Source organism: Streptomyces liliiviolaceus (assembly GCF_018070025.1).
Lineage (GTDB): Bacteria > Actinomycetota > Actinomycetes > Streptomycetales > Streptomycetaceae > Streptomyces > Streptomyces liliiviolaceus.
In genome coordinates, this window is the sequence record NZ_JAGPYQ010000001.1 from 1,771,581 (window position 1) to 1,828,002 (window position 56,422).

Consider the following 56,422-nt stretch of genomic DNA (forward strand, 5'->3'; position numbering starts at 1 on the left):
GGCCGCACGGATACGGAAGGCCGCCCGTCGGACCCCTCGCCGGACCGCTCGGCGGGTGGTTCCTCGGACGACCCGACCCACTCGACCGAGCCGGTCGAGCCGGTCGAGCCGATCGAGGCCGAGACTGAGACCGAGGCCGCGGGCAGCGCGCCGGAGAAAGCTTCCGGCGACGCACCGACCAAGGTCTCGCCCCTGGCCCCGCTGTCCGCCCTCTCCTCCTTGTCCGCTCAGTCCGCTCAGTCCTCGAAGGGCTCCTCGGGAGACGCCGACGAGTCCGGACCGGACGTGTTCGGCTCCGACGAACTGGCCCTGCGGCGGCTGCTGCACCAGGCCGTCGAGGAGATCGAGCCGACCGACGGCACGCTGGACCATCTGCGGCGCGCGGTACCGGCACGGCGGGCACGCAAGCGCCAGGCCCTCGTCGGCATGGCCGCCGCCGCGCTCTTCATCGGCACGGCGGTCCCGGCCCTCGTGCACGTCTCGAACTCCACGGGCTCCAACGCCGACCCCTCCATGGCGGGCAACACCTCGGCGACCCAGGGCGGCGCGAACGAGGGCAAGGAATCCTCCTCGGGAAGCGGCTCCGGCGATTCCTCGGGCTCGTCCAAGGGCTCCGGCAAGGGTGACAAGAAGGACGACACGAGCAAGGGCAAGGGCGGCGACGGCGGCTCGGCCGGCACCCAGCCCACGGCCTCCACCGCGAGCGCGCCGACCTGTACATCGATGCAGCTCACCGCCGTTGCCGGGGGCGGCACACCCGACGCCACCGGCGCGGTCTACGGCACCTTCACCGTCACCAACGTCTCCACCGCCAGCTGTACGGTCGTCGGCAGCGGCTCGGTGTCGTCGACCGCGCTGGGCGCCGCGGACCAGTCCCAGCTCTCGACGGTGCTGCACATGGCGGGCGACGCCGCCGCCGGGCTGCCCGACCCGTCCACGTACGCCTCCTCCCTGCTGCTGCCGCCGGGCGGGACGTACAACGTGAAGTTCGCCTGGGTGCCCTCGGCGACCTGCCCGACCAGCGGCGGCAACGGCGGCGGGGAACCCTCGCCCGACCCGACCCCCACCGAGGACCCCACCGGGGACAGCGGCGGTACGGCCTCGGAGGGCACGAGCGGCGCGGAGACGCAGCTCATGAGGGCCGACGGGACCGTCGACGGAAGCGTCAGCGTGTCCTACACGGCCGAGGGCGGCGCACCGGCGACCGCGACGACCGTGTCCAACGCGTGTGCCGGGACGGTCTACCGGACCGGTGTGCTGGCCGGTTCCTGACCGCGACGGCTCCTGACCACGACGGTTCCTGATCGCGGCGGTTCCTGACCGCGACGGGCCCGGGCAGCCAGCCGCTCGGGCCCGGGGCGCCGGGCCGTGTCAGGCAGTGGCGGACGAGGTGGACGACACCTTCGTGGCGCCGGTCTCCGCCGGAGTCTCCTCCACGAGACCCAGCTCCGCGTCCTGCGCGAACTCCACCTCGCGCCGCATCAGCCGGAACCACATGAAGACCACGAAGCCCGCGAAGACGAACCACTCCCCGGTGTACCCCAGGTTCTGGAAGGCCTTCAGATCCAGGCCCGTGTCCGAGGGCGCGGCAGCGGGCACGGCCTTCATCCCCGGGTCGGCCTCGGCGAGCGTGATCCACGCGTCGTACATCTTGTACGGCACCAGGTTCACCAGGGACGCCGAGCTGATCGCGCCGGTCTGTCCGGCGGGGAGCCCGCCGGCCGCGGGCACGCCGTTCGACCCGGGTGTCTCCGACGCCTGGAGCGCGCCGGTCACGGTGACCTCGCCGGCCGGAGCCGCCGGGGCCTTCGCGGTGTCGGCGTCACCGGCGAGCCAGCCCCGGACCACCGGCAGGGCCCTGCCGTCGTCGGTGCGCAGCATCGTCAGGACGTAGAAGCCCCGCTCGTCGTCCAGCTCCCGGCCGGGCACGAGCAACTGTTTCCCGTACCGGCCCGTCGCCGTGGCCTGCTTGCCCGACGTCTTCTTGTCCACGGGCAGCAGCCGCGCGAGCGGCCGCGGAGCCTGCGTCCTGGCCGCCGAGGCCTGTTCGCCGGCGTCGCGATGGTCCTGGACGCGGTCCTCGAAACGCCCCAACTGCCATGACCCCATGAACACGCAGAAGGGGATGGCCAACAGCACGAAGACGTTGATCCCCCACCAGCGGGGCGTCAGCAGGAACCGGTACACAACCCCAAAGGTACGGGGCCCCCGCGGAGAGCACGGCCGAGGGGGGTGCCTCGGCCCCGGCCCTCCCCGCGAGGGCTCCGGCGCGGTCAGCCGCCCAGGTGCCGCTCCGCGAAGTCCAGTTCCAGCCGGACCTGCTTGATCCGCTCGTCCACGACCAGCGAACCGTGCCCCGCGTCATAGCGGTACACCTCGTGGTCCGCGTCCCGCGAGGCCAGGCGGGTCACATAGTTCTCCACCTGACGGATCGGGCAGCGCGGGTCGTTGACCCCGGCGGAGATGTAGACCGGTGCCTTCACCGCGTCGACGTACGTCAGCGGGGACGACGCCTCGAAGCGCTCCGGAACCTCCTCCGGGGTGCCGCCGAGCAGCGTGCGGTCCATCGCCTTCAGGGCCTCCATCTCGTCGTGGTAGGCCGTCACATAGTCCGCGACCGGCACCGCGGCGATACCGAGCGCCCACGCCTCGGGCTGCGTACCCAGCCCGAGGAGGGTGAGGTAGCCGCCCCATGAACCGCCGGTCAGGATCAGCCGGTCCGGGTCGGCGGACCCGGACGAGACCGCCCATTCCCGTACGGCCTCGATGTCCTCCAGCTCGATCAGGCCGACCCGGTGCTTGAGGGCGTCCGTCCACTCCCGCCCGTATCCCGTGGAACCCCGGTAGTTGACCCGGATCACCATGTACCCGTGGTCCACCCAGGCCGCCGGGCCCGCCGCGAACGAGTCGCTGTCGTGCCAGGTCGGGCCGCCGTGGATGTCGAAGACGGTCGGGAGGGGACCGCTCGCTCCGGCCGGCCGCTGGACCAGGGCGTGGATGCGGCCGCCGGGACCCGTCACCCACACGTCCTCGACGGGCACCGATCGCGGGGCCTTCATACCGGGCGGATCGAGGACGACCTCGCCGGACGTCGAGCGGACCACCGGCGCCTCCGCGGAGGACGACCACAGATACTCCACGCTGCCGTCGGGGCGGGCGGTCGCGCCCGACACCGAGCCCTTGGGCGTCGGCACCCGCTCCAGCCCGCGGGTCGCCAGGTCGAACCGCCACAGCTCGCTGCGCGCCTCGAAGCTGTTGACGACGAGCAGGGCGGAGCCGTCCGGATACCACTCGGCGCTCAGGTCGCCGTCCAGCTGCGAGGTCAGCTCCAGGTCCGTCTCCTCGCCGGACACCACGTCCCACACCATCGGCTCCCAGCGCCCGCGCCGCTGGTGTCCGACGAGCAGCCGGGTGTCCCCGGCCACCGGGGCGAAGCCCAGCACCTCAAGGCCCAGCTCGGCCGTGCCGTCCTTGGTGTCGTCCAGCTCGGAGACCGTCGAACCGTCCATCCGCAGCACCCGCAGCGCGGAGTGCATCGCGTCACCGTGCTCGGTGTGCTCGACCGCGATCAGTGTGCCGTCGTGCGAGAGGTCGCCCACTCCCGCCGACTCGCGGTGCCGGTAGACCTCGACGGGGTCCTCGCCGATGCGGCTGACGTAGATCGTCGAACCGTCCTCGTCGGTCGACCTGCCGACGATCGCCGTCCGCCCGTCCCGCCCGAGCGCGAGCCCGGCGGGGTAGGAGGGGTCGAGCCCTGGAGCGGCGGGTGCGTCGGGGCCGGCCGGTCCGCCCCGGCCTTCGGACCCGTCCTCACCGTCCGCCCCGGCGGTGAAGGGCTGCCGGCGCCAGATGCCGAACTCGTCGCCGTCCTTGTCGTCGAACCACCAGATCCACTCGCCGTCGGGCGACAGCACGCCGTCCGTCGTCCCGTTGGGCCGGTCCGTGACCTGGCGCTGGGCGCCCGTCGCACGGTCCCACGCGTACAACTCGTACGTCCCCGTCGCGTTGGAGACGAACAGGGACCGGTGCGGGGCGTCCTCCGCCCAGTCCGGCAAGGACACCCGCGGCGCCCGGAAGCGCTTCTCCCATTCGGGCATGGTTCCCTCGTGCGGGATGGACCCGTTGCTCTCAGTCATGGCCCCATATTGCACGCACAGGACGACATCGTGCTGACGGGCCCCTCAGCCTGTGGATAACTCTCCGGCCGGAGGGGGCGGTGGTTCGGCCGAACCTTGAATCTCCGCAGTTCAGAGCAGCTCGGAGCAGCTCGGAGCAGCTCGGAGCGGCTCAGAGCAGTTCAGAGCAGTTCAGAAGTGATTGCCGCGGGCAGCACGGTGGGCACCTGCGGGTGCGTCGTGGTTGCTCGCGCCGTTCCCCGCGCCCCTTGCGGGGCCCAGATGCGGACCGGCTACGGGCCCGGCTACGGGCCCGGCTGCGGGCCCAGTCAGGGGGCGCCGCCGGTCGTCCGGTCGCGGGTGCCGCGGCCCAGCAGTTCGGCGAGGCCCCGGCGGGTGGCGGCGATGACCACGCGGTCGCCGGCGCCGAGCACGTAGTTCGGGGGCAGGTCCCAGACCAGGCCCGAGGGGCGGTCGCGGTCCGGAGCCGACGAAGGCGAGGCCGCGGACGGGGCCGGGACCGGGGCCGGGGACGCGGGGCTGTTCGGCGCGGGCGGGGCAGGGTCGGCCGTCGGACGGGGACGGCGTCCGCCCGGGCCCGCGCTGTCCAGAACCTCCGTGTCCAGGGCCAGCACCCGCCACGCCCCCGCACGGAACGCCTCGGCGACGGTCCGGCCCTCCAGATGCGGATGCCCCGCGACGTCCAGCGCCGCGAAGAGCAGCACCCGGCGTTCCACGGGGATCGCCCCCAGGATCTGGCGGCCCATCATCGCTCCGGCGAAGGCGGGCGCGGCCAGATGGGAGACGCTGCGGCTGCGGGTGAGCGCGTTCGGGTGGGTGGCACGCAGGGTGCGGTAGACGGCCGTGGCGAAGTCGTCGTCGTACAGGCGCAGGACGACCCGCAGATCGGGCCGCACCGACCGTGCGTACAGGGCGGCTTCGAGGTTCGTGGTGTCGGCGCTCGTCAGGGCGAGCAGGGCGTGCGCCCGGTGGATCTTGGCGGCTTCCAGGACGCCCTCCTGGGTGACGTCACCGAGTACGACGGGCACGCGCAGCCGGCGCGCCAGCGCGAGCCCGCGCGCCTCGGGGTCGGCCTCGACGCACACCACGGGGATGTGGAGTTCGCGAAGGCGCGCGAGGACCCGCGTACCGATCTTGCCGACCCCGAGGAGGACGACGTGACCGGAGAGCCCGCGGGGCGGCCTGCGCAGCGCCGTCCCGCTGCGGAACGTACCGAGACCCTCCAGGACGGCGGCGAGGAGTACGGGGAGCAGCAGCAACCCGATGAGTCCGGAGAGGAGTTGGAGGATCTGGCGGCCGAGGGGGTCGTCCAGCGCGGGATCGTTGATCGCGAAGAGGTCGAGGAGGGTCAGATAGGTGGCGTGCAGCGGATGGGCGCCCGTGACGAGCATGGACGCGACCGCGAGCGCGACCACACAGGCCACCAGACCGGCGAATGACCAGCGCAGCCGCCGCGAGAACAGTCTGCCGAGGGGCAGCCCGATGGACATCCCGCCCGGCAGCACACCGCGTCCGGCGGGCAGCGGGGGACCGGAGTACGACACGGCCTCCAGGACGATCGTGCCGCGGCCGGTCGCGGCGGCCACGGACGCCTCGTCGGGCAGCAGCCGCGGCCCGTGTTCGCCGCTGCTCTCCGAACCGTCCGCGCCGGCCGGGTCGTTGGTGGTGGCCGAGAGCAGGGCCAGGGTGCACAGCCCGGGGTCGGCGACCTGCCCCGGCCCCGGCGGCTGCCGTTCCACGGCCCGCAGCATCAGCCCGTCGGTCTGTACGACCTTGCTGGTCCCGGCCACGGCGGTGGCGGCCAGCGCGGGCGCGGCGGTGTCCGCGTCGGAGAGTACGGTCGTGGAGGCGTCGACGAGACCGGGCGCGGGCGCGTCCGTGGACTCCCCGCTCCCCGCCATGGCCAGGGCGGACGCCTGGTCGAGCAGGGCCTCGATGTGCTGGCCGAGGCGGCGGTTGTAGAGCCTTATGACCAGCCGCAGACGCGGGCTGAGCCGACGGGCCATGAGGGCCGCGCGGATGTTGGTCTCGTCGTCGTCATGGACGAGGGCCAGCGCGTGGGCGTGCTCGACGCCGGCCTCGGCGAGCACGGCCTCGGTCAGGACGGCGGCCTCCAGCACCTGTTCGGCGCGGGGCCCTTCGGAACCGCTCCCGGCGCTGCCGCTGCCACTGCCGTTTCCGCCCGCGGCCGTGACGCCGTTGCCCGTCGCCCGGGTCATGGCGGCCGACACGCGGTCGAGCAGCGTCGAGGCGCGGGCCCGTCCCACGACCGGGGGCCGCGCGGTCCGCTCGGCGGACGGTACGACCAGCGTCACCCGCTCCTTGTAGACGCCCCGCAACTCGGCCGCCAGCCGGTGCGCGAGAGCGTCGTCCCCGCACACCACCATGTGCGCGGCGCGGTTGTCCGCACCGCGATCGTCCGGCCCGCGATCGTTCGATCCGCTCTGATTCGGAAGGCTCCCCACAACAGCACAGACTGCCTCACGGGTACGGGCGGTTGCACGGTGGCCTGCCGCGAGGGAACCGGCGCCAGGACGGGGCCAGGAACCGGCTCCGGGAACCCGTGGCGTACCGGGATGAGAAGCTGTGCCGGAACGGGCGTACTGAAGGTGGAGGGCGATCCACCGACGAAGCCCTTCCCTACCGGAGGTACCTCTCCCGTGACCACAACCGACGCCAGGCAGCCCGGGGTTGAGGACCGCGAGACGCACGGCACGACGGCGCAAGCCACAGCCGATACGACGGCCGATTCGACGGCCGATACGACAGCGGACACCGGTGGGCCGAAGGGCTGGCAGTTCAACTCCCCCCTCGTCCTGACCATGCTGCTGCTCGCGGGCGTGGTGCTCCAGGACCCCATCCGCGGGGCGCTGTCCGCGCCGGTGATGCAGAGCTGGATGACCGTGTTCGTCGCGGTGATCGTGCAGGCGCTGCCCTTCCTGGTGCTCGGCGTGATGCTGTCGGCGGTCATCGCGGTGTTCGTCCCGCCGTCGTTCTTCGCCCGCGCGCTGCCGAAGAGGCCCGCCCTCGCGGTACCGGTCGCGGGCATGGCCGGAGCGGTGCTGCCGGGCTGCGAGTGCGCCTCCGTGCCGGTGGCCGGGGCGCTGGTGCGCCGGGGCGTCACGCCCGCGGCGGCGCTCGCGTTCCTGCTGTCGGCGCCCGCGATCAACCCGATCGTGCTGACGGCGACCGCGGTCGCGTTCCCGGGCGAGCCGGAGATGGTCCTGGCCCGTTTCGTGGCGAGCCTGCTGGTGGCCTGCGCGATGGGCTGGCTCTGGCACCGGCTGGGCCGCGCGGACTGGCTGCGCCCGCCGGAGCGCCCCTCCTGGGAGGGACAGGGCAAGGGGGCGGCGTTCTGGGGATCGGTACGGCACGACGTGATGCACGCGGGAGGGTTCCTGGTCGTCGGCGCGATGGCCGCGGCGACGCTCAAGGCGGTGGTCCCGGCGGACTGGCTCGGATACGCCGCCGACAACATGGTGGTGTCGATCCTCGCCCTGGCGGTCCTGGCCGTACTCCTGTCCATCTGCTCCGAGGCGGACGCCTTCGTGGCCGCGTCCCTCACCCAGTTCTCCCTGACGGCCCGGCTGGCCTTCCTGGTCGTCGGCCCGATGATCGACCTGAAGCTCTTCGCGATGCAGACGGCGACGTTCGGCCGCGGTTTCGCCCTGCGCTTCGCGCCCGCCACCTTCGCGCTGGCCGTCCTGGTGTCGTCCCTGGTCGGGGCGGTGCTCCTGTGAACCGCCAGGCACAGGCAGCGGTGCTCTTCCTCACCGGCGGAGCGATCCTGCACGCGGGCCTCACCGACCTCTATCTGCGGTACGTCAAGGCGGGGTTGAGGCCGCTGCTGCTGGCGGCGGGGGTGGTCCTGATGGCGACGGCGATCGCGACGCTCTGGTACGACCGCCGCGAACGCCGGACACAGCCGGACGCCCACCCCGGCTCCGACCCCCGCCCTCATGCGCACGCCCACCGGGAACCCGGCGTCGCCTGGCTCATGACCCTCCCCCTCCTGGCCCTCGTCCTGGTGGCCCCGCCGGCGCTCGGCTCGTACAGCGCGATGCGCACGGGGACGGCCCTGCAGAAACAGCCGTGGGGGTTCGCCGACCTTCCCGAGGGGGACCCCGTCCGCCTGAGCCTCGTCGACTACGCGGGCCGCGCCGCGTACGACCACGGCCGCTCGCTCGACGACCGCCGTATCAGGACGGCGGGCTTCCTGGCGATGGGCGGTGACGGCACGCCCTATCTGGTGCGCATGGCGCTCAGTTGCTGCGCGGCGGACGCCCAGCCGGTGAAGATAGGCCTGACCGGCCACACGCCCACGGTCCTGCGCCCGGACACCTGGCTGGAGGTCACGGGCACGTACACCGGGAAGCGGACGAAGGACCCGGTGAACGGAGGGGTCGTCCCGTTCCTGGACGTCACGGAGGCCAAGCCGATCAAGGCGCCCCGCGACCCGTACGACGAGAGCTGGAACGGCTGAGACGCCACGTACCCGCTGTCCTTGGGCGGGCCAAGCTGTCGATCCCCTGTCGATACGAGGTACGGGAGGGGGAGGAGCGCCGGTGTTGGGTCAGGATGAACGAGCGCGCCACGGCCGCCATCGCAGGAACGGCCGCGTACCCAACCGCAGTTGCAGTTCTCAGCCTTCCAAGGAGGCCCGGAACGATGCCGCACGAGACCCGCAGGACGAGTGGTACCAAGAGGACCCGTGACGGAATGACCCCCTCCAGGAGAACGCTCCTGGGCGGCGCGGCGCTCACGGCGCTGGCGGCGGCGACCGGCACAGGGACGGCGACCGCAGCCGCGAGGGGGTCCTCGCGAAAGTGGCCGACGGAGTTCCCTCTCCCCAACGGCTTCCTCCCCGAAGGGATAGCCATCGGCAGCGAGCCGTACGCGTACATGGGCTCGCGTGCGAACGGCGCGATCCACCGCACCGACCTGCGTACGGGCGTGGGCGAAACCCTTTTCGCGGGCGCCACGGGCCTGGTGGCGGTGGGCCTGAAACTCGACCACGACGGCCTGCTGTACGTGGCGGGCAACACGGGAGTGGCCCGTACACACGACTCCCGTACGGGCAATGTGGTGGCAACACACCAACTGAGCGAAGCGACCGGCCACTTCATCAACGACGTGACACTGCTGGGCGACAGGGCATGGTTCACGGACTCCCGCGCGGCGGCGCTGTACGCGGTCCCGAGGGGCCGCTCCGGAGCCGTACGCACCCTGCCGCTCACCGGCGACTGGGTCCAGCTCCCGGACGTCAACAACGCCAACGGCATCGTGGGCACCGCCGACGGCCGAGCCCTCATCGTGGTCAAGAGCACCCCGGGAGAGCTGTACAAGGTAAGTGTCCGGACGGGCCACGCCACCCGCATCACCCTGGTCGGCGTACCGGACGTCGTGAACGGCGACGGCCTCTACCGCATCGGCCGCACCCTGTACGTGGTCCAGAACCGCCTGAACACGATCAGCGTGTTCCACCTGAACCCGACGTCCACGACGGCCACCCTGACCGGCACGATCACGGACCCCCGCTTCGACGTCCCCACCACAGCGGCCCGCTACGCCAACCGCCTGTACCTGGTAAACGCCCGCTTCACGAGCCCCCAGACCCCGGAGACGACGTTCACGGGGGTGGCGGTACCGATCTGACCGGGCGCGGGGACGACCGGTCGCCAGTGGCGGTCTCACCACCCGCAGTCGAGGTCGACGGATCCCCCGCTGACGACCGGGTCGGTGCTCGTGCCGCTGATCCGCAGAAGACCACCGTCCCGCCCCCAGACCAAGGTGTACGTGCCCGAGGCGACGGGCCGATAGCCGTCGTCGACGGTCCAGGAGCCCGCCGTGCCCAGGGCCAGGCCGGTGCGCCCCACCGCGTACGCCTCGCCACCGCCGCTCATGAGAAAGGACGCCTCACGCACCACCGCCGTGCAGCCTCCCGGCCCCGAGGGACGCAGCACGTGGTACTCCGCGCCCAGGACCTGATCGTTCACCGCTCCCCCCGCGGTGCCGAGCACCGCCGTGACGATCAGCAGACGAGTCCCCAGCGGTACCCATACGGCTCGCCAGGTTCGCTTCCGCGGGAGGCGCACAGCATCCGTCGGCGCCGGGCGACCCGCCCGGGCGAGGACCCACCGAAGAACGAGCGCCATGACGAGGAGAGCCGCGCTCAGTGCCCACCCGGGGACCACCCGCCCCCGCACGACCAGGAGAAGGCCGCTCCAGCTCCCCACCGCGGCGAGGGCCAGACTCTCGACGCCCACTGCCGTGGAGCAGGCGGGCGACAACGTCACGCCGCTGTATGTACGTGTTCCGGTCACGGCGGGTACGACTCGTCGAACGCGCTGACAGTTGCGTCGCGGGACGTTCGGCCTGTTCCGGCGGTGGCGCCGAACGAGTGGACTCCCCGACACGGGGACGAGCGGGGGCGGGCGGTCGGGTCCGCGGCGCGGGCCGAGGTGGTGATGTTCGTGACGTCCACCCCCCGTCCGGAAGAGGCCCCCTCGAATGAGACGTCCCACCGTCCGCCGTACCCTCTGCGCAGCCCTGCTCGCCGCGTCCCTGTGGGCGCCGACGGCGGTCCACCCCGCCGTGGCGGAGCAGCGGCCGGCCGCCGTCCACCCCGGCGAGGGCGACTGCCCGAACGGCCTGGGCCGCACGCTCACGTCCCGCCTCGACAAGGCCATGGACGACGTCGGGAGGAAGGCGGGCATCCCCGGGGCCGTCGTCGGTCTGTGGATGCCGGGCAAGGGCTGTTACGTCCGTTCCATGGGCGTCGCCGACACGAGGACCGGTGAGCCGATGAGCGCCGACTCCTTCGTCCGGATCGGCAGCGAGACCAAGACGTTCACCGTCACCGCGCTGCTGGAGCTGGTGGACGAGGGCCGGGTCGGCCTGGACGACCCGATCTCCGCCTACGTGAAGGGCGTGCCCGACGGCCACCGCATCACGCTCCGCCACCTCGCGGGGATGCGGAGCGGCCTGTTCCCCTACACCGAGGACGCCGACTTCGTACAAGACCTGCTGAGCGACCCGCAGCGCACGTTCACCCCGCGCCAGTCCCTCGCGTACGGCTTCAAGCACCGCAACACCTTCGCCCCGGGCGCGAAGTTCCAGTACTCCAACTCCAACCTCGTCCTGCTGGGCATGGTGATCGAAAAGGTGACAGGCCACCGGCTGGCCGACGTCGTCCACGACCGCGTGCTGCGGCCGGCGCACCTGCGCAACACACTGTTCCCGCAGGGCGACGAGTTCCCGCATCCGCACCCGCGCGGCTACACCGACCAGACGCTGAGCGGCGAGGTCGCCGACGCGACGGACTGGAACCCCAGCTGGGCCTGGGCGGCGGGTGCGATGATCTCGAACCTGCACGACCTGCGTACCTGGGCCAGGTCCGTCGCCACCGGGCAGCTGCTCAGCCCCGGGACCCAGAAGCAACGGCTCAGGACGCTGCCCACCGGCATCCCCGGCACCACGTACGGTCTCGGCATCCTCAACACCCACGGCTGGATCGGCCACAACGGCTCCATCCCCGGCTACGAGACCGTGACGGTCCACCTGCCCCCGCAGAAGGCCACCCTGGTCGTCATGATGAACACCGACATCCTGAGCGAGGGCCAGGAGCCGTCCACCCTGCTCGCCCGCGCGATCACAACGGTCGCAACCCCGAAGAACATCTACGACGGCTCGGCCACGGCGCCCTGACTCGTACACCTCGGCCGACCACCCAAGCAAAAACAGGTGAGGCACCTACGGAAATCCGTAGGTGCCTCACCTGCTGTTTTGGCTGTCGGGGTGGCGGGATTTGAACCCACGACCTCTTCGTCCCGAACGAAGGGTACGTAGGCTGCCTACCTGCAAGCGATGACGTCTTCGCAGCTCAGGGCGTTGGACTCGGTTGGTTTGGGAGGGTCCCGCAAGGGCTCTGGGAGAAGATCTTCTCCCAGACTTCTCCCAACGGGCCGAGTTGTTGCGGCGCCACCGCGATCACATCGCACTTCACAGAAGCACATTCGCTGCCGTGGTAACTCAGGAACTGAGGCTCTTGCGCCGGGCTCGGAACGTGTACGTGGTGCCGTTCGCGTCCGTGTGGTAACCCCAGCCGCCGCTGACCGCCAGGTCCCAACCCTGTTGCTCTCGCATTTGCGCAGCGAAGGTGCGACGATCCTTAACAGAACATCCGCAGGCGAGGCGTAGATCAATGCTCACGTACTGGCTGCGGGGATTCTGCTCCCGGTCCGCCAGGCTCCAGTGGACGTCGTGGACGTGGTCGGCAAGGCCAGTTCGTTCCTTGTCGTGGATTATGCCGTGGGCCCGCGCGAACTCGTCCAGGTCGTCGATGGCGAAGAGGTCGCTTCGCCACTGCCCGGGCCAGACAGCGAAGAGTCGGGATTCTCCGGCGACCGCCCGGTGATAGGCATCAGGCTCCGCGCCCTGAGTGACTCGGCCGTCCTCGTGGACCTCGATGTAGCACGTGGTGTCCAGCGTGTACGGGAAGTCCTTCCCGACAGCGGCAGCACTTCTCGGTTCCATGGCCCCCATCCCGCGGTGATCGTGAGGCCACGCTACGGCAGGGTGCGGGGGGTGCTGCAACCTTCCTGAGTTCTGTTGACGGACGTTAGCCTGCTGGGCCGCGCGGCTCTGTTGCCGTTGCGTCTATGGCTGCCGGCGCGGTGGCCCGGATCGCGGGCAGGTTGTCCGTGATGGCCTGTGCGAGATCGGCGAGGAGATTCGTCAGGAGGCTCAACTGGTCAGAGAGGCGGTCGTACTCCTCCATCTCCGCGGGCGTCCAAGGAGCTTCGTGGCTTTCCATCTCGGCTATGCGCGATCTGGCCATTGTCGCTTGGATCACTGCCTGAACGGCGCTCCGCAAGCGGCCTGCAACCTCGCCGGGTCCACGGCCGAGGAGTAGATCAAGTTCGTCCGGCTCGGGTAGTGCCGGGATGCCGTGCTCAAGCCAGAAGTCTCCCCAAAGGCGGCGACGCCGCGCCTCCGGATCGGCGCCATCCAACAGCCTGATATTGCCCGCCTCGTCTTGCCCGACGAGCAGTCCCGAGCGGGCCGCCAGATCGGCGGTCATGGCTGCGAGGCCATCGTCGTGGCCGGATACCGGACCCGGACCCAAGAACGCGCCTAGCTCCACTAATTGGCGGGTCCGCTCGTCAGCTTTTGGCAGCACTGCCAGATCGTCGTCGGTCATCAGGGTGTTCGGCGCGGCTGCACTCACTCGGGCGTAATGCAATGGTGTCCCCTGGACGGCGGACTTCCAGGCCACTAGGGCCGCGTCCAGCCACCAACAGACAAACTCTCGTGCAGCGTCCCGGTGTCCCTTGGCGCAACTGGTGGCCAGCGCCAAGCGAACCGAGAGCAGCACGGAGTCCGCTTCGTAAACCGATCCCTGGTCTTCGATGCGGCGCTCGATGGCAGCCTCACTGAGTGCGTTCAGCTCTTCCATCCGCCGCCGCTCGGATTCGCATTCCCGGAGCAACAAGGACGAACCCCGAGCCATGGCCGACAGGGCCCCGTCCATCTCCTGGCTGGTCATATCCTGGGAGGCTTCGGGCGAGAGAGACGCCGAGTCGGAAGGTAACGGGTCACCACTCATTTGCAACTCCTGTGCGGAGAAGAAGAGAAGACTTGGGCGCTCTTGGCGTGCTATGGCATCGGACTGTACGCCTCGACAGACGGGATTCGGCGGAAACGGTCAAACCTGGCTCATGGAGGCTACTGCGGGTGCTACGCGGGAGTCTCACGCATGAGGTGGTGGACGAGGGCATCCGGCAGTAGCCCGGACAGGCGCCCGTAGTGGGTGGTGCCCCAGCGGTCGTTACGGCGGTGGCCTGGAGCAGGGTGAGGTTGCCGCGCACCGCGCCAGCTGCGATCGCAATGCCCACGAGGAGCGGGAAGGGGCCGGAGACCATTGCGAACGCGGCGGTCGTGACCCCGCCGAGCGTGATCATGGCGACGGTGCGGGTGGTGACGCCGGTGCGGCTGGCGAGGGCCGCGTACAGGGTGCGGCCGAGGGTCTGGCCTGCGCCGCCGAGGCCGAGGGCCCAGGCGGCAGCGAGGATACGAGATTCGAACCCGTGAGAGGTTGCCCCCAACACGCTTTCCAATTCTGCTCGGTGCTGTTCGGGCGGGTACGCCACTGTCCTGACCTGCGGCGAAGTGAGTTCGGGGCCATCGGCTGAACCCCAGCGGATAGCCGTGAATGAGACCAAAGCTGAGACTACGATCCGTACCCTGGGGCCCCGGTCATCGCAGCTCACGTGGGTGGCGATTCGTGTTTTTGGGCCCCACGGAACGCTGGCCACGTGCCTCGAGGGGACTGTGCGGTTGCGAGAGCGGCACGGCACAGTCTGATCCAGGCAACAGACAGGAGGCGTCGGCAAAGAAAAAAGGAGCAGTGGCCACGATGTGGCGAGTGCTCCTTTAAGTCTGCCTAGACAGTAGCACACCGGCATGGAACGCGCAGGAAGGCGATGCGTGGCCCCGTTAGAGTGCTGCGGTGAACTCTCCAGCGGTGGACACGGTTGCCCAGCACGTCCTGGCACGTATGGTCGACTACTTTCAGGACGCGGGAACGCCGTGGCCGCGGCGCCTGTGGGATGTTGGCTCCGTCCTTGCGCTTGAGGAGCTGTGGGAAGCCTGCCGCTGGCAGGCCCGTAACGTGCTGTCGTCCACGGCCTGTGACTGGCAGCGCAATGAGCTGAGCGCGTTGATCGGCCCGGACCGCGGGCTCGGCGAGAAGGACCTGCGCAAGGAGATCACCGAGCTGCTGAAGCGCTCGCTGGTGGATCCAAGCCCTGAGCACCGCCGCCTGAGGGTGATCATCGAATACGCCCGGGAGGGCTACCTAGAGCGGTGGGCCGACGCAGTCAGGGCCGGATCGGTCAAGCCGGAGCGGCTATCCCGCACCGTGGCTGCGCACCTGCTGGACCTCGGATATAGCAGTAGCTACCTGCTGGCCTGGGCTCGTCAGACCGCCCGATCCGCTCCGACGACGGTGGACGTCGTTCTCGCGGCCGCGGACCTGGCGGCTCAGGGTAAGCGAGACTTCGAGGTGCTGATCGCCTTGGACAAGGTGCCCCGACGCGACCTGGCCGAGCCGCTGCCGAACTGGCGTAACAAGGGCGCGGTCGTTGCGTGGCTTAGGGAGAACGGACACGACACGACTGGGTTCCGGGCTGGCGGCGGGTTCGTCTACACGGTTCGTGCCTGGGACGCCTATGGCGCGGCTGGCCAGGCTCGCCAGCTGCTGGAGCGGATGACCGCACGGGCGGAGTTCCTGCGTAAGGACCGCGGAGGGGTCGCACCCCTGCCGTCCATCTGGGTCGCAGGCCACCACACCCCGGTGCCGCTCAGTCCTCCCGCCCGAGGGGCGGACGTTCTGTCTCTTGTCCACGAAGGCCACCTCTACAAGGTAGAAGGCTACCGGACCCGCATCGACGACGCCCTGGAGCTGGCGGCTGCGGTCAATCGTGGTGCGCTAACCCCGGCCGTCGCCGGCGGCTGGGCCGCCGTCGAGTCGTTGCTGTCACATCCGGATGACCCGAAAGGTGAGGAACGCTCCGGAAAGGCGGTTGCAGCCGACCGGCTGGCCGCCATCCTCGCCTGCTCTTGGCCCCGCGCCGAGCTCACCACCATTGCCCACCGGCACGCCCCTGTCCAACCCGACGCCCTCTCCGCAGCGGTTGCTGCAGCCGACACCAACCTGCGCTGCTGCCAGCTCATCGTGGAGGCGCTCGAAACCGGTGGCGCCGGTGCCCTCGCGCTGACTAAGAACACCAAACTCTCCGACCGTGCTGCCGCCGACCGCATGGCCGCCTTGATCGTCGCCCCCACGCAGCAACTGCAGCAGGTCAACAAAGCCTTCCGGATTGCGTTGCGGAGGCTTTACCGGACGCGAAACATCATTCTGCATGGCGGCTCTATCGATGGAGTCGCACTGGAGGCGTCGCTGCGTACCGCCGCGCCCTTGATCGGCGCGGGACTGGACCGTGTCGTTCACGCTTACTACACCGAGGGCCTTGAACCCCTTGATCTTGCTGCCCGCGCTGAGGTTGCCCTCCGGCTCGTCAACGGCGAGACCGGCCTGAGTCTGGTGGAGCTACTGGAGCCTCGCCGCCGTTGACGGGCAGGTCCGTTTGCTGCCCGCTTGGTTTTCCCAGCCAAAAGGAGATCCAGGACCGCGAGCGGGCCCTCGCGCGGGACCTCTGGCCGGAGGAGGACTATGTCTTCACCTCGGAGACCGGCGCGCCGGTCAACCCCAGTACCGATCCTTGTGACGTAGGGCAGGCTGGAGTCAGGCCAGTGCGAGCGAAGCCACGAGCTCGCTGAAGTCGTTAGGAGCCGGCTCGCGCTCGTCAGCCTTGGCATCTGCGAGCGCACGCGCCGCGTCAATAGCCAGGCTGTCGGCCGAGGTGACAGGCATTTGGGCCGCAAGAAAGACAGCAGACCACCCGCCACGTGCTGGGCCGACAGCCTCGACCACGGCTTCGCCACTAGCATGCTTCACCACAAATTCGGCCATAAGGTCCGGCTCCGAAAAACCCTGCCACGCCCACGAGTGGACCGGCACACGCAGCCAGATCTCGTATTGAGGAGAGAGGTCCCAGACGAGCCAGAGAAGCTGCAACACCTCGCCTTGACGCAGAAATGCGCCAGTGGGACGGCCGTCCCACGAAGTAAGCGTGGTGATCGAAGTTCCGGGCTGGGCCAAGTATCGGGTTACGTAGGAGGTCATTGGATTCCCTCCGGTGGGTCGAAGCAATCGTTGAACGCAGTAGCGACCTCATCTGGCCACGGCGTGATAGCTCCTTTCATCATCACCGATACATGACCCTCTGAGCAGCTGAAGAGCACACAAAATCCTGCTTCCCGCAAAGTACCTGCGGTCGTGCGTCTCACCCGATCTCTTGTCGTGGCGGAGCGCCCCGCTACTCGCCGTGTTACCTCCTCAACCGAGCGTGGGCCAACCCACAAGCTGAGGGACCAGTAGCCCTCCGGCTCCGTCTTGAACCAGGTGGTTCCGTACTGCAGCAGAACCTGTTCCTCCGGAACGTCGTCACGGTCTTCATTTGGGGCATCTGGGGACGTCCACATGGTCACCTCCGTGGGAACCCCGCGATGCCTCAAGTCTGACCCCCTTTGCCCCGAACGGCACGCCGACGGGCCAGGAGCTCCGGTCCGTAAGCTCGCCTCATTGCGTCTAAGCTCTTGCCTCCTCTTTCCGACCAGACGGCGGAGGCGGCGGTGGGCGCTGGCCGCGGTAAACATCATGCTCTTGGTCAAGGGAAATGACGTTTAGGAGCCTTCGCCGAGGGCGCGGGCCAGGACCGCCGCCCGCTCTGCCATCTCTCGCTTCCACAGCACCGTGTCCTCGCTGGCGATCTCCAGCCACAGCGCCGCAGTCGCCGTACCGAATGCGGTGAGTGCGTCCGGCTCGGCCTCGCGCCACGACGGGAAGCGGTCGGCGAAGGCGAGGGCGGATTCCACGGGGTGGCCAGCCTCCATCAGCCGCAGTGCCAGGGCGCCGGGGTCGATCCAGGCCGCGCCGCGCGTGGGCCAGGCCCAGTCGATGAGGCGGGCGCGGCCGTCGGCGATGAGGACGTTGTCCGGGGCGTAGTCGGTGTGCAGCAAGGTGCTGCCGTCGAAGTGCGAGAGGGTTCCCGGCGGTGCGTAGTCTGCCCAGCGGTCCACGGCGTTCTTGATGCCGATGTCGGCTGGGGCCTGGGTTTGTTGCAGCTCGGCGAGGGCCGCCTCCACAAGCGGCAGGTCTGCCGAGCCGGGGGTGTAGTCGGCATGGCGCCCGTCGATCATCTCGTATCCCAGCAGGTTCCAGCTGTCGAGTTCGAGGTGCCAGTGCAGGCGGGGGCAGGAGGCCGGCAGGTACGGGGCGATTGCTGCCTCGCGGCGCTGGGCGGCGACCTGGGGGTGGTCGGTCCGGATGCCCTTGACGAAGACCCGGCCGCTCTCGGTTTCGAGTACGGAGGCGATGCCGGAGTTCATGCCTGCCTGCACGGTCGTCGCTTCCTGCAGTGTGCCGGTCTTGTCGGCGACGGCTTGGCGGACGCCGGCGGGGAGCTGGTCGAAGGGGATGCGGGACATGGACACGTGCGGTTCCTCAGGTGCTTGGGGGGCAGAAGGCCGCCCCGGCCAGCCTACGGCCGGGGCGGCACTCCCGTGGTGCAACGGGCGGTACGACAGCCGAGGGCTAGTAGGGCTGGTCGTCGCCTGCCGAGCAGCTGCACTCGGCGCCCTCCGCGGCTTCGTCCAGGTCGGCGATGACCTGGAAGGTGTCCGCGTTGATCGGCGCGACGGGCAGCGGCACCGGCAACGGGCCGGTCGCCCCCGCTTCCGGGCGGCGTCCGAGGGTGAGCGGCACCGGCTCGCGGGCCGTGGCCAGGGTTGCGGTGGGTGGAGTCATGATCCGTAGCCTCCGTGTTGGCAGTAGAGCTCTCGTCGGTCCCCCGCCTCCTGGTAGAGCTTGGCCAGCGGCCGGCACGTGCGGCACGAGCCGACCTTCGTGCAGCCGGAGCATCCACCGGTGCGGAGCTGAAGGGACTCGGCGATCGCGCCGAGTCGGGGGAGGGCGGCGACGCCCTCGGTCACGAGGTTCACGTTCGGGTCGCGGCCGACCTTGCAGACCGAGGCGATGCCGTGCGGGTTCACGTGGAAGAACGTCCGGCCCGCGTTGCAGCCGGTGAAGACGCTGCGGGCCTTGATGCGGCCCTCGGCCTGGGTCGCCAGCGGGTTCGCCTCACCGTCGATCGTCGGCGACATGTTGGTGAAGACCTGGTGCGGGAAGCCGTAGCGCTCGCACAGGGCCACCATCGCGTCGACCTCGTCGGCGTTGTCGTCTGACACGATCACGTTGAGCCGGACAGGCAGCCGGTCCTCGCGGGCGGTGTCCAGGCCCTGAACGAACCGGTCGAACGCACCGCGGTTGCGGGTGACCTTGTCGTAGGTGCCGGCGGTCGCCCCGTACACGCTCAGCGTCAGCCGGTACGGTCGCTGGCGGGCGAACAGCTCCCGGATCGGCCTCTTCCGCAGGGAGGACCCGTTCGAGGAGACCTGGACCATCATCCCGAGCTGATGGGCGTACTCGTACGCCGCGCCGAACTCACGGTCGATGAGCGCCTCACCGCCGGTGATCTGCAGCCATAGCACGCCGGCGTCCCGCATCGTCCGGAGGAGCTGCTGCTTGCCGGCCCAGTCCAGGCCCTCGAACCGCTTCTCGCCGAGGTAGCAGAACTCGCAGTCGTAGTCGCAGCCGAGGTTGATCTCCCAGGACGCCTTCCCGTACCCGTACGGCGACCGTTCACGGACAAGGACGACGTCACCCACCGGTGAGTCGGGCAGCCCCGTGCCCCACGCCTGCCGCGCGGCCTCGACGAGCCAGGCCGGTACGCGCTCGCCTTCCGCGCTCGCGCTGCGCAGTTCCTCGTATCGGGCCTCGGGAATGCGCACACCGGCCGCGCGACCCGGCTGGAGGAGGAGAAACTGCGCGAGGAACGGGCTGGCCACGAGCCGTACGGGGGCGGCGTCGAAGGGAGCCTGCGGGTTCGTGCTCGTCGTTGTCATGAGACCTCCGCGGGACGGTGAAAGATGGGGTCACGGCTTCCACCACGCCCTCCAGGGGCGGGTGATGATCTCCCGGTACGTGTGGTGCGACGGGTTGCGGCCGCCGTGGGCCAGCACCCACTCCTGCGGGGCGGAGTAGTCGCCGTGCACCGGAGAGGTCTCGCCGCAGACCGCGCACTGCATCGCGTAGCTGGTCGGCTCGGCGTCCGGTTCGCGGTCGGGCTGGAGCGTCCACTCCTGGTGGCGGACGACGCCACGGATGCTCATCGGCCGGCCTCCCCGGCGAGGCTGCTGAGTCCCGTCACGGACAGTGCCGTCGCGAGCTCCGCCGGGTCCGTGAACGCGGGCCCGTCGAACGGCCCGCTCACCCACCGCACCGACCCGTCCCACCCGGACGGGACCAGCACGACCCACGAACCGCGACCGAGCGCCCGCGTCCCCTCCCTCTCCCACGCGCCGGCGGAACCCGGCGGGGTGAGGAAGTAGAGGCGTCTGCTCCCCCGGTCGTGCAGTACGGGCCCCACCGCTGCGTCCGCGGACTCCAGGAACCGCAGCGCCCGCAGGCCGGGCCCGGCTTCCACCCGGATGGCATCCCAGTCCTGGCCGGCGGCGAACAGCCGTGGCTGGAGCAGCCCGCCTGTCCTCACGGACGAGGTAAGCGTGGACCGCCCGGGATGCGCGCTCATGGGTTCCCTCTCGCTCGGCCGGTTGCAGCTGCCCTTGTCCGGTCCGGCACGTCCCGGTGGGCACTCCTCAGCTTCGGCCTGACGTGACAACTGCGGTATGACCAGCAGGTGTTACCGAGGCGGGAATACACTCGTCGTCCTCGTCACCAGAGACTTGATCGCGCACGAGACCACCGGAAGTTGGCCCGCATGGACGCCACCACCCCCGGCCTGTTCGACCCGGACCTCTTCGACCGTGAGGACGTCCGCCGTGCGCTGGCGGAGCACGACTTCGCAGGCGCCTTCGCTCTGATCAAGAAGTACGGCGGCCTGTCCCAGAACCGCATCGCCGCCGCCTGCCACCTCACCCCCGGCAAGGTCTCCGCGATCATCAGCGGGAACCAGCAGGTCACCAGCTTCGACGTGATCCGCCGGATCTCCGACGGCCTCCGGATCCCCGGTCACCTCCTCGGGCTCGCGCCCCGGCCCTGGGAGGCCCGGCGCGTGGTCGTTTCTCCGAGCGAACGGAATGGTGAGCGGCCAGGGGCAGAGCAGATCCCGTGGCAACCGGCCACTACCGTGGATCTGGCTGTCGAGCTGACGAGGAGCGATCTCGTGATGGACCGACGCGCGGTCACCCGCGCCCTCGCCGGCACCGCGGTGGCAGGAGCCGCGCTCCTCGACCCGCTCGAAGGCTGGCTACAAGCCCCGGCCCGCTCCGCACCGCCCCGCCGACGGGGGCGGCTTGGGGAGCGGGAGATGGACGAACTGGAGTCGACGGCCCGCGCGTTCCGTGCCTGGGACCACCGCTACGGCGGCGGCCTGCGCCGCAAAGCGGTGCTCGGCCAGCTCAGCGAAGTCGCCGCCCACCTCGACGAGCACCAGACGCCCCACGTGGAGCGACGCCTGTACCAAGTCATGGCCCAACTCGGCGGCACAGCAGCCACCATGGCCTGGGACTCGGGTCTCCAGCGCGGCGCACAGAACTACTACCTCCTCGCCTTACGCGCCTCGCACGCCGCCCAGGACACGGTCTTCGGCGCCAACGTCCTGGCGGGCATGGCCCGCCAGATGCTCTACCGCGACAGGCCACAGGACGCACTCGAACTCATCCGGCTCGCCCAGGAGGGTTCCCGCGATACCGCCGGTCCCCGCGTCCGCGCCATGCTCCACACCCGCGAGGCATGGGCCCTCTCCGCGATGGGGCGCATCGCGGCCTTCCATCGCGCGACCGCTCAGGCGGCGGACTGCCTGGCTTCGGCCGGCTCCGGTGACGAGCCCTTCTGGATCGACTACTTCGACGAAGCCGAGCTTGCCGGGGTCACCGGCGGACGGCTCCTCGACCTCGCCCGCCAGGACCCCGGCCGGCATGCAGAGACAGCGGCTATCGAGATCCGCCGCGCGCTGAGCAGACGCGGCTCCGAGGCAGGCCGCAGCCACGCCCTCGACTGCATCGGCCTCGCCGAATGCCACTTCCTCCTCGGCGACCTCACCGCGGCAGTCCAGGAGGTCGACCGGGCCGTGGAGGCCACCCGCTCCACCCGGTCGAGCCGCGTGCACACCCAACTCGGCCAGCTCTACCCGTACACCGTCGGCCACAGCGCGTCCCGCCCCATGCGTGAGGCCCGCGATAAGATCCGCGACCTGCTGTCGAACTGACCCGCGAGAGGAGGAACCGTGACGACCATCGCGGTGACCGGACACATGGACCTGACCCAGGACAGCGTGCCTCTCGTCCGCGCAGCCCTGGCCGACTTGCTCACACACCACGCCGACGCCGAACTCGTCGGCGTCTCCTGCATCGCGAAGGGCTCCGACGCCCTGTTCGCCGAGGCCGTGCTCGCGGCCGGCGGACGCCTCGTCGTCGTCATCCCCTCCCACGACTACCGACAGCGCAAGGTCAAGGCGGACCACGCCCCGCTCTTCGACCGGCTCGTCGAGGCCGCCCACGAGGTAGTGGTCATCGACCGCGAGACCGCCGACCGCGCGGCGTACGAGGCCGCCAACGCCGCACTCCTCCAACGCGCCGACCGACTCGTCGCCGTCTGGAACGGCCAGCCCCCGTCCGGCAAAGGCGGCGGCACGGCCGACGTCGTCATCGAAGCACGGGACGCCGGCCTCCCCGTCGACGTGGTCTGGCCCGACGGGGCTGCCCGGAGGGCGTGAGCACCCAGCTCAATGTCGGACTCGGTGAGCCATCGTCTGCGCCGCCGACGCAGCCGCAGCAGCTGGCGCGGGTGCTCCCGGCCGTGCCGGAGCACTGACCGGCTGCAGCGCGCTGCGGGACATTGCCGCACGTGCCCTGTCGCTCTGGACGTGCCTCGCGCTGAGGCGTTCGACGCGCCAGGTCAGAACCCTTGCGGGTCGACGAGCGTCCTCCAGCGCACGGTGGTCCGCGGCTTGCCGGAGAAGGCGCGCGGGGTCGTGGCCCGCCTTCTCGCCGTCCGCCAAGGCGGTGGCGAGGGCGTCGAAGGCAGGGTCCTCCAGTATCTCGTCCGCGTGGGAGGGGACGATCTGCCGGAGGAGCTCGACGTTGCTCTGCACGGCCTGCTGAGGAGGCCGCTTCTGTGCACGGGCGGCGAGCGGAGCGCCAGCCGTCCGCTCGTAGGCGGCTTCCAGATGGACGACCGTCTGCCGGGCCGCGGCGACCTGCTGGTCGTGGTGGCGAGCTTCGTGCCAGCGGGCTGCGGCGATGACGGCGAGGATCGCGGCGTCGAGGAACATCGCCAGCAGGGCACCGTCCTGCGGCGCCGGCGTGCGGACCACGGCCCGGATCGCACCGCGTAGAGCACGAGCGTGCTCGTGATCGGCCTGAATACGGGATCGGGTCGCTCGGTCGAAGGTCTTCGCCGCCTGCCGGAGTTGCAATTGCACGTCGCGGGGCGCGACGAAGCGCAGGGCGTCGAAGGCTTCACCGAGCGCAGCCAGCTGGGCCTGCCCGGCTGCTTCGTCGCCATGGTCGAGATGGTGCGGGACGCGCTCCGTGGCGGCGGTGGCCTGGTGCCACGGGTTCGTCCCGCGAGCGCTCTGCGGCATCTCCGTAGCGTCGAGACGGCTCTTGATCTTGGGAAATGACAGGTCCGGGCTGAGGCTCGATCCGGAGTACCAGATCGGCTCGCCCTTGCTGTTCGTGTCGCCTCGGACGGCGACGGTGTAGCCGCGCACGTCACCGGAAGGAAAGTGCTTCACGCTCACCAAGACGCCGTCGGTCTGCTGGAGCAGGCGGACGAACTCCTCGGTGCTCGTGGCTGCGGCCACGGCGCCTTGCACGGTAGTGCGCAGCCGCTCCCGTGCGGTGAGATCCTGCCCGGCGCGACGGGCCTTCTCCTGCTCGGCCCGGGTGGGGCGTTTGGCAGCGGTGTGGTCGCCGCGGACAACCCGGTGCAGGCCGTACTCCTTCTCGACGGCGGCCAGCTCGCGGTCGGCAGTGAGGTAGTCGTTCCAGTGGCGTGCGGTGCGGAGATCGCCGCGCACCTTGGTGGCCGCGATGTGGACGTGGTCGGGTGCGTGCCGGACGGCGACCCAGCGGCATCCGTCCGGGTCGCCGTCCGGAGCGATGCCGGTGGCGGCCACGACGCGACGGGCGATGTCGCCCCACTCCTCGTCGCTGAGGTGCCGGTCGGTCTCGGCGGCGCGGATCGAGCAGTGCCAGACATGCTTCTCGGGAACCCGTCCGAGGGGCTGGGTCTGCTTGACGTGCAGATCGAGGTCGGCCACGAGCCGCCTTTTAGTGGCGTCGAAGCCGTCGGCGGTACGGCCGGGGTCGGGGGCGTAGCCGTCCCAGGAGGCGACCAGGTGCGGGTCGACGTGGTCCTTGGCCTTCTTCGTGTCGTACAGGTACCGGATCAGGTTGGCGGTGTTCCCGCCTCCGGTGATCTTCGCGATCATCGGCCGGCCCTTCCGGCGACGACCTGATTCGCGGCGGCGCTAATGCGGTCCACGGCCGATGCGACCGAAGTCAAGGTCCGCTCGGTCTGGGCCAGCAGAGCCCTGTCACCCGGGTGCGGGGTGCCGCCGGAGTTCAGCTTCCTGGCTATCTGGTTGGTGTTGTTGCCGACGGCCGCGACATCCCGCCGGAGCGCGTTGAGCTCATCGATGAGGTCGTCCAGCGGGGTGCGCTGGTCGGCCAGGGTGACGTCTCCGTAGACATGCGCCAAGATCACGGTTGAGACGTAGTGGGCACCGCTGATGTTCAGTGACCTGGCCTTAGCGAGGATCGCGGCCTTCTCCTCGTTGCTGTACCGGGCGTCGACCCGTTCCTTGCGTCGGCCGTTCGGGTCTGCCTTGCGACGACGGGCGACGCGGTGCAGCGCGGCGGCGTCGGCAGCGCGCGGCGGGGCGGCGGCGTCGGGCTGCTCCTCCTCGGGCGCCCCCTGGTGCCCGAGCGCCTCCGCCACCCCCGGGGCGGAGGCTTCCCCGTGGGACCGGCCAGTGGACGGTCCAGCGGCATACCTTGCTGCGCTGTTCAGGCCGGTGGTCATTTCCTGCTGAGGGGTGAGTTCGCGGTGCGGATCGTGCATGGAACGGTTCTCCGTGGGGTGTTGGTGCGGGGTGCTTCGCTGTGCGCGGCCCCCATGTCCCGCGCTTGTCTGCGCGGGACATGGGGTGTGCCGGAAGGGTGGGCGATCGGTGCGCTTGCCGGGTCAGGCGGTGCCGACGGGGGCTGTGTCGAGGTCCCTTTGCCTCTGGGAGGCGGCTTCGTCGAGTCCGTCGACTGGCTCGGCCTCGAAGCCGTCGTGCGTAACGGGCTCGGTCTGGCTGTTGCGCTCGGCCTGCAGCTGGTCGCGCAGGGCGCGGGCGCGCTTCTGGCCGATCCGTAGTTCGCTGCGCAGACGCTCGGCACTCAGCCGGTCGTCGCTCCAGTCGGCGGTCAGGAGCCGGGCCTCGTCGAGGACTTCGGCGTCGGTGCGGGTGTGCGTGCGGTCTGCGGTCGGCTTGGCGGTGGCGCGGACCCGACCGGTCGCCCGACGCGGGGCGGCTCCGGTCGACTCCACTGCGGCGGCTGACCGGGGCGGTCGGGTAGCGGGGGTCGACTCGTCGGCCTCGGTCGGCCTTGTCACGGGCGCATCGGCGACCTTCACGGGGGTTGACTCGGTCGGCTGCTCGGGGGCCGATTCGGCCTGGTCAGCCATCGACCGTGCGGCCTGCTCGTCAGCTACCTGACTAACCGACTCGGCGAAGACCGCTTCGGCGGAGTCGGCCGACTCGGGGGTGTGGTGCAGCACCTTCGCCACGAGGTCCGACCCGAAGTAGATCGACCCGACCGGGAGCGAGGTCGCCAGCAGCACAAGGGCCCAGTTCGCAGGGTCCCAGTCGGCCAGTCGGCCCCACTGGACCGACTCGGTGTGCAGGGCCGGGATGAGGCCGTGCACGTAGTTCAGCAGGAGGCTGGCGATCGTGTAGGTCGCCAGGACCCGCAGTGCGAACGTGCGGTCGTTGCCGGTCAGCACGAGCGTGGCGACCAGCGCGAGGGCCATCAGCCCGTCGATGACGATCGGGTAGAGCAGGGCGGCGGTGGGGTCGGCGCCGATGGCGCGGGCCACGTCGGACAGCGCGTTCCACGAGACCCGGAAGGCCATGAGGACGACGGACACCAGGCCGACGACGAGGGTGATGCGTCCGTTGCGGTTCACACGACGACCTCCAGCGGGGGCGAGTGCTCGGCGGCCGGGGCGAGCGGGAGCAGGTTGATGCTGGCGTGGATGCCGCGGCTGCCGCTTATGGCTGCCGGGGCGCGGGGCAGGGGAGTGCAAGGGCGTGGGCTCCGGGGTGGGGAGTGAGGCTTGCGGGGTGGGGAGTGAGCGGCGTTCACGGAGGGGGCGTTCACGCGGGGCCCCCTTTTAAAGGGGGCCCCGCGCGTGATCGTCTGGGCGCGTGTACGGCGTGGACGCTCGCGTGATCGCTTGACCTGCGGTTTTGCGGTGAACGTGGACGCCGTGAGCGGTTCACGGCGGGGTGTTCGCGTGAGGGCCGCGTGTACGGTCGCGTGATCGCTCTCGTGCGGGCCGATCGGGGTTCAGCCGACGGCGGTGAGGTGGCGTGCGGAGGGGTAGTAGCGGGTCTGCTGTCCGCCTCCGGTTCCTCCGGCGATGCCGTCGGCCTTGGTGGCCAGGCCGCTGTCGACGAGGCGGGCGAGGTGGCGTCGTGCCTTCTCGACGTCGGCACGTTCGGGGTCGCCTCCACCGATCAGGATGGCCGCCAGGTCGCGGGCGGTCAGCCCGCTGGGGGCGTTGCGCAGCAGGACGGCGGGGTCCTTGCTGGGGTCGACCGTGGTGGTGCCGCGCACGTGGTCGTGGGTGACGTCGAGCGGGCCGATCTCCCCGGTGGGGGTCTTGAGGTGGTGCAGGGTGACCGCCGGGTCGCCTGCCCGGCCGGTGATGAAGAGGACGCTGCCCGCGCCGGCGGTGATCCAGGTGGAGCCGTAGACCTGGTCCAGGGCGGGGCGCTGGCCGCGTGGAGCGTCGGCGGTGGCCTTGCGCTGGTGGTGCAGCTCCAGGATCTCCACGCCGCCTCGCAGGGCGCGCATGCGGGCGTTGTGGAAGGCGACCGCGAGGCTGTCGTCGACCATCGTGCTCACCGCGTCCTTGAGGCTGTCGATCACGATAGTGTCGGCGCGATGGGCGGCGGCGAGGTCGGCGAGGAGGTCGGGCTCCTTGTCGAGGGTGGCGGGCAGCGGGCCCTCCCAGACCACGAGACGCTCGCGCAGGATCTTCTCGTCGGTGGGGAAGACGCGGCGGTCCATCGCCCGGGCGATCTGCCGGGGCCGGTCCATGGCCAGGTAGAGCACCCGCCTGCTGGGGGCGACCGGCATCTCCAGGACCGTCTCCTGCAGACCGAGGCGGGCGAAGACCACCTGGTGGGCCAGGGTGGTCTTGCCGACACCCGGAGCGCCGACGATCATCAGGCTCTCGCCCGGCGCCCAGACGGTCTTCTCACGGGTGCCCCACAAGGGCTCGGCGTCCGCGCCGGTCTCCTTGACGAAGGACCACCCGTCCCTGGCGAAGCGGTTCAGGCGCCCCTGTCCCGAGGCGAGTGCCTGCTCGCGCTCGGCCCGCATCTCCGCTTCGACCTCGCTGCGTATCGCCTCGGGGTCGGCGCCCGGCTCCTGGGCGCGCTGGGCGGTGCGTATCGCGGAGGCGAGCAGGCGGCGGAGGTTGGCCTTCTCGCGGATGATCTCCGCGTGGTACTCCGCGCTGCCGGTGCCGTAGTGCACGTCGGCGAGCTGGTGAAGGTAGGGACGGCCGCCGACGCGCTCCAGGTCCCCCTGCTGCTGGAGCACCTCGGTGAGGACGATCGGGTCGGTCGGCTTGTCCTCGCGGTGCTGGGCAAGCAGCGCACGCCAGATGGTCTCGTGGGCCGGCCGGTAAAAGACGCCCTCGCCCAGAACCGGCCGGACCGCGTCGATGATGTCGGCGTTGTGCATGCAGGCGCCGAGGACCGCGCGCTCGGCGTCCACGTTGTACGGAGGCTCCGCCGCGCCCCGCGTCGGCTCGGGTTCCCTGAAGCGGGATGGCGTATTCGGTTGGGGATCGGCCATACTGGGCATCAGCTCCTCTGCTCGCGGGCCATATGGGACGGCAATCCCGGACTCCGCGGGTCGATCGCTAGGGATGGCGGTTGAGAGGTTTGCGCTTGAGCCCCCGGCAATGCCGGGGGCTTCATTCATGTGACGTGCGGTCGCACGGACTCCTCGGGTTGGTGGCGTGGTAGGGACCACCAGTATGCCACATGAATTGCAAACTGCAGAAGTGTTCTGCATCTCGCAGGAGGCATGCTACTGTTATGAGGTCACTGCGATCGGCAGGAGACTGCTACGAACGGAAGGGGGAGGGCATGTCCGATGAAGGCCCCCAGCAGGGCGTGTTGCTCAGCGGCGAGGCGAACGTCGCGGTGCGCATCAAGCTGGAGCGCGAGGCGCGCGGCTGGAGCACCAACGCCCTGTCCGACCGCCTGAACGAGGCTGGCTTCGAGATGAACCCCTCCGCGGTCTGGCGCATCGAGAACGGCAAGCGCCGTATCAACCTCGACGAGGCCATCGGCTTCGCCGAGGTCTTCGGCCTCGCCCTGCGCAACCTCGTCGGCCCCCCGCAGCTCGCCGCCCAGGCCCGCGCCATGGAACTCATCGACGCCGTCGTGGACGCGTTCCGCGAGACTCAGCGGGCCAATGCCGCCTACGCCAAGGCGAGCGATGCCCTCGACGCGTATCTCGCCGAGCACCCGGATATCCGCGAGGAGGCAGACGTGATGGTCTCCAACGCCATGGCCGAGGCGTCCACCAAGCATCTGCTGGAGACGTACGGACCGCAGCCCGGCGAGCACCGCGATGCCGATCCCGCAGACGAGGTGTAGCCGCCGGCTCTTACTCCCGTCCTGGACCCGCAAACCCCCAGTTCGGGCATCTCACCCTCATCCCTAGCGATCGACCGGCAGGCCGGTGTTGCCGCACCACACGTCTGCCAGAAGAGGACTCACCCCTTGCGTCAACCCGCAATACCCCCCGCCTCCGCAGCGACTCCGCACGCCGAGGCAGCCTTCCCGCGCCTCTACCTCCCCGAGGAAGTTGCCGCCGTCCTCGGCTGCTCCGCCTGGTGGGTGAAGGATCGTGCCCGCCGACGGCTCATCCCGTTCACCCGCGTCGGCCGCGCCTGCCGCTTCTCGGATGATCACCTCGCCGAGATCATCCGCATGCACGAAGAGCGCCCGGCTCGGAATCCGCAGCGCCCCAGCGGCATGACTGCGTCTGCTCCGCAGCCTCCGGTTCATCGGCAGAGCGAGGGGCCTGCCCCCGCACGCAGCCTCAAGGCCCGGCCACCGCGCCGCATGCTCAGGTCCCAGTACGGCACCGCCGCTTAACGCACCCCACACGACAGAAGGGAGGGAACTCAGTGGGGTACGCAGAGAAGCGCGCCAGCTACTGGCGCGGGCGGTACAAGATCGAGGATGGCAAGTACGGCACGGTCTCCGATTCCACGGGTGCCGTGGTCAAGTTCGCCACCAAGCGCGAAGCCAAGCAAGCCGCAGACGCCGAAGAGGTCAACGTCCGGCGCGGCCAGTGGCGCGACCCGGGCCTCGGCCAGGAGACCTTCGGCGAGTATGCAAGCCGCTGGTACGAAGCCCAGGACCTGGCCGCCTCGACCATGCAGAACTACAAGCGCCACATTGAGGAGCACCTGCTCCCCGACTTCGAGGACAAGGCGCTCGCCGGCATCCTGCGCACGGACGTCGCCGCCTGGGAGAAGAAGGAGAAGGCCGTGTACGCGGCCTCCAGCGTCAAGACCTGGCGCTCGACCCTCCACCTGATCTTCGAGGACGCGATCGACGAGGGTCTGATCACCTCCAACCCGGCCGCCAGGCGGCGAGGGCGTGGCAAGCGCGCCGGCCGCTCGCGGGACCGCGGTCCGGAGAAGGTCGTCACCGACGCCCTCGGCATCCTCCTGACCGCCGAGCGAGCGGCCCTGCTCTCTGGCCGCGACGACGAGTTCGTCGCCGTGGTCCTCAAGGGCTACACCGGAAAGCGCTGGGGCGAAATCGTCGGCCTGGAAACGCAGTTCGTCCGCCCCGGCGTGTTCCGTGTCGAGTGGCAGCTGTACGAGCTGGACACCGGTGAGCTGGTGCGCTGTCCGCCGAAGGACGACAGCTACCGCAACATCGACTCGATGGGCTGGCTGTCGTCACTGGTCTTCGACCACATCGCCCGTACGAAGCCGACGCCCTGCCCCTGCCACGGGAGGACGTACGTCTTCCGGGGCCAGGGGGCAGCGCGTACCGGTGGGCACCAAGGCGCGAAGCTCGTCGACGTCGCGCGGCTGGCGGGCGTCTCCACGGGGACGGTCTCCAACGTCCTCAACCGACCCGACCGGGTCGCCGAGGCCACCCGAGTGCGGGTCGAGAAAGCCATCGCCGACCTCGGATTCGTACGGGGCGGCACGATATCGGAGCACGCGGCCCACTGGCGCAGGAACGGCCTCGCCACCTGGCTGTTCACCCCGGCGGCCTCCGGCTGGTACCCGAAGAAGGCGCCGCAGGAGGCCCGCCCCGTGCCCATCCTCGGCGAACCGTGGCCCGGCGTCCCCGCACGAGGGCGCGGCGCCACCGATCGCGCCGATGCCTGCTGGCTCCCGATCGCCAAGGGCCTCACACCCCACGGCTTCCGGCACACCCATCGGACGATGATGGAGGACCTGGGCACCGAGAAGGTGCTCATGGACGAGCGCATGGGTCACCTCGACGGTTCGGTCTCCGCGCGCTACGCCCACGTCACCCCCGGCATGCGAGAACGCCTCAAGCTCGGCCTGACCCAGCAGTGGGAGGCAGCGCTCGACGCACGCCTGGCCCTGTGCCCGACGTCACCGGTGCGCATCCTCAACGACCTCCTGCGCGCACGCGCTGCCGTCCCCCGGTAGCCCCACCCGGTGCCCCACAACACTGTTGTGGGGCACCGCTGGTTTTCTCGTACGAGGGCGGCGCCGACTGGTGCGCCGGCGCCAGCTGCCGCCCAGCCAGCACCGGAGCCTCCGCGGCGGACGGCCTGTTAGTTCTCAGTACTGCGCTGATCTGCCCCTAGCATTCGGATGTGGCGCCACACATGCTCGTAGCTGCGGTGCACCGCGCGCATCCAGGAAGGAACAGAGTGCCAGTCGGCGGCCACCTCGCGCTCGCCCCAGGCTACTTGCATGATCTGGTGATCACCGGCGAAGTCCTCGACGAGATCGCGGCGCAGGAAGAGTAGATGGCCGCGCCAGGGCTTGTCCGCGCGGAAGACTGCCGAGGCTCGTCGGCCATCCAGGCCCACGAGGTCCACACTGCCAGGCAGTTGGCGCAGGCCGAACCTGGTAGCGAACTCGAACGATGGCACGTCGTAGCCTCCGCCGAGCCCGATCTCCGAAGTGCTGTCGGGGGAGAAGTCCACGGCGACCTGGCCGAACCCGATGCCGTCGTCCTGCCAGTCGCCACGCAGCGCCCGGTGCGGGAAGGCGCCCTGGGCATCGTCGTCGAACGTCAGCTCGAACCGGGGGCTCCAAGGCATCTCAGCGGCCAGCACGTCGCGGACCATCGGCAGCGGAGGGAAGAAATGGTTTCCCGGATATTGGCGCTCCCTGGCCAGCTGCCGAGCGGGTTCCACGTCCTCCGGTTTCAGCAGAAGGGTGCGGAAGAACCCGAACACCGTCCGCCCGTCGTGGCGGTGGTCCAGATATCCCTCGACCAGAAGCCAGCCGCCGTCCACTCCGTGGATCTCCTCGGGTGACCACAGATGGTCTGGGACAGCCACCGTCCCCGAGGGGAGCCAGGTCTGGTCGTCGGTGGACTCCATGGGCGCCCACAGCGGAAGGGACATGGGGGCTACCGGGGGCCTGTCGGGGAAGGTTGGGTCGATGTCGGGCATCAAGCGTTCTGCGTCCCCGAGTGGCGCTGGTGTGCGGCCATCGTCCACGAGGCGGCCGACCATTTCGTGGTAGGCGATCCAGCCGTACTTCTTGCCGTACCGCTCTACCCTCCTTTTGGTGCCGTAAGGCCGCTCGGCGTCCGCGGCAATGGACTGGTCGACCGTGCCGAATTCCTTCTCGCGCCAGCCCAGTTCCCAGACCCGAGCCATTACCTCGGCGCGGGCCCTGCGGTAGTCGGGGTGGTCAAAGTCGTAGTTGTCCCTGCCGTTGATGGCGGCCCCGATGATGTAATTCTCGAAGTCGAAGCCGAATGTGCGGTCGCACTCATCGGCGTTGGGGTCGTCGTCCTCCATCACCTCAGCGGGTGCCAGGGCGGCGAACCTCGGCGCGAAGGCATCGACCCCGTCCGGGACGGCGGCGGGGTGCAGAGCGCCAGCGAATTCACAGGTGGCCCGTACGTAGCCGCGCAGTTGCTCGTGCGAGGTGGGTGTGTTCCCGCCCTCCAGGAAGCGGTCGCGCAGCTGCATCAGCCAATCCCGCAGCGCGCGTTCGAGCGGGCCGCCGGGATCGGGCATCTGGTGGGTGCCAGCGGCCCCGAACGCTGCGGCGACGATGCGTTCGACGACGTAGGGGTCGTCAACGTCGAGCATCTGGGCGGCGAGGTCGAACAGGCGCTTGGGTTCTGGCCGGCCGTATCGCTGGAGGGCTTTCGTCGCCAGGTCCCGCATGCTCGTATCCGTGGAAGTCAGCAGCCAGGCGATGGCCAGCGCGTTCAGGTCGTCGCTCTCGGCGCGATTGCTGCTTCCGGACCACCTGTCGATCGCTCGTTCCAGGTCCGCCGTCAGTCGGCCTGGAGCCTGGCCTCGAGCCCATTCGGTCCAGCGCAGGTCACGTTCGGGAAGGGGCAGCTGGCGCAGGACGCGGTCGAGGAATACGGCATTCAGGCGGTGCGGGGCGGATCTGCGGATCTCCCACAGACGGCCGAACGCTGGTCGGCCTTTCCTCTTGCTGGGACGCGCGGCAACGAGCGCGGTTGCGAGCGCATCGACGGTCTCATTGTCGAGGAAGTCCGACTCGGTGGTGAGTTCCTGGGCGAGCACCAACGAACGGTGCTCATCCGGGGCGACGCGCCACAGGTGGTGCCGGGTGAAGCGGCGTGGAAGCAATGAGATGAGACCGATGAGGATGTCCTCGCCGAGGGGGTGCGCTTGGTCGCCCACGAGGGACTGCCAGAGAGCCCCGTCCGCGAGCTGTTCGTTGACGTCTGCGGGTGGAATGCGCACCAGAATCGCGTCGGCGATCAAGTATCCAGCGAGGCGGTCAAAAACGAAGCCGCACTCAGTGTCCTCGGAACCCCTGATCTCCTCGCGGAAGATCACTCCCTCCTCTACGAGGCGCCGGAACAGGCTTTCGTCCCAGTTCGGCTGGCCAGCGTCGAGGATTCCTCGCGCTTCGTCGAACGGAAGCCGACGGACGTTGTGCGTCCACATGTGTCTCGCCAGGACCGTGAGGCGGCGCTGGATCTGGTCGGCCGGGACCGGGATGCGGGCCGGATCCTGGGCCAGCCGCTGTACCACGCCCTCGCGGTACAACTCGAAGACGCCGATGAGGGACTGAGGCAGCGCCTCTACGCCCACCGGCACTCGGCGTTCGTGGTTTGCGGCCTCGCAGTACATGCGGACGAAGAGCGGGTTGTGGAACTCTCCCATCGGTAGCCAGGCGTCGGCCGGGTTGATCAGGTAATGACGGAAGTAGACGCGGAGGATGTCGTCGACTTCCGCGCGCTGCCATTCCAGTTCCAGGGGCACCGTGTCCTTCGGGAGGGCCTGGTCGGCGAGCGCTTCGCGGAGGGTGACGATCAGCGCCACGTGAGGGTAGGCGCCCAGGGTCGGTGCCAATCCGGCGAGCAGTGTTCTCCATTCCGAGGGTCGTTCGGCCTCGTTCAGGCCGTCGATGATCAACGGAATCCGGCAGCCGGCGCGGTTACCGGCTGAGTTGAGAGCTTCCAGCAGGTCCTCGAAGTAGTCGACCTTAAGTCCGGGGATCTTTCGCGCGAGGTCGTCGAGGGTCCCGCCGGCTCGCAGGTTCCCGCCCTGGATGAAGACTCCTGCCGTGGGCTGGTCGTTCGGTGAGGTCATCTGCGCGGCAAGGTGCGTCTTGCCCTGTCCTGCGGCGGCGATGACGGCGAGCAGGGGGGCTTCGGTGTCCGCCCGCGTGTCGTGCAGCCACTGGACGACGTCGCGGATCTCCGCGCCGAGACCGGTGACCAGCAGTGCCTCGGGCAGGCGACGCTGCCTCAGTTTGAGCACCAGGCGTCGCAGCGTTCGGGGAGAGGTTGCGGGCGGCCGCTGTTCGGCAAGGCGCTCACGGACTTCCCAGGGCCGGAGGCTCCTTCCGGCGTCAAGGACCTCCCGCAGGTCGTCGACGAACCGGTCCAGGTCGTCGGCAATCTCTACGGTGTCTTGGTGGAAGGTGTTGTCGAGGCTGGCGATGGCTGTGCGCAGTGCGTGGATCCGGGCTGCGATGTCGTCGGTGCGCTGTTGCAGCCACTCGAACGACGCCGGGCGCAGCAAGGCCCGGTCGATGCGATGCTCCACGTGGTGGGAGGTGTGGAGCCGTGGCGTCCACCGTGCCTCGACGGGTGCAACAGATCGCTTGTGGGCTTGTGCCAGTACGTCTGCGGTGAGGGCGAGTTCACCGAAGAAGGTGGAGCGGAGCTCGTCGTGTCCCGCGAGCTGGTCGTCGTAGTTCTCGGTGGACCAGAGTTTGACGCTGACCCCCTGCTGACCGAGTCCGTTGATCCATTCCTCGTCCCCCTTGGCGGGCCGCTCTGGAAGACACAGCACAAAGTCAGTCAGCCCTACGACGTGCTCGATCGCCTTGGAGAGTGACTCCTTGATCTGCTTGCGCTGGTTTGCGCTGAGCTCGTTCTTGCTGTTGAGGATGAACCACTTGCACGACCAACCCCAGACGCGGCCGGGGTCGCCGAGAGCACCGGCGTGGTCGACGTGCAGGTAGAACTCGACGCCGGGCTGGTTGCGGCGCTCCCGCATCGTGCCCAGCGCGCCGTAGCGGCGGGAGACGATTGCCCGTGTGAGCGCTTCGAAGTTCCGGTCGGCGGCGCCGGGCAGACGTTCCAGATCAGTCAGATCCACTGTCGCTCCGAGTGCTTGCATCCGTCCGAGTGATCGTGTCCTCATCCCATTTGTGACGGGAGAAGATCTCGACTTTCGCGCCGTAGTGGAGAAGTGCCTTCAGGAATCCCTGGACATCGGACTCGTCCGTCCAGATCCGGACTGCCTCTCCGGTGCGGGTGACGGTGTGGTCAAGGGCGAAGACGTCGACGTCGTACCGCCCCATGTCGTACGCCTTCATTTCGGCGAGTGCTTCGCCCAGTTCGCGAGGCATGCGCTCGCCAGGGCTCTGCCAGTCGTCATCGGACCACGCGTCCTCGGCAAGAGCCTTCAGAGCCTCCATGCGCTCCTCCGCTGCCTTGGCACCGGTGACCGTCTGAAACTGGCCGATCAAGACCAGGTCCATCGAGTGCTCCGAGCCGTAGCCGTTCCAGATCCTCATCGTGCCTCCCTCAACGCCTGCACGGCTTCCATGATGGAGTCCCCGACTGACAATCCCGTTGGCGCATAGGCGTGAGGGCGCAGGACGCCGGTCGCGTCGACATGCATGTGCGCGTCGAGGGGTCGCTCGCCTGGGACGGCGTCCGCCGTGGGCAGCGTGGCTTCGAGGCCGGTTCGGGAGATCGCGAGCTGAACCCCGTTCCTGGCGGCCGCGGTCCACTCGACGAGGCGCTGAGCGTCGGCGTCGCTGATACCGGGAGTTGCCGCGGTTGGCTGCTCCGGAAGAAGCAGGAGTTCGGACGCGCCGACCTCGTCGGCGAACTCTGCGAGGTCATCCAGTTCGCCGACCGTGTCGGCATTGATGACAGCGTTGATGCCGAACGGGGCGAGAGAGCCGAGCAACCCGGCCGCCTGGACAACGGCTGCGAACGGCCGGCCGCGGAGCCGCTCGTAGGTGGCTGCTACCCCGTCGACTGACAGGCGGACGAAGTGCACGGCCCCGCGCAGGGATTCGACGAGTTCGGGTGTGAGCCGGTGCCCATGCGTCGTGAAGGTGACCGCCATAGACGTGGACTGGGCTATGTCCGAACACAACTGGGCGAACCTTCGGTACGCGGTCGGTTCCCCTCCTCCGAAGCCAACCCCGAGGCACCCGGCAGCATCGAGTTCGGCCGCCCACGCGACTACACGCTCCCTGTCGAGCGCGGCGGCGTGCTTGGGCGCATAGCAGTAGGCGCAGCGGAGTTCGCAGGCGTTGGTCAGCGCGATGGACAGGTACCGCGGAGCACGGGAGAACTGCTCAACGGGAACAGGCACCTCGTCGAGGAGCACGTTCATCCCCGAGTCACGGTCGAACAGGTGAACACCGGCTGCGGACAGGCGAATCTTGCACGTCACCGACAGCATGATGCCACCGCTGCCAGTGATGCCGGGAGGGAGCGTGCAAGGTCGTCGGTGCAGTGCCCGCAGTGGGGCGTCGGGAGCGTTGTAACTGAGCGCGGCACTATGAGGGCGCCACGGCGACGACCAGCATCAAGGTGGAGCGGCTGTAGGAATGACGGCTGGGGTCCCCGATGCGGTTGGCCCCGGGGACCATGCCCTGCGTAATCACCCTTACAGGTCGAACAAACTCTCCTGGAAGTTCTCGACGACATCCCGTCGCGGGTAGAACAGGCCCAGCAGCAGAAAAGTTTTGGGGCGGGCCGCGACGTTTCCGACGAAGCAGTGCACGGCCTTCTCCGGAGAGATCATCCGGTCGAACCAGCGCTCGCGGAGCTTCTCCTCCACGTCGTCCTTCCCATACTGGCGAAAAAACTTGCGGTACGACTCGCCCGCCTCCCAGTCCCTCAGCCCCATGTCGTGACCACCGCACTCCCGATCCGCGCATCGGAAGCTGTACCGGAACTCAAGTGGCACCCACTCCAGTTGGCGAAGGTCCTGCGCGAGTAGATCCAACTGGTCAGCCAGGGCCGCCTTTGAAGCTGGCCAGGGCTCAGCAGGAGCGAAGCGGAAGCCGGTGAACTCTTCTGGGCGGAAGACACCAAGCGATGTCCCTCGCCGTTCCTGGTCCCGCTTTATGGAGCACAAGGACGGCGCCACGAGGGGCTGAACATGCGAGAAGCGTTCACGCCAGCCGTCCGCTGTCCCGAGACGCTCGATGACCTTGAGGGTCTGCAGGTTGGGGCGCAAGCTCTCGGGACGGCGGTCCCCGGGGTGTCGCTGCACGTCGACCTCGACGATCGAGTACTTGGCGAACTGGCTTTCTTCGTTCAGCAACCGGAACGGAACCGGAAAGAGCCGCACATGCTGGGGCGTTCCCTGGTCGAGCCGTATGCCGGCCACGCAGCTCGTCTCGTGGTACTTCGCGGACAGTTCCGGATAGGTCTTGACCGTGATCATGATCCGTGCGCGCTCTCGACTCCCCGATCCCATGGTTGCCCCCTCCATAGATCTCCCGATCTGATGATTGGAGGAGAGGCATGCGATGCGGGCAAGAGCGCGTGCAGGAGCGAGGGGTGAAGTCAGGCCAGGGGAATGACCGGCACGGCGGCTCGATCGCGAACCGTCTCCAGGACGACCTGCCGGTGGCAGCGGCTCTCGTCCTTCTCGAAGCACAACACCGCCACCCGCGACTGCTGGGCATGCTCCGCGAGGCGGTCAAGGTCGGCCTGTGCCTCCTGGGACCGCAGCAGGCCACGGAAGCGCGCGCGTCCCACCTCGACCCGGCCGTCCCAGAAGGGCTCCCGGTTGTCCTTCGGATTGCCCAGGCCACGCAGGTGCATGTACTCAATATCGGCCTCCGCCAGGGCATCTCCGAGGCGGGTCTTGCTGAAGCCCTTCTTGCGACTGATCGGCGTGAGCCGTACATCCGCCACGACACCGATGTGGCTGTCGACGAGCGCGGCGACGAACGAGTCTATGTCCCGCCCTTCGTATCCGGCGGACCAGAGGCCGGGCGTGACGGCCGGGACCTGGGTCGCCCGGAACAGATCATCGAGAGAGACCGCAAGTGCCTCAGCCACCGAGCCAACGGTCAGGAAACCTGGCTGGATCGCTCCCTCGCTCTCCAGGCGGCTCAGCGTTCCGACGGCGATGCCTGCCTCTTTCGCCAGCCGTTCCCGCGTCCACCCACGGTCTTCCCTTAACGCACGTACCCGCTGGGCGAGCGCACGGGCCCGGTCGTGAGAAGGAGCTGAGAGATGACCAGCCATATGCGGTGTTCCTAACGACCGTTGGGGTGGCCCGCACGGGTGTTCCTGATCAGCTACGAGCCCGGATTCGCGAATGCGCAGGTCATCGGGCGCGTGAGCGCCGCTGTTCCTGCGGCACTGGAGACTGCTCCCGGGAGAAGCCGACCAAGATCTTCTCCCAGATTTCTCCCAAGCGATCTCCAGGAACCACTCAGGGGCCCGACCCGCGCTGCGGATCAGGCCCCTGACCTGGTACTTCACTGTCGGGGTGGCGGGATTTGAACCCACGACCTCTTCGTCCCGAACGAAGCGCGCTGCCAAGCTGCGCTACACCCCGATGTCGCTGGTGGCGGGCCACTTTCGTGGTGTGTGCCGTGGCGACGTCGTTTACTTTAGCCCACCGGTGGCCGGAGACGAAATCCGGTTTTCCGGGGCGCGGTGGCGGCGTGGGCCGGGCCTGATGTGGTCCAGGGCGACGAGGAGGACGGCGAGGGCGTAGCAGGCGAGGCCCAGGATCGTGGCGTTGCCCAGGACCTCGACGAAGCCGTGCTCGGACACGTCGAGGAAGGGGTAGCGGTAGCGGGCCGGCGTGCCCGCGGGGAGGAACAGGCCCCGGGTCACCGTGTACGCCAGGTACGCGACCGGGAGGATCATCCAGGCGGCCGCGCTGTGCAGACGCAGCGCCCCCGGGCGGGTCAGCAGGAGCCAGTCCAGCGCGACCGCCACCGGGATCACCGTGTGCAGCAGCTGGTTCGTGACCGCGTGCCAGCCGGTGAGCGCCGTGGCGTCGCCCGTCATGGAGAAGGCGGTCGCGTCGTCGGCCAGGATCAGGTGGTAGACCAGGCCCGTCCCGACCGCGTACAGCAGGGTGCAGGCGGTGACGGAGGGGCGCAGCGGGTGGCGGGCCTTCCACGCCCGCCAGGCCGAGACGGTGAACACCGCGGCCACCAGGACGCTGCTCAGGATCGTGGCGTAGCTCAGGACGCGCAGCGGGGCGCCCAGGAGCAGATCGAGCGCCACGCCCGCGGCCGCCGCCAGGGCGACGAGCAGGCGGAAGGCGGCGACCAGGGGTCGGCGTACGCGCGGGACCACCGCGTACGCGGGGACGATGGGGACGGCGGAGGCGGCGGCGCTGGCGGCGATCCCGGGGATCCTGGGTATGTCCGGGATGTCCGCAGGTATGGGGGCGGTCATCCCCTCACGCTAGGAGGGGATGACAAAAGGGGCGCGGTGGGTTGAACCGGATGGGTGGGCCCGCCCCGCACCTCTACGCGGGCCCCCGGGGGCCCGGCCCGGCCCAGTCCGCTGCACAGCCCCCGACCACCTACGCCGAATCCCGCCCCGTGAGCGTCAGCAGCGTCGCCTCCGGCGGGCACGCGAACCGTACCGGTGTGTACCTGCTCGTTCCGCAGCCCGCCGACACGTGCATGTACGACGTCAGGCCCGACTCCGCCTCCGTGTACGTGGACAGGCCCTTTACCCGGTCGGTGTCCAGGTCGCAGTTGGTGACCAGGGCGCCGTAGAAGGGGATGCACAGCTGCCCGCCGTGCGTGTGGCCCGCCAGGATCAGCGGGTAGCCGTCCGCGGTGAAGGCGTCCAGTGCGCGCAGGTACGGCGCGTGCACGATGCCGAGGGAGAGGTCGGCCGCGTCGGACGGGCCGCCCGCCACGCGCGCGTACCGGTCACGCTTGACGTGCGGGTCGTCGAGCCCGGTCAGCTCGATCTCGAAACCGTCGATCTTCAGCGAGCCCCGGACGTTCGTGAGGTTCAGCCAGCCCGCCGCGTCGAAGCCGTCGCGCAGCTCCTCCCACGGGTTGTGGACGACGTTGACGGCGGGCGCGTTGCCGTTCAGCCCGTGCCGGCCCTGCGTCTTCTCGAACAGATAGCGGGCCGGGTTGCGGAGCGTGGGCCCGAAGTAGTCGTTCGAGCCGAAGACGTACGCGCCGGGGAACTCCATCAGCGGGCCGAGGGCGTCCATGACCTCCGGTACGCCCTCGGGGTCCGAGAGGTTGTCCCCGGTGTTGATGACGAAGTCGGGGCGCAGCCCGGCCAGCGAGCGCAGCCAGCGCTGCTTCTTGCGCTGCCCGCTCACCATGTGGATGTCGGAGACCTGGAGCACGCGCAGCGGTCGCATCCCGGGGGGCAGCACCGGGACCGTCACCCGCCGCAGTCTGAACGAGCGGGCTTCGAACCCCGCCGAGTAGAGCAGACCGGCGGCGCCAGCCGCCGCGATTCCCAGTGGTACTCCGTATCGCGCGCGCATACGCCCATCGTGTCAGACCCTGGACGCCCCGAAACCCACGGACGGCCCCTCGGTGGCCCGGGGACGGCCCGCGGACGACCTGCCGGAGCCGCCCGCCGAAATCCATGGGCGTCCGTCGCACCACACCTGCGACAATCGACCCCATGACCACGCTCAAGTCGAAGCTGCAGGCAGACCTCAACGCCGCGATCAAGGGACGCGACGAGCTCCGTTCCTCGACGCTCCGGCTGACCCTCGCCGCCGTCCAGAAGGAGGAGGTCGCGGGTACGCAGAAGCGCGAACTCTCCGACGACGAGGTGCAGAAGGTGATCGCCAAGGAGGCGAAGAAGCGCCGCGAGGCGGCCGAGGCCTTCGCGCAGGGCGGCCGTGCCGAGTCGGCCGAGCGCGAGAAGGCGGAGGGCGAGATCCTCGCCGAGTACCTGCCCAAGCAGCTCTCCGACGACGAGCTGCGGCAGATCGTCGCGCAGGCGGTCGAGGAGGCGAAGGCGGCCGGCGCCGAGGGCCCGCGCGCCATGGGCCAGGTCATGAAGATCGTGAACCCGAAGGTGGCCGGTCTGGCGGAGGGCGGCCGCGTCGCCGCGGAGGTCAAGAAGCGCCTCGCGGGCTGACACCCGGGCCCCGCGACCGACCCCCGGGCACTCCAGCCGGCCGCAGCCGCAGTAAAGGCCCACCCACAGCAGTACGCCGATGGGGGCGCCCCTCAGAACAAGGGGCGCCCCCATCGGCGTACAGACAGACAGACAGCCAGGCAGTCAGGCCGTCGGAAGTCAGGTCGGTCTACGGCCAGTTGCCGCCGCCACCGTTCCCGTTCCCGCCGCCGTTGCCGCCGTCGTTCCCGCCGATCGTCCACTCGTCGGGGATGGAGAAGGTCGGCGTGGGGATCTGGGGCTGGCCACCGTCGGTGCCGCCCCCGTTGTCATTTCCCCGGTTCTCCCCACGGCCGGGCCCGTCGTCCCCGTTGTTGTCGTCGCCGCGGTCCCGGTCACGGTCCTTGTCCCGGTCCTTGTCGGCGTCCGGGATGTCGACGAGGTTGAAGCCGGGGGAGTCCTTGCCGGACAGGGCGCCGGTCATGGCGTCCTTCCAGATCGGTCCGGGCACCGCGCCGCCGAAGACCTTCTCGTGCCACGTCCCGCCGATGGTGATGTTGACCATCTTGACCTTCTGGGTGGCGCTGCCGACCCAGACCGCGCCGGACAGGTTCGGCGTGTAGCCGACGAACCAGGCGTTCTTGCGGAAGTCCGTCGTACCGGTCTTGCCCGCGTTGGCGCGGTCGGTGAGACCGGCCTCCTGACCCGTACCGGAGTCGACCACACCGCTCAGCAGCGTGTTGATGGTGTCCGCGGTGGTCTCCGACATCGCGCGCGAGCACGAGGACTTCGGCACCGGCAGGGACTTCTTCTCACCGCCGAGCTTCTGGCTGATCGACGCGATCGCGATCGGCGTGCAGTACGTGCCCCGGTTGGCGAAGGCGGCGTACGCGCTCGCCATGGTCAGCGGCGAGATACCGGTGGAACCGAGGGTCATCGACGAGGGCTGCTCGGGCAGCTTGGTGCCGTTGCCCTGCACGACGCCCAGCTTGTCGGTCATGTCCACCACGGGGCACATGCCGATGTCTTCGAGCATCTGCACGAAGTAGGTGTTGACCGACAGCGCCATGGCTTTCTTCAGCGCGTACGGGCCGACCTCCGACTCGTCCTCGTTCTCGACCTTCGCGCTCTCGCTGTTGCGCCAGACCTTGCCGTCGCACGCCTGGACGCTGTCGGGGTACGGCATCTCGTACGGCGCCGGATAGGACTGCGTGGCCGGCTTGCCGCCCTCCAGGGCCGCCGCGGCCAGGAACGGCTTGAACGTCGAACCGGTCGGGAAGCCGAAGTTCGAGCCGCCCATCTTCTGGTCGACCGAGTAGTTGATCTCGGTCTCGTTCTTGCCGTAGCCGTACGGCTTCGACTGGCCCATCGCCAGGATCTTGCCGGAGCCGGGCTCGACCAGCGTCGACGCCGCCGCGACCTTGTCCGACTTGTTGACGTGGTCCTTGAGCGAGGTCTGGACCGATTTCTGCGCCTGCGGGTCGAGCGTCGTACGGATCGTCAGACCGCCCTGGTTCCAGACCTTGGCCCGCGCCTTCTGCGTCTTGCCGAAGACCGGGTCGGTCAGGAACACCTCGCGCACGTAGTCGCAGAAGAAGCTGGAGTCCTTGACGGCCGTGATGCAGCCGTTCTTCGGCTTGCTGACCTTCAGGCCGAGCGGCTTCTCCTTGGCGGCGGTGGCCTCCGCCTGCGAGATGTCGTGCACCTCGGCCATGCGCTGCAGCACCACATTGCGCCGCTTGGTGGCCTCGGCCTCGTCGTTGACCGGGTCGTACCGGGTCGGCGACTGGACGATGCCGGCCAGCAGCGCGGCCTCCTGCACCTCCAGGTCCTTGGCGGACTTGGAGAAGTAGCGCTGGGCCGCCGCCTCCACGCCGTAGGCCTGCTGCCCGAAGAACGTGATGTTCAGATAGTTCTCAAGGATCTTCTTCTTGCCCAGCTCCTCCTCGACCTGGATCGCGAACTTCAGCTCGCGGACCTTGCGGCCGAGGGTCTGCTGGGTGGCCTGGGCGACCTTCGTCGGGTCGTCGCCGGCCTCCTCCACGAAGACGTTCTTCACGTACTGCTGCGTGAGCGTCGAGGCGCCCTCCGAGACGCCGCCGCTCTGCGCGTTCTTGTTGAGGGCGCGCAGGACGCCCTTGAGGTCGACCGCGCCGTGCTCGTAGAAGCGCGCGTCCTCGATCGCGACGATCGCCTTCTGCATGTACGGCGAGATGTCCTTGAGGTCGACCACCGTGCGGTCACGTGAGTAGACCGTGGCGATCTGGCCGCCCTGGTTGTCCAGGATCGTGGTGCGCTGGCTCAGCGGTGGCCGCTTCAGGTTGGCCGGGATCTCGTCGAACCCCTCGACCGAACCCTTGGCCGCGAGGCCGAGCGCGCCGAAGGCAGGCACGGCGATCCCGGCCATGACGGCCCCCGCGAGCACACTGACACCGAGGAACTTGGCGGCCTGCTGCGTGGGAGACAGACCACCGCCCGAGCGCTTCTTTGGCATGAGGGCAGCCTACGTTCTCAATCGCCGGACACGCGTATAGGCATTGGCCTAAGCTGCTCTCAACTGTCACAGCAGTAGGACCACGTATCAATACGTCCGGCGACCCCTGATCGGTTCGGTCGACACTCGACTTTTTTGTTGAGGACGTGCCCGAATCCGCCTTATGTGTCACCTGGTGTCCGTTGTGACGCAACTCAACTGCCCCGGTTTGCCGGGAAGGTCACGTATGTCGTCGGGTCACTCCGTTGGGTGATCTGTCGCGTACCCATAGTCCATTCGGGCCATTCAAGATTGGGCCCGAAGGGGCTGGTTGACTGTGCCCACCTTCCGTAACGTCCTGAACTGGTGGCGGTGAATATGCCGCTGCCGCCGTGGGGGAGCCTCGATTCGGGAGAGGACGGCGCCGGTATGGGCTGGGTAACCGACTGGAGTGCGCAGGCGGCCTGCCGCACTACCGATCCGGATGAACTGTTCGTTCAAGGAGCAGCGCAGAACCGGGCGAAGGCAGTGTGCACCGGATGCCCGGTGCGCACGGAGTGCCTGGCCGACGCGTTGGACAACCGCGTCGAGTTCGGCGTGTGGGGAGGGATGACGGAGCGGGAGCGCCGCGCACTGCTGCGCAGGCGACCAACCGTCACCTCTTGGCGCAGGCTGCTCGAAACCGCGCGTACCGAGTACGAGCGGGGGGCGGGAATCCTGCCTCTCGACGAGGAAGAGGTGTACGAGAACTACGCAGCGGTGGGCTGACCGGACTCCGCGCACGCGGCGGACTCCCAGCGGTTCCGTATGCGCCAGAGGTGCGAGTGGCGTCCTCGGAGGTACGAGTGACGTCCACGGGACCCCCGTACGACGGCGTACGTGACATACGTGACCTACGGCGGCACATGCGTGGCCCACGGCGACCTGTGCGACATCGGCGTAGGTCCCACCGGGCGGCCCCGTGACCCCGAAAGGCTCAGGAAGCGGGCCTCGGGCTCAGGGGCCCGGCAAAGCGTCCCCGGGGTGCCGGCGGGCGTTCCCCGGGCTCAAGAAGCCTGGCTTCAGGCTGAAGAAGCCTGGTCCCGGGGTCAAGAAGCTTCGGCCGGCGACGCGTCGGCCGCGAGCCGGTCCCCGATCTGCCGCAGCCCCGCGAGGTCGTGCACATCGCCGGGCAGCGCGGCCACTTCGGCCACCGCCACCTCGGGGTGGAGCGCGGCGAAGCGATCGCGTGTGCGCTGCTCGCGGGAGAGCAGTTGCATACGTTCGGCGTGCAGCCTCAGCAGGCCTGCGGTGAGTTGTTCGACTGTGCGGCCTTCCGTGCTGCGGTCGTCGCGGTCCTCGGTGCTGTGTTCTTCCGTGCCGGGGTCTGTCCTGCCGGTGTCCTCGTCCGTTCCGGCTCCGTCGGCACTGGTCCGGTCCGCGGCGGGGGAGCCTGCGTCGGAGGAGGGAGCCTCGGGAACGGCGGTTTCGGTAGCGGGTGATTCTGAACTGCCGTACGTGTCGGGAGAGTTACGAAGTCCAGCTTTCCCGCCCACCTGATCCACAATGCGGGCCTCGGCAAGATTTTCCGCGGCGGCGAGCGCGCGCTCGGCGGACAGCTGGGTGGCACCGCTGCCGTGGACCCGGTTCAGCACCAGACCGGCGAGCGGCATCTCCTCCGCGGCCAGCCGTTCCACGAAGTACGCCGCCTCGCGCAGCGCGTCCCGCTCCGGGGCCGCGACGACCAGGAACGCCGTACCGGGCGCCTGGAGCAGCTTGTACGTGGCGTCCGCGCGCGTCCGGAAACCGCCGAAGGTGGTGTCCATGGCGGCCACGAACGTCTGTACGTCCTTGAGGAGCTGACCGCCCAGCAGCTTGCCCAGGGTGCCGGTCATCATCGACATCCCGACGTTCAGGAACTTCATCCCGGCCCGGCCGCCCAGCTTCGCCGGCGCGGTCAGCAGCCGGATCAGCTTGCCGTCCAGGAACGAGCCGAGCCGCTTCGGGGCGTCCAGGAAGTCGAGGGCCGAGCGCGAGGGCGGCGTGTCGACGACGATGAGGTCCCACTCGTCGCGGGCCCTCAGCTGCCCCAGCTTCTCCATCGCCATGTACTCCTGCGTGCCCGCGAAGCCGGCGGAGAGCGACTGGTAGAAGGGGTTGTTCAGGATCGTGGCGGCCCGCTCGCGGTCCGCGTGCGCCTCGACGATCTCGTCGAAGGTGCGCTTCATGTCGAGCATCATCGCGTGCAGCTCGCCGCTCGCGGAGTCGTCGATGCCCTTCACCCGGCGCGGGGTGTTGTCGAGCGCGTCGATGCCCATCGACTGGGCGAGCCTGCGGGCCGGGTCGATGGTGAGGACGACCACCTTGCGGCCGCGCTCGGCGGCCCGCAGCCCCAGCGCCGCCGCGGTGGTGGTCTTGCCGACGCCGCCCGAACCGCAGCAGACCACGATGCGGGTCCCGGGGTCGTCGATCAGCGCGTCGACGCCCAGGACGGCCGAGGACGCGGCCGCGGTGTCGATCGCGCGGGAGGGGCCGGACGTGCCGGACGCGTGGGCGGGCTCGCGTCCGCGGGCAGAATCGTTTGCGCGGGCCGGGTCCTGACTCATGAGATCCCTTGCTGACGCAGTTCCTTGGCGAGTTCGTACAGACCCGCGAGGTCCATTCCCTCGGCGAGCAGCGGGAGTTCGTGCAACGGCAGCTCCAGGCCCTGGAGCACCGCACGCTGCTCGCGCTCCAGCGCGTACCGCTCGGCGTACTCGTCCGCCTGGCTCAGCAGCGGCTCCACCAGGCGCTCGGCGACCCCGCCGCGGCGCGCGCCGCCTAGCCCGGCGGCCGACAGCGACTTGGCGACGGCCGTGCGCGGCGCCTCGCGCGCCAGCTCCAGGTCGGCCTCGTCCAGGATCGCGGGCCGCACCATGTTCACGATGGTCCGTCCCACCGGCAGCCGCGCGGCCCGCAGCTCCGCGATGCCGTCGGCGGTCTCCTGGACGGGCATCTCCTCCAGGAGCGTCACCAGGTGCACGGCGGTCTCGGGCGACTTGAGCACCCGCATCACGGCCTGTGCCTGATTGTGTATGGGGCCGATCTTGGCGAGCCCGGCCACCTCGTCGTTCACGTTCAGGAAGCGGGTGATCCGCCCGGTCGGCGGCGCGTCCATCACCACGTAGTCGTACGCGAACCGCCCGCGCTTGTCCTTGCGGCGTACGGCCTCGCAGGCCTTGCCCGTCAGGAGCACGTCCCGCAGGCCCGGCGCGATGGTGGTCGCGAAGTCGATGGCGCCCAGTTTCTTCAGGGCGCGGCCCGCGCCGCCGAGCTTGTAGAACATCTGGAGGTAGTCCAGAAGAGCCAGCTCGGGGTCGATGGCGAGTGCGTACACCTCCCCGCCGCCGGGAGCGACGGCGATCTTCCGCTCCTCGTAGGGCAGCGCCTGCGTCTCGAAGAGCTGCGCGATGCCCTGTCTGCCCTCGACCTCGACCAGAAGGGCACGCTTGCCCTCGGTCGCGAGGGCGAGCGCGAGTGCTGCGGCGACCGTGGTCTTTCCGGTACCGCCCTTGCCGCTGACGACCTGAAGCCTGCTCACGTCTTCGAGCCTAATTCCTCACCGGGTGATGCGGTGGCCGTGGGGCCCTGCTTCGCATACGGGTGCCCAGGGAGCGCCCTGCCCAGTCATCGGCCCGCTCGTCGCCCCCGCGTCGCCCGCACGTCGGCCTGCGTCGGCCGGGCGGCGGACGGAGGTCCAGGGAGGGCGGGCCGCGCCAGCGGATACAGTCGCCCCCATGACCAAGTGGGAATACGCAACCGTGCCTCTGCTCGTCCACGCCACGAAGCAGATTCTGGACACCTGGGGCGAGGACGGCTGGGAGCTCGTCCAGGTCGTGCCCGGGCCGAACAACCCCGAGCAGCTCGTCGCCTACCTGAAGCGGGAGCGGGCCGCGTGAGCGCCGTAGAGGCGAAACTGGCCGAACTGGGACTGACCCTGCCGGACGTCGTGCCGCCGCTGGCCGCGTACCAGCCGGCCGTGCAGACGGGCGTGTACGTGTACACGGCCGGCCAGCTCCCGATGGTGGACGGCAAGCTTCCGCTCACCGGCAAGGTGGGCGCGGAGGTCACCCCGGAGGAGGCCAAGGAACTGGCCCGCACCTGCGCGCTGAACGCCCTCGCGGCGGTCAAGTCGGTCGCGGGCGACCTCGACCGCGTCGCGCGCGTGGTGAAGGTCGTCGGCTTCGTCGCCTCGGCGGCCGACTTCACCGGCCAGCCCGCCGTCCTGAACGGCGCGAGCGAGCTGCTGGGCGAGGTACTCGGCGACAAGGGCGTGCACGCGCGCAGCGCGGTCGGCGTGGCGGTGCTGCCGCTCGACGCGCCCGTGGAGGTCGAGATCCAGGTGGAGCTGACGGAGGCGTAGGCCTCTCCGTAGGGAGCGATCGTTGTCTCTCGAACATCAGCTCACTCCGGGATAGCCTCCGCCCATGGCGAATGGGCAGTGGTACCCCCCGGAGTGGCCCGAGAGGATCCGCGCTCTCGCGGACGGCACGCTCACACCGGTCGTCCCCAGGCGGGCGGCCACCGTCATGCTGCTCAAGGACACCGGCCCGGGCCCCGCCTCCGAGGAGACGGGCTCCAAGGACTCCGGCTCGGGGGACACCGGTACCCGTCCCGCCGTGCACATGCTGCGCCGACGCGCCTCCATGGCCTTCGCCGGGGGCGCGTACGCGTATCCGGGCGGCGGGGTCGACCCCAGGGACGACGACCACCACGTCCGCTGGGCGGGCCCCACGCGCGCGTGGTGGGCGTCCCGGCTCGGCGTCGACGAGGCCGCCGCCCAGGCGATCGTCTGCGCGGCGGTCCGCGAGACGTACGAGGAGGCGGGCGTCCTGCTTGCGGGCCCGACCGCGGACACCGTGGTCGGCGACACCACCGGGGACGACTGGGAGACCGACCGGGCGGCGCTGGTCGCCCGCGACCTCTCCCTCGCCGAGTTCCTCGACCGCAGGGGGCTCGTGCTGCGCTCCGACCTGCTGGGCGCCTGGACGCGCTGGATCACCCCGGAGTTCGAGCCCCGCCGCTACGACACCTTCTTCTTCGTGGCCGTCCTCCCGGAGGGCCAGCGCACCCGCAACGCCTCCACGGAGGCCGACCGCACCGTCTGGATCCGCCCTTCGGAGGCGATGGACGGCTACGACAGGGGCGACCTCCTGATGATGCCGCCCACCATCGCGACCCTGCGCCAGCTCGGCGCGTACGGGACCGCCGCGGAGGCCCTCGCGGCGGCGCCCGGGCGGGACATGACCCCCGTCCTGGCACGGGCCAGGCTGGTGGACGGCGAGCTGGTCCTCAGCTGGCCCGGCCACGACGAGTTCACCAAGCACATCCCGACCGGTGGAGCCTCCGCATGACCGACGCCGCAGCCCTGCCCGGCCAGCCGCGCGGCGGGGTGCTCTCCGGCCCCGCCACCGCGCGCGCCGTCAACGTCCTCGCGCCGAACGCGTCCGCGATGACCCTGGACGGCACGAACACCTGGATCGTGGCCGAGCCGGACTCCGAACTGGCGGTGGTGATCGATCCGGGGCCCCTGGACGACGTACACCTGCGCGCCGTCGTGGACGCCGCCGAGAAGGCCGGCAAGCGGGTCGCCCTGACCCTGCTGACCCACGGGCATCCGGACCACGCCGAGGGCGCGGCGCGGTTCGCCGAGCTGACGGGCACGAAGGTACGGGCGCTCGATCCGGCGCTGCGGCTCGGCGGCGAGGGCCTGGCCGCCGGGAACGTGATCACGACGGGCGGCCTGGAGCTGCGGGTCGTACCGACGCCCGGCCACACCGCCGACTCGCTCTGCTTCCATCTGCCCGCCGACCGGGCCGTACTGACCGGCGACACGATCCTGGGCCGGGGCACCACGGTCGTGGCCCACCCCGACGGGCGCCTCGGCGACTACCTGGACTCCCTGCGGCGGCTGAGGTCCCTGACGGTCGACGACGGCGTGCACACGGTCCTGCCGGGCCACGGACCGGTCCTTGAGGACGCCCAGGGAGCCGTCGAGTTCTACCTGGCCCACCGGGCCCACCGCCTCGCCCAGGTAGAGACGGCCGTCGAGGACGGCTACTCGGACCCGTCCCAGGTCGTAGCGCACGTCTACGCGGACGTCGACCGCTCCCTGTGGCCGGCGGCGGAGCTGTCGGTACGGGCGCAGCTGGACTACCTCAAGGAGCACGGGCTCATCGGCAGGGAGTGAGGGGAGCGACGGGCGACGGGCGACGGGGTGACGGGTGACGGGTGACGGGAGTGAACTGTCGTCGGGCCTTCAGGGGCGCGGGTCCTTGACGCCGTGCACGCGCGCGTACTCCTCGGCGAGCCACGGCCCGAGATCGTCGACGTACGACCGCAGGACGGCACGGTCGCCGACCGGCTCGTGGCCGAGGACGGCGGCCTTCCTCAGCTGGGCGGCCCGCCGCGGACGGTCCCGCTCCGGGTAGTACGCGGCGAACACCTCGGCCATCTCCGCCAGGTCGCTCGTCCAGCCGTTCCAGCGGGGCATGACGAGCGTGAAGCCCGTCCGGACGAGGTGACGGGACATGTACCGCACGAGGGGCCGCAGGGCAGCCTCCTGCGGGCCGCCCGCCCCGGCGACGCCCGTGACCTCGGCGATCCGCTCGCGCCAGCGGGGGAGGAGCAGCGCGAGGTCGCCGTTCGTCTCCCGGGCGAGGAGGGCGTCGGGACGGTAGCGCGGCAGTTCCTCGGCGAGGTCCTCGCCCAGCAGCGGCGTACAGAGGCACGCGACGAACCAGCCGAGATCGTGCCTCTCCAGGTCGCTCAGCACCTGCGCCCGGCCGGCCAACAGCGTCCCGGCCCCGTCGATCCGGGTGAACTCCTTGTCGAGGGCCCCGTCGAGCGTGCGCGCGTCCGCCCGGTCCGCCTCCGTGGGCTCCTCGCGCAGGACGAGCAGCAGGTCGAGATCGGACCGGCCCACGCGCGCGGTCCCGCGAGGAATCGACCCGTAGAGGTACGCGCTGTGCAGCCGTCCCCCGAAGACGTCCAGCACCCGGTCACGGGCCGAGGCGACGACGGGCCGGAACGCCGCCGGTACGAGCCCGAGGGAACCTTCGCGCTCGATGTAGCCCTGGGCGTCGAGCCCTCGCTTCGCGGACATGGCACCACTGTGCCCGGAGGCAGCGGCGGGAGCATGTCATTTCCGGCAGAAAGCCGAAGGACGCCGCCGCAGCGCCAGAAGGGCCCTGCCGTGCGGCAGGGCCCTTCTGTAAGAAGTCGTCAGGTGTCGCCGACGCGAGACCTGTGACCGCGCCGGCGCTAGCGCGAACGCTTCGCGAGGCGCTCCACGTCCAGCAGGATCACCGCGCGGGCCTCCAGGCGGAGCCAGCCGCGGCCCGCGAAGTCGGCGAGCGCTTTGTTGACCGTCTCGCGGGAGGCGCCGACCAGCTGGGCCAGCTCCTCCTGGGTCAGGTCGTGCACGACGTGGATGCCCTCCTCGGACTGCACGCCGAAGCGGCGCGAGAGGTCCAGGAGCGCGCGGGCCACCCGGCCCGGCACGTCGGAGAAGACCAGGTCGGACATCTGGTCGTTGGTCTTGCGCAGGCGCCGGGCGACGGCGCGCAGCAGGGCGGCGGCCACCTCGGGCCGTGCGTTCAGCCAGGGCTGGAGGTCGCCGTGGCCGAGGCCCAGCAGCTTCACCTCGGTCAGCGCGGAGGCGGTCGCCGTCCGCGGGCCCGGGTCGAACAGCGACAGCTCACCGATGAGCTCGCCGGGGCCGAGGACCGCCAGCATGTTCTCGCGGCCGTCGGGTGAGGTGCGGTGGAGCTTCACCTTGCCCTCGGTGACCACGTACAGGCGGTCTCCGGGGTCGCCCTCGTGGAAGAGCGCGTCGCCGCGTGCGAGGGTCACCTCACTCATGGAGGCGCGGAGCTCCGCGGCCTGCTCGTCATCGAGCGCCGCGAAGAGCGGGGCGCGCCGCAGAACGTCGTCCACGAGTTCTCTCCTTGTCGACCTGCTCAGGGGATCTTGGTCCCGGTGTACCAGGGGTCCGTGTTCCCCGTTTTGCTGGACGGTCCAAACAGTGTGATCAGTCACAAGTCTGCCGCACCGGCGTGTCCGACAGTGCGGCAGGGGGCCAATTGGGGGCTGATGGATGGTGGCCGGGGCAGATGTCAGTGGTGGGCCCTAGGCTGGCCGGGTGTCCAAATCGCCGGTGAGAGCACAGGCCAAGGGGGCTGGACGCGTGGGTGTACGTCGTGATTCCGCTGTGGGCGAACAGGGCTCCGGTGGAGCGAAGAAAACGACAAAAGCGGCAGGGTCGAGACCGGCGACGACCGCGGCGGGGGCCGCCGGGAAGGCCGCGGGGGCCGCCGCCTCGGAGATGGCCGCGGCCGCGAAGAAGGCGGCGGTCGCGAAGAAGGCCGCCGCGGCGAAGAGGACCGCCAAGGAGGCCGCGAGGAAGAGCGCGCCGGTGAAGTCACCCGGCAAGAAGGTTTCCGCCAAGAAGGTTTCTGTCAGGACCAGGGCGTCCGTGGCGAGCGCGGCGAAGCGGGCGACGAAGAGCGCGTCCGTGAAGACGACCGCGGCAAAGACGACCGCGGCAAAGGTGACCGCGGCAAAGGCGACCGCCGTGAAGGCCGCGGTCACCGAGGAAGCGTCCGTCGGGAGCGTCGTGTCGGCCGGGAAAGCTGTGCCCGCCGAGAAGGGGGCGTCCGCCAAGAAGGCCGCCCGTGTGAGGAAGACCGTGTCAGCCGAGAAGTCCGTACCCGCCAAGAAGACCGCCGCCGCGAAGAAAGCTGCGCCCGCCAAGAAGACCGCCGCCGCGAAGAAAGCCGCGCCTGCCGAGAAGACCGCCGCCGCGAAGAAGACCGTGCCGGTCAAGAAGGCCGTGGCTGGCAAGAAGGCTGCGTCTGCCAAGAAGGCTGCATCTGCTGCCAAGAAGGCTGCGCCTGCCCGAAAGTCCGCGCCGGTGAAAAAGTCCGCACCTGCCAAAAAGTCCGCGCCGGTCAAGAAAGCCGTGGCGCCCGAGCGGGTCGCCCCCGCCAAGCCTCCCCGGAACGAGTCGCACACGGCTCTCGTCCGGCGGGCCCGGCGGATCGACCGCGAGCTCGCCGAGGTGTACCCGTACGCCCACCCGGAGCTGGACTTCGAGAACCCCTTCCAGCTGGTGGTCGCCACCGTCCTGTCGGCGCAGACGACCGACCTGCGGGTGAACCAGACGACACCGGCGCTCTTCGCGAAGTACCCCACGCCCGAGGACCTGGCCGCGGCGAACCCGGAGGAGGTCGAGGAGATCCTGCGGCCCACCGGGTTCTTCCGGGCCAAGACCAAGTCGGTGATGGGCCTCTCCAAGGCCCTGCAGGACGACTTCGACGGCGAGGTGCCCGGCCGTCTCGAAGACCTGGTCAAACTGCCCGGCGTCGGCCGCAAGACCGCCTTCGTCGTCCTGGGGAACGCCTTCGGCCGGCCCGGCATCACGGTCGACACCCACTTCCAGCGGCTCGTACGGCGCTGGGAGTGGACCGCCGAGAAGGAGGCCGACAAGATCGAGCGGGCGATCGGCGAGCTCTTCCCGAAGACCGACTGGACGATGCTGTCGCACCACGTGATCTTCCACGGCCGCCGTATCTGCCACGCCCGCAAACCCGCTTGCGGCGCCTGCCCCATCGCCCCGCTCTGCCCGGCGTACGGGGAGGGCGAGACGGACCCGGAGAAGGCGAAGAAGCTCCTGAAGTACGAGAAGGGCGGCTTCCCGGGCCAGCGTCTCAACCCTCCGCAGTCCTACCTGGACGCGGGCGGCATCCCGGCCCCGCCGCTCGGCGCGACCGCCTCCGCCCCGCCCGCACCCACCGCGCCCGCCGAGCCCGCGCCCGGTTCACCCTCGCGGGGCACCGGATGACGGAACGATCTGCGGCCTCGCGGGCGTTGAGAGCAGCAGAACGGGGGTGGCGATGACGCGCGCGAGCCATACGCACGACATTCAGGACGGCATTCAGGACGGCACACACGGCACATACGGCACGCGGTACGGCGACCCGGCGGTGACCAGCGCCGGGCTGCCCGGCTGGCTGGACCCGGTGGTGCGGGCCGTCGAGACGGTCCAGCCCCGCCAGTTGAGCCGCTTCCTGCCGCCGGAGGACGGCGCGGGACGCCAGTCGGCCGTGCTGATCCTGTTCGGCGAGGGCGAGCGCGGTCCCGAACTGCTGCTCATGGAGCGCGCCACCTCGCTCAGATCGCACGCCGGACAGCCCTCCTTCCCCGGGGGATCCCTCGACCCCGAGGACGGCGACCCGCAGGCCGACGGGCCGCTGCGGGCCGCCCTGCGCGAGGCCGAGGAGGAGACCGGCCTCGACCCCCGGGGCGTCCAGCTCTTCGGTGTGCTCCCGAAGCTCTACATCCCGGTGAGCGGCTTCGTGGTGACCCCCGTCCTCGGCTGGTGGCGCGAGCCGACACCGGTCGACGCGGTCGACCCGAACGAGACCGCGAGGGTCTTCACGGTGCCCGTGGCGGATCTCACGGATCCGACCAACCGTGCGACGGCCGTCCACCCCAGCGGCCACCGAGGTCCGGCATTCCTGGTCGAATCGGCCCTGGTGTGGGGCTTCACAGCCGGAATCATCGACCGCCTGCTGCACTACGCGGGCTGGGAGCGTCCCTGGGACCACGACAAGCAGGTCCCGCTCGACTGGCGCGCATGACAGGGTGGCCCCTGTGCTGTGTCTTCCCGGGAGGCTCCGTGTCCCCCTGCCGCCGCGCGGCGGGCCGGCCCCCCGGCCAGGACGTGGCTACCGCAAAGTGATGAGGCGAGGCTCGAAGCAGTGAACGTGCTGGACATCCTGTTGCTGGTCGCCGCCGTGTGGTTCGCGATCGTGGGCTATCGCCAGGGCTTCGTCGTCGGCATCCTGTCGGTGATCGGTTTCCTGGGCGGTGGCCTCGTCGCCGTCTACCTCCTGCCCGTCGTCTGGGGCGCGGTGACCGACGACGCGAAGGTCGGTACGACCGCCGCCGTCGTCGCCGTGGTCGTGGTGATCGTCTGCGCCTCCGTCGGCCAGGCCCTCACCACCCACCTGGGCAACAAGCTGCGCCGGTACATCACCTGGTCCCCGGCCCGCGCCCTGGACGCCACGGGCGGCGCCCTCGTCAACGTCGTGGCGATGCTCCTCGTGGCCTGGCTGATCGGCTCGGCCCTCGCCGGTACGACGCTGCCGACGCTCGGCAAGGAGGTCCGCGGTTCCAAGGTGCTCCTCGGAGTGGCCCGGGCCCTGCCCGCCCAGGCCGACACCTGGTTCGACGGCTTCTCCTCGGTCCTCGCACGGAACGGCTTCCCGCAGGTCTTCAGCCCCTTCTCGGACGAGCAGATCGACCCCGTGGAGGCCCCCGACCCGGCCCTCGCGACGAGTCCGGTCGCCGGCCGTGCCCAGCGCTCCATCGTCAAGGTCACCGGCACCGCACAGAGCTGCGGCAAGGTCCTCGAAGGCACCGGCTTCGTCTTCGGACAGCGCCGCGTGATGACCAACGCGCACGTGGTGGGCGGCGTGGACGAGCCGTACGTCCAGATAGGCGGCGAGGGCACACGGCTCGCCGCGAAGGTCGTGCTCTACGACTGGGAGCGCGACATCGCCGTACTCGACGTGCCCGAACTGCAGGCACCCGTCCTGCAGTTCTCCTCCCGGCCGGCGGTCCGGTCGGACGGCGCGATCGTCGCGGGCTTCCCGGAGAACGGCTCGTACACGATCAACGCGGCGCGGGTGCGCGGCCCCATCACGGCCAACGGCCCGGACATCTACCACCGGGGCACGGTGAAGCGCGAGGTGTACTCGCTCTTCGCGACCGTCCGCCAGGGCAACTCCGGCGGCCCGCTGCTCACCCCGGACGGCAAGGTGTACGGCGTGGTGTTCGCGAAGTCCCTCGACGACCCCGACACGGGTTACGCGCTGACCGTGGAGGAGATCCAGGAGGACATCATCAAGGGCCGCAGCGCCAACCAGCAGGTGGACAGCGACAGCTGCGCGCTCTGAGGCCCGTCACGCGGGTCGCGCGAGCAGCCGGTCCGCAGGGGCAACACGGGCCGCGCGGCCCGCGCGGGTGAAGGTTCGCGTGAAGGTCCCCGCGCGGTTCAGCCGCGGGGATGACGCAAACGCGCCGAGACCCACCGGGCCCGGCGCCTCAGAATGTGCGGGATTCCCAGCCGGGGGTCCGTGCCCTGCAACTGCGGGGCGCCCCTCCGGTGGGAGCTCAGCCCGCCGATCGAGCGGCGGTTGCGTGCTGCGTCACTGTAGTCGTGCGTCCAGCCCATACACCGACGTCTGCCCCAGCCCCAAGGTCGATAACCGCCCCCACGCCCCCCAATTGGCCTATGCGCGAGGCAATTGGCGTTCGTAGAACAGACGTTCCTGGGACCCGTGTGACGCACGGGGCGACAGGCCTCACGACCGGCCCTGCGAGGGCCGTATCAGCGGTCCGGCTCGGGGTCCTTCAGCCAGTTCACCAGCTCGGTGGAGAACGCCACCGGGTCCTCCTCGTGCGGGAAGTGCCCGAGCCCGTCGAACAGCCGCCAGCGGTACGGCGCTTCGACGTACTCCCCGGACCCCGCCGCACTGCGCGTGCGCATCACCGGGTCGAGCGATCCGTGCAGATGCAGCGTCGGCACCCGCACCGGCCGCTTCATACGCCGGTTGAACTGGATGCCGTCGGGACGCGCCATCGAACGGACCATCCACCGGTAGGGCTCGACCGAGCAGTGCGCGGTCGAGGGGATGAGCATCGCCCGCCGGTACGTCTCCACGACCTCGTCCTCCGGCAGCCGCGGCCCCGACCAGTCGCGGATCAGCCGGCCGACCAGGGCGCCCTCGTCGGCGATCAGTTGGCGCTCCGGGATCCAGGGCCGCTGAAAGCCCCAGACGTACGAACCGGCCGCGGTCTGCTTCATGTCCGAGAGCATCGCCGAACGCCAGCGCCGGGGATGCGGCATCGAGGAGACCACGAGCCTGCGTACCAGCTTGGGACGCATCACGGCCGCCGTCCACGCCAGATAGCCGCCGAGGTCGTGGCCGACCAGCGCGGCGTCGGGCTCACCGAGGGACCGTACGACCCCGGTG

Annotated in this window: 51 protein-coding genes, 1 tRNA gene and 1 pseudogene (2 of these 53 only partly in view); 20 read left to right on the plus strand and 33 right to left on the minus strand. The window is 70.0% G+C overall.

What is annotated here, in order from left to right; genetic code table 11:
* Positions 1–1,272, plus strand: partial view of a hypothetical protein gene (locus tag J8N05_RS07820; protein WP_210881723.1) — the 3' portion only. It extends 132 nt beyond the left edge of the window; 1,272 of the gene's 1,404 nt are visible here — the last part of the coding sequence; its start codon lies off the left edge, out of view; the stop codon is at positions 1,270–1,272.
* A 99-nt stretch (positions 1,273–1,371) separates the two neighbouring features.
* Here J8N05_RS07820 and J8N05_RS07825 read toward each other — a convergent pair whose 3' ends face one another.
* The 3 genes from J8N05_RS07825 to J8N05_RS07835 form a co-directional block, all read right to left on the minus strand.
* Positions 1,372–2,187 carry an SURF1 family protein gene (locus J8N05_RS07825; RefSeq protein ID WP_210881724.1) on the minus strand — a complete coding sequence of 272 codons (816 nt, stop codon included), beginning with the start codon at positions 2,185–2,187 and terminating at the stop codon, positions 1,372–1,374.
* A gap of 86 nt (positions 2,188–2,273) precedes the next feature.
* Positions 2,274–4,136: a S9 family peptidase gene (locus J8N05_RS07830; RefSeq protein ID WP_210881725.1), complete on the minus strand. Its 1,863-nt coding sequence runs from the start codon at positions 4,134–4,136 to the stop codon at positions 2,274–2,276.
* 308 nt (positions 4,137–4,444) lie between these two features.
* Positions 4,445–6,523 (minus strand): potassium channel family protein, encoded by a 2,079-nt coding sequence (locus J8N05_RS07835; RefSeq protein WP_210890061.1) that lies wholly within the window; start codon positions 6,521–6,523, stop codon positions 4,445–4,447.
* A 273-nt stretch (positions 6,524–6,796) separates the two neighbouring features.
* On the opposite strand from J8N05_RS07835, the gene J8N05_RS07840 reads away from it, so the two are divergent.
* The 3 genes from J8N05_RS07840 (at position 6,797) to J8N05_RS07850 (ending at position 9,791) form a co-directional block, all read left to right on the plus strand.
* Positions 6,797–7,876 carry a permease gene (locus tag J8N05_RS07840; protein WP_407699890.1) on the plus strand — a complete coding sequence of 360 codons (1,080 nt, stop codon included), beginning with the start codon at positions 6,797–6,799 and terminating at the stop codon, positions 7,874–7,876.
* Positions 7,873–8,619, plus strand: coding sequence for a TIGR03943 family putative permease subunit (locus J8N05_RS07845; protein ID WP_210881726.1), 747 nt, complete (start codon positions 7,873–7,875; stop codon positions 8,617–8,619). Before J8N05_RS07840 ends, J8N05_RS07845 begins: the two co-directional genes overlap by 4 nt.
* Before the next feature lie 236 nt (positions 8,620–8,855).
* Positions 8,856–9,791: an SMP-30/gluconolactonase/LRE family protein gene (locus J8N05_RS07850; protein ID WP_210890063.1), complete on the plus strand. Its 936-nt coding sequence runs from the start codon at positions 8,856–8,858 to the stop codon at positions 9,789–9,791.
* 35 nt (positions 9,792–9,826) lie between these two features.
* Here J8N05_RS07850 and J8N05_RS07855 read toward each other — a convergent pair whose 3' ends face one another.
* Positions 9,827–10,432 (minus strand): hypothetical protein, encoded by a 606-nt coding sequence (locus tag J8N05_RS07855; protein ID WP_210881727.1) that lies wholly within the window; start codon positions 10,430–10,432, stop codon positions 9,827–9,829.
* 214 nt (positions 10,433–10,646) lie between these two features.
* On the opposite strand from J8N05_RS07855, the gene J8N05_RS07860 reads away from it, so the two are divergent.
* Positions 10,647–11,843, plus strand: a complete 1,197-nt coding sequence (locus tag J8N05_RS07860) for a serine hydrolase domain-containing protein (RefSeq protein ID WP_210881728.1) — start codon at positions 10,647–10,649, stop codon at positions 11,841–11,843.
* A gap of 324 nt (positions 11,844–12,167) precedes the next feature.
* Here the strand turns inward: J8N05_RS07860 and J8N05_RS07865 are convergent, their stop codons facing one another.
* The 3 genes and pseudogenes from J8N05_RS07865 to J8N05_RS47260 all read right to left on the minus strand — a co-directional run.
* Positions 12,168–12,671, minus strand: a complete 504-nt coding sequence (locus J8N05_RS07865; RefSeq protein WP_247706188.1) for a hypothetical protein — start codon at positions 12,669–12,671, stop codon at positions 12,168–12,170.
* 85 nt (positions 12,672–12,756) lie between these two features.
* Positions 12,757–13,683, minus strand: a complete 927-nt coding sequence (locus J8N05_RS07870; protein ID WP_210881730.1) for a hypothetical protein — start codon at positions 13,681–13,683, stop codon at positions 12,757–12,759.
* Between the two features lie 236 nt (positions 13,684–13,919).
* Positions 13,920–14,200 (minus strand): annotated as a pseudogene (locus J8N05_RS47260) (MFS transporter); the annotation flags it as partial.
* A 446-nt stretch (positions 14,201–14,646) separates the two neighbouring features.
* On the opposite strand from J8N05_RS47260, the gene J8N05_RS07875 reads away from it, so the two are divergent.
* Entirely contained in the window at positions 14,647–16,272 is a 1,626-nt protein-coding gene (locus J8N05_RS07875) for a hypothetical protein (protein WP_210881731.1), read from the plus strand.
* A 171-nt stretch (positions 16,273–16,443) separates the two neighbouring features.
* Here J8N05_RS07875 and J8N05_RS07880 read toward each other — a convergent pair whose 3' ends face one another.
* The 6 genes from J8N05_RS07880 to J8N05_RS07905 all read right to left on the minus strand — a co-directional run bounded on the left by J8N05_RS07880 (position 16,444) and on the right by J8N05_RS07905 (position 20,410).
* Positions 16,444–16,884, minus strand: coding sequence for a hypothetical protein (locus J8N05_RS07880; RefSeq protein ID WP_210881732.1), 441 nt, complete (start codon positions 16,882–16,884; stop codon positions 16,444–16,446).
* Positions 16,885–17,444: 560 nt separating this feature from the next.
* Positions 17,445–18,248, minus strand: coding sequence for a phosphotransferase family protein (locus tag J8N05_RS07885; RefSeq protein ID WP_247706189.1), 804 nt, complete (start codon positions 18,246–18,248; stop codon positions 17,445–17,447).
* A 106-nt stretch (positions 18,249–18,354) separates the two neighbouring features.
* Entirely contained in the window at positions 18,355–18,567 is a 213-nt protein-coding gene (locus tag J8N05_RS07890; protein WP_210881734.1) for a hypothetical protein, read from the minus strand.
* Positions 18,564–19,724 (minus strand): radical SAM protein, encoded by a 1,161-nt coding sequence (locus tag J8N05_RS07895; protein ID WP_247706190.1) that lies wholly within the window; start codon positions 19,722–19,724, stop codon positions 18,564–18,566. The genes J8N05_RS07890 and J8N05_RS07895 overlap by 4 nt, the downstream gene beginning before the upstream one ends.
* Positions 19,725–19,754: 30 nt before the next feature.
* A complete protein-coding gene (locus J8N05_RS07900) occupies positions 19,755–19,991 on the minus strand; it encodes a DUF7848 domain-containing protein (protein WP_210881735.1) in 237 nt (78 codons plus the stop codon).
* Positions 19,988–20,410: a hypothetical protein gene (locus J8N05_RS07905; RefSeq protein WP_210881736.1), complete on the minus strand. Its 423-nt coding sequence runs from the start codon at positions 20,408–20,410 to the stop codon at positions 19,988–19,990. The genes J8N05_RS07900 and J8N05_RS07905 overlap by 4 nt, the downstream gene beginning before the upstream one ends.
* Before the next feature lie 189 nt (positions 20,411–20,599).
* On the opposite strand from J8N05_RS07905, the gene J8N05_RS07910 reads away from it, so the two are divergent.
* The gene (locus tag J8N05_RS07910; protein WP_210881737.1) at positions 20,600–22,048 is read left to right on the plus strand and encodes a hypothetical protein; all 1,449 of its coding nucleotides are present in this window, start codon (positions 20,600–20,602) and stop codon (positions 22,046–22,048) included.
* Positions 22,049–22,066: 18 nt separating this feature from the next.
* Positions 22,067–22,555 carry a hypothetical protein gene (locus J8N05_RS07915; protein WP_210881738.1) on the plus strand — a complete coding sequence of 163 codons (489 nt, stop codon included), beginning with the start codon at positions 22,067–22,069 and terminating at the stop codon, positions 22,553–22,555.
* A gap of 9 nt (positions 22,556–22,564) precedes the next feature.
* Here J8N05_RS07915 and J8N05_RS07920 read toward each other — a convergent pair whose 3' ends face one another.
* The 4 genes from J8N05_RS07920 to J8N05_RS07935 all read right to left on the minus strand — a co-directional run bounded on the left by J8N05_RS07920 (position 22,565) and on the right by J8N05_RS07935 (position 27,926).
* Entirely contained in the window at positions 22,565–24,277 is a 1,713-nt protein-coding gene (locus J8N05_RS07920) for a relaxase/mobilization nuclease domain-containing protein (RefSeq protein ID WP_210881739.1), read from the minus strand.
* On the minus strand, positions 24,274–24,909 hold the full coding sequence (gene mobC, locus J8N05_RS07925; RefSeq protein WP_210881740.1) for a plasmid mobilization relaxosome protein MobC: 636 nt from the start codon (positions 24,907–24,909) through the stop codon (positions 24,274–24,276). Before mobC ends, J8N05_RS07920 begins: the two co-directional genes overlap by 4 nt.
* Positions 24,910–25,032: 123 nt before the next feature.
* Positions 25,033–26,022: a DUF2637 domain-containing protein gene (locus J8N05_RS07930; protein ID WP_210881741.1), complete on the minus strand. Its 990-nt coding sequence runs from the start codon at positions 26,020–26,022 to the stop codon at positions 25,033–25,035.
* Positions 26,023–26,405: 383 nt separating this feature from the next.
* Positions 26,406–27,926, minus strand: coding sequence for a DnaB-like helicase N-terminal domain-containing protein (locus J8N05_RS07935; RefSeq protein ID WP_282108144.1), 1,521 nt, complete (start codon positions 27,924–27,926; stop codon positions 26,406–26,408).
* Positions 27,927–28,222: 296 nt separating this feature from the next.
* On the opposite strand from J8N05_RS07935, the gene J8N05_RS07940 reads away from it, so the two are divergent.
* The 3 genes from J8N05_RS07940 (at position 28,223) to J8N05_RS07945 (ending at position 30,792) form a co-directional block, all read left to right on the plus strand.
* The gene (locus J8N05_RS07940) at positions 28,223–28,738 is read left to right on the plus strand and encodes a helix-turn-helix domain-containing protein (protein ID WP_210881743.1); all 516 of its coding nucleotides are present in this window, start codon (positions 28,223–28,225) and stop codon (positions 28,736–28,738) included.
* A 126-nt stretch (positions 28,739–28,864) separates the two neighbouring features.
* Entirely contained in the window at positions 28,865–29,242 is a 378-nt protein-coding gene (locus J8N05_RS47265) for a helix-turn-helix domain-containing protein (protein ID WP_247706191.1), read from the plus strand.
* Between the two features lie 32 nt (positions 29,243–29,274).
* Complete coding sequence (locus J8N05_RS07945; RefSeq protein WP_210881744.1) at positions 29,275–30,792, plus strand: LacI family DNA-binding transcriptional regulator; 1,518 nt, start codon at positions 29,275–29,277, stop codon at positions 30,790–30,792.
* Between the two features lie 128 nt (positions 30,793–30,920).
* On the opposite strand, the gene J8N05_RS07950 is transcribed toward J8N05_RS07945, so the two are convergent.
* The 8 genes from J8N05_RS07950 to J8N05_RS07985 form a co-directional block, all read right to left on the minus strand.
* Entirely contained in the window at positions 30,921–34,928 is a 4,008-nt protein-coding gene (locus J8N05_RS07950) for an NACHT domain-containing protein (protein WP_210881745.1), read from the minus strand.
* Positions 34,915–35,349 (minus strand): DUF6375 family protein, encoded by a 435-nt coding sequence (locus tag J8N05_RS07955; protein ID WP_210881746.1) that lies wholly within the window; start codon positions 35,347–35,349, stop codon positions 34,915–34,917. Before J8N05_RS07955 ends, J8N05_RS07950 begins: the two co-directional genes overlap by 14 nt.
* Positions 35,346–36,254, minus strand: a complete 909-nt coding sequence (locus tag J8N05_RS07960; protein ID WP_210881747.1) for a radical SAM protein — start codon at positions 36,252–36,254, stop codon at positions 35,346–35,348. Before J8N05_RS07960 ends, J8N05_RS07955 begins: the two co-directional genes overlap by 4 nt.
* 207 nt (positions 36,255–36,461) lie before the next feature.
* The gene (locus tag J8N05_RS07965; RefSeq protein WP_247706192.1) at positions 36,462–37,247 is read right to left on the minus strand and encodes a hypothetical protein; all 786 of its coding nucleotides are present in this window, start codon (positions 37,245–37,247) and stop codon (positions 36,462–36,464) included.
* Between the two features lie 122 nt (positions 37,248–37,369).
* Complete coding sequence (locus J8N05_RS07970; protein WP_081547973.1) at positions 37,370–38,059, minus strand: DUF488 family protein, N3 subclade; 690 nt, start codon at positions 38,057–38,059, stop codon at positions 37,370–37,372.
* Between the two features lie 242 nt (positions 38,060–38,301).
* Positions 38,302–38,375: transfer RNA gene (locus J8N05_RS07975), tRNA-Pro, on the minus strand.
* Between the two features lie 50 nt (positions 38,376–38,425).
* Positions 38,426–39,232, minus strand: coding sequence for a Pr6Pr family membrane protein (locus tag J8N05_RS07980; RefSeq protein WP_210881748.1), 807 nt, complete (start codon positions 39,230–39,232; stop codon positions 38,426–38,428).
* A gap of 130 nt (positions 39,233–39,362) precedes the next feature.
* Positions 39,363–40,301: a metallophosphoesterase gene (locus J8N05_RS07985; protein WP_210881749.1), complete on the minus strand. Its 939-nt coding sequence runs from the start codon at positions 40,299–40,301 to the stop codon at positions 39,363–39,365.
* A 143-nt stretch (positions 40,302–40,444) separates the two neighbouring features.
* On the opposite strand from J8N05_RS07985, the gene J8N05_RS07990 reads away from it, so the two are divergent.
* Positions 40,445–40,909, plus strand: coding sequence for a GatB/YqeY domain-containing protein (locus J8N05_RS07990; protein WP_210881750.1), 465 nt, complete (start codon positions 40,445–40,447; stop codon positions 40,907–40,909).
* 169 nt (positions 40,910–41,078) lie between these two features.
* Here the strand turns inward: J8N05_RS07990 and J8N05_RS07995 are convergent, their stop codons facing one another.
* Positions 41,079–43,382, minus strand: coding sequence for a transglycosylase domain-containing protein (locus J8N05_RS07995; protein ID WP_210881751.1), 2,304 nt, complete (start codon positions 43,380–43,382; stop codon positions 41,079–41,081).
* A 408-nt stretch (positions 43,383–43,790) separates the two neighbouring features.
* Between J8N05_RS07995 and wblA the strand changes: the two genes are divergently transcribed.
* A complete protein-coding gene (wblA, locus tag J8N05_RS08000; RefSeq protein WP_055515737.1) occupies positions 43,791–44,129 on the plus strand; it encodes a transcriptional regulator WblA in 339 nt (112 codons plus the stop codon).
* A gap of 320 nt (positions 44,130–44,449) precedes the next feature.
* Here the strand turns inward: wblA and J8N05_RS08005 are convergent, their stop codons facing one another.
* On the minus strand, positions 44,450–45,946 hold the full coding sequence (locus J8N05_RS08005) for an ArsA family ATPase (RefSeq protein ID WP_210881752.1): 1,497 nt from the start codon (positions 45,944–45,946) through the stop codon (positions 44,450–44,452).
* Positions 45,943–46,920 carry an ArsA-related P-loop ATPase gene (locus J8N05_RS08010; protein WP_210881753.1) on the minus strand — a complete coding sequence of 326 codons (978 nt, stop codon included), beginning with the start codon at positions 46,918–46,920 and terminating at the stop codon, positions 45,943–45,945. Before J8N05_RS08010 ends, J8N05_RS08005 begins: the two co-directional genes overlap by 4 nt.
* A 196-nt stretch (positions 46,921–47,116) precedes the next feature.
* Here J8N05_RS08010 and J8N05_RS08015 point away from each other — a divergent pair, with 196 nt between their 5' ends.
* The 4 genes from J8N05_RS08015 to J8N05_RS08030 all read left to right on the plus strand — a co-directional run bounded on the left by J8N05_RS08015 (position 47,117) and on the right by J8N05_RS08030 (position 49,569).
* Positions 47,117–47,278, plus strand: a complete 162-nt coding sequence (locus J8N05_RS08015) for a DUF4177 domain-containing protein (RefSeq protein WP_107018142.1) — start codon at positions 47,117–47,119, stop codon at positions 47,276–47,278.
* Positions 47,275–47,742, plus strand: coding sequence for a RidA family protein (locus J8N05_RS08020; RefSeq protein WP_210881754.1), 468 nt, complete (start codon positions 47,275–47,277; stop codon positions 47,740–47,742). Before J8N05_RS08015 ends, J8N05_RS08020 begins: the two co-directional genes overlap by 4 nt.
* Positions 47,743–47,806: 64 nt before the next feature.
* Positions 47,807–48,733 (plus strand): NUDIX hydrolase, encoded by a 927-nt coding sequence (locus tag J8N05_RS08025; protein ID WP_210881755.1) that lies wholly within the window; start codon positions 47,807–47,809, stop codon positions 48,731–48,733.
* Positions 48,730–49,569 carry an MBL fold metallo-hydrolase gene (locus J8N05_RS08030; RefSeq protein WP_210881756.1) on the plus strand — a complete coding sequence of 280 codons (840 nt, stop codon included), beginning with the start codon at positions 48,730–48,732 and terminating at the stop codon, positions 49,567–49,569. The genes J8N05_RS08025 and J8N05_RS08030 overlap by 4 nt, the downstream gene beginning before the upstream one ends.
* Before the next feature lie 69 nt (positions 49,570–49,638).
* On the opposite strand, the gene J8N05_RS08035 is transcribed toward J8N05_RS08030, so the two are convergent.
* From J8N05_RS08035 to J8N05_RS08045, 3 genes are all read right to left on the minus strand, one after another.
* Positions 49,639–50,484: a nucleotidyltransferase domain-containing protein gene (locus J8N05_RS08035; protein ID WP_210881757.1), complete on the minus strand. Its 846-nt coding sequence runs from the start codon at positions 50,482–50,484 to the stop codon at positions 49,639–49,641.
* A 158-nt stretch (positions 50,485–50,642) separates the two neighbouring features.
* On the minus strand, positions 50,643–51,317 hold the full coding sequence (locus tag J8N05_RS08040) for a Crp/Fnr family transcriptional regulator (RefSeq protein ID WP_016642758.1): 675 nt from the start codon (positions 51,315–51,317) through the stop codon (positions 50,643–50,645).
* 192 nt (positions 51,318–51,509) lie between these two features.
* Positions 51,510–51,971 carry a hypothetical protein gene (locus tag J8N05_RS08045; RefSeq protein WP_210881758.1) on the minus strand — a complete coding sequence of 154 codons (462 nt, stop codon included), beginning with the start codon at positions 51,969–51,971 and terminating at the stop codon, positions 51,510–51,512.
* An 85-nt stretch (positions 51,972–52,056) separates the two neighbouring features.
* On the opposite strand from J8N05_RS08045, the gene nth reads away from it, so the two are divergent.
* From nth to J8N05_RS08060, 3 genes are all read left to right on the plus strand, one after another.
* Entirely contained in the window at positions 52,057–53,223 is a 1,167-nt protein-coding gene (nth, locus tag J8N05_RS08050) for an endonuclease III (protein WP_407699965.1), read from the plus strand.
* 52 nt (positions 53,224–53,275) lie between these two features.
* Positions 53,276–54,022, plus strand: coding sequence for an NUDIX hydrolase (locus J8N05_RS08055; protein ID WP_247706193.1), 747 nt, complete (start codon positions 53,276–53,278; stop codon positions 54,020–54,022).
* A 120-nt stretch (positions 54,023–54,142) separates the two neighbouring features.
* Complete coding sequence (locus tag J8N05_RS08060; protein ID WP_210881759.1) at positions 54,143–55,342, plus strand: MarP family serine protease; 1,200 nt, start codon at positions 54,143–54,145, stop codon at positions 55,340–55,342.
* A gap of 98 nt (positions 55,343–55,440) precedes the next feature.
* Here J8N05_RS08060 and J8N05_RS47270 read toward each other — a convergent pair whose 3' ends face one another.
* Positions 55,441–55,620 carry a hypothetical protein gene (locus J8N05_RS47270; RefSeq protein ID WP_107018148.1) on the minus strand — a complete coding sequence of 60 codons (180 nt, stop codon included), beginning with the start codon at positions 55,618–55,620 and terminating at the stop codon, positions 55,441–55,443.
* Positions 55,621–55,776: 156 nt separating this feature from the next.
* Positions 55,777–56,422, minus strand: partial view of an alpha/beta fold hydrolase gene (locus J8N05_RS08065; RefSeq protein WP_210881760.1) — the 3' portion only. The gene runs 320 nt beyond the window's last position; only the last 646 of its 966 coding nucleotides appear in the window; its start codon lies beyond the right edge, outside the window — the gene reads right to left on this strand; it ends in the stop codon at positions 55,777–55,779.

What these genes read in the sequence shown, in the direction of transcription:
- J8N05_RS07830 (WP_210881725.1), bottom strand. Translation starts at nt 4,136, where the DNA reads ATGACTGAGAGCAACGGGTCCATCCCGCACGAGGGAACCATGCCCGAA.
- J8N05_RS07835 (WP_210890061.1), bottom strand. Translation starts at nt 6,523, where the DNA reads ATGGTGGTGTGCGGGGACGACGCTCTCGCGCACCGGCTGGCGGCCGAG.
- J8N05_RS07850 (WP_210890063.1), top strand. Translation starts at nt 8,856, where the DNA reads ATGACCCCCTCCAGGAGAACGCTCCTGGGCGGCGCGGCGCTCACGGCG.
- J8N05_RS07860 (WP_210881728.1), top strand. Translation starts at nt 10,647, where the DNA reads ATGAGACGTCCCACCGTCCGCCGTACCCTCTGCGCAGCCCTGCTCGCC.
- J8N05_RS07865 (WP_247706188.1), bottom strand. Translation starts at nt 12,671, where the DNA reads ATGGAACCGAGAAGTGCTGCCGCTGTCGGGAAGGACTTCCCGTACACG.
- J8N05_RS07870 (WP_210881730.1), bottom strand. Translation starts at nt 13,683, where the DNA reads ATGACCAGCCAGGAGATGGACGGGGCCCTGTCGGCCATGGCTCGGGGT.
- J8N05_RS07880 (WP_210881732.1), bottom strand. Translation starts at nt 16,884, where the DNA reads ATGACCTCCTACGTAACCCGATACTTGGCCCAGCCCGGAACTTCGATC.
- J8N05_RS07885 (WP_247706189.1), bottom strand. Translation starts at nt 18,248, where the DNA reads ATGTCCCGCATCCCCTTCGACCAGCTCCCCGCCGGCGTCCGCCAAGCC.
- J8N05_RS07890 (WP_210881734.1), bottom strand. Translation starts at nt 18,567, where the DNA reads ATGACTCCACCCACCGCAACCCTGGCCACGGCCCGCGAGCCGGTGCCG.
- J8N05_RS07895 (WP_247706190.1), bottom strand. Translation starts at nt 19,724, where the DNA reads ATGACAACGACGAGCACGAACCCGCAGGCTCCCTTCGACGCCGCCCCC.
- J8N05_RS07900 (WP_210881735.1), bottom strand. Translation starts at nt 19,991, where the DNA reads ATGAGCATCCGTGGCGTCGTCCGCCACCAGGAGTGGACGCTCCAGCCC.
- J8N05_RS07905 (WP_210881736.1), bottom strand. Translation starts at nt 20,410, where the DNA reads ATGAGCGCGCATCCCGGGCGGTCCACGCTTACCTCGTCCGTGAGGACA.
- J8N05_RS07910 (WP_210881737.1), top strand. Translation starts at nt 20,600, where the DNA reads ATGGACGCCACCACCCCCGGCCTGTTCGACCCGGACCTCTTCGACCGT.
- J8N05_RS07920 (WP_210881739.1), bottom strand. Translation starts at nt 24,277, where the DNA reads ATGATCGCGAAGATCACCGGAGGCGGGAACACCGCCAACCTGATCCGG.
- mobC (WP_210881740.1), bottom strand. Translation starts at nt 24,909, where the DNA reads ATGCACGATCCGCACCGCGAACTCACCCCTCAGCAGGAAATGACCACC.
- J8N05_RS07935 (WP_282108144.1), bottom strand. Translation starts at nt 27,926, where the DNA reads ATGGCCGATCCCCAACCGAATACGCCATCCCGCTTCAGGGAACCCGAG.
- J8N05_RS07940 (WP_210881743.1), top strand. Translation starts at nt 28,223, where the DNA reads ATGTCCGATGAAGGCCCCCAGCAGGGCGTGTTGCTCAGCGGCGAGGCG.
- J8N05_RS07955 (WP_210881746.1), bottom strand. Translation starts at nt 35,349, where the DNA reads ATGAGGATCTGGAACGGCTACGGCTCGGAGCACTCGATGGACCTGGTC.
- J8N05_RS07960 (WP_210881747.1), bottom strand. Translation starts at nt 36,254, where the DNA reads ATGCTGTCGGTGACGTGCAAGATTCGCCTGTCCGCAGCCGGTGTTCAC.
- J8N05_RS07965 (WP_247706192.1), bottom strand. Translation starts at nt 37,247, where the DNA reads ATGATCACGGTCAAGACCTATCCGGAACTGTCCGCGAAGTACCACGAG.
- J8N05_RS07970 (WP_081547973.1), bottom strand. Translation starts at nt 38,059, where the DNA reads ATGGCTGGTCATCTCTCAGCTCCTTCTCACGACCGGGCCCGTGCGCTC.
- J8N05_RS07980 (WP_210881748.1), bottom strand. Translation starts at nt 39,232, where the DNA reads ATGACCGCCCCCATACCTGCGGACATCCCGGACATACCCAGGATCCCC.
- J8N05_RS07985 (WP_210881749.1), bottom strand. Translation starts at nt 40,301, where the DNA reads ATGCGCGCGCGATACGGAGTACCACTGGGAATCGCGGCGGCTGGCGCC.
- J8N05_RS07990 (WP_210881750.1), top strand. Translation starts at nt 40,445, where the DNA reads ATGACCACGCTCAAGTCGAAGCTGCAGGCAGACCTCAACGCCGCGATC.
- J8N05_RS07995 (WP_210881751.1), bottom strand. Translation starts at nt 43,382, where the DNA reads ATGCCAAAGAAGCGCTCGGGCGGTGGTCTGTCTCCCACGCAGCAGGCC.
- wblA (WP_055515737.1), top strand. Translation starts at nt 43,791, where the DNA reads ATGGGCTGGGTAACCGACTGGAGTGCGCAGGCGGCCTGCCGCACTACC.
- J8N05_RS08005 (WP_210881752.1), bottom strand. Translation starts at nt 45,946, where the DNA reads ATGAGTCAGGACCCGGCCCGCGCAAACGATTCTGCCCGCGGACGCGAG.
- J8N05_RS08015 (WP_107018142.1), top strand. Translation starts at nt 47,117, where the DNA reads ATGACCAAGTGGGAATACGCAACCGTGCCTCTGCTCGTCCACGCCACG.
- J8N05_RS08025 (WP_210881755.1), top strand. Translation starts at nt 47,807, where the DNA reads ATGGCGAATGGGCAGTGGTACCCCCCGGAGTGGCCCGAGAGGATCCGC.
- J8N05_RS08030 (WP_210881756.1), top strand. Translation starts at nt 48,730, where the DNA reads ATGACCGACGCCGCAGCCCTGCCCGGCCAGCCGCGCGGCGGGGTGCTC.
- J8N05_RS08035 (WP_210881757.1), bottom strand. Translation starts at nt 50,484, where the DNA reads ATGTCCGCGAAGCGAGGGCTCGACGCCCAGGGCTACATCGAGCGCGAA.
- J8N05_RS08055 (WP_247706193.1), top strand. Translation starts at nt 53,276, where the DNA reads ATGACGCGCGCGAGCCATACGCACGACATTCAGGACGGCATTCAGGAC.
- J8N05_RS47270 (WP_107018148.1), bottom strand. Translation starts at nt 55,620, where the DNA reads ATGGGCTGGACGCACGACTACAGTGACGCAGCACGCAACCGCCGCTCG.